The sequence below is a fragment of the Streptomyces sp. A0592 genome, assembly GCF_004795115.1.
Classification (GTDB): Bacteria; Actinomycetota; Actinomycetes; order Streptomycetales; family Streptomycetaceae; genus Streptomyces; species Streptomyces erythrochromogenes.
Map to the genome: position 1 here is coordinate 1 of NZ_SSBM01000020.1, position 56,105 is coordinate 56,105.

Sequence of the window (56,105 nt, forward strand, 5' to 3'; positions counted from 1 at the left end):
ACCGGCTCAAACACCACCGGGCCGTCGCCACCCGCTACGACAAACGCGCCTACGTTTTCCACGGCACCATCACCACAGCAGCCATCAGACTCTGGCTCCGCGCATGATCCGCCGGACAGAACCTAGGGGAAGCGCGGCCGTCGCCATCCGAACGCCTTCGACGGCCAGCCGGGCGGCAACTGCGAATTGCAGAAGTATGCAATTTCATAGATGCTGTGATGGCTGGGTTCGTAGGTAGCCGCGAGCACAGCACCAGGCGTGTTGCCCCAGTCGGGGCGGTGAGAAGGGTGCGAGGCCGTGCCGGTTCCGCTGTATCAGGCCAAGAGCGAGTTCTTCAGGATGCTCGGGCACCCAGTGCGGATAAGGGTTCTGGAGCTGCTGCAGGACGGTCCAATGCCGGTACGGGACCTGCTGGCCGCGATCGAGGTCGAGCCGTCGGCCCTGTCACAGCAGCTCGCGGTCCTGCGCCGCTCGGGGATCGTCACGTCGACCCGTAACGGCGCGACGGTCGTCTACGAGCTGGCGGGCGGGGACGTCGCACAGTTGATGTTGGCGGCGCGGCGGATCCTGACCGAGGTCCTCACCGGGCAGAGCGAGCTGCTGGAAGAACTGCGCGAGTCCGAGGTTGCGGCCTCGTGACCGTGAATGCGTTCCTGGCTTCCGCACTCGGGCGGCTCCGCTCGGTGCTGCCGGCCCGGGCCGACTTCAAGGCGATGGGCCGTCACCCCCGCCAGGACCTGCTGGCCGGGGTGACCGTGGCGATCGTCGCGCTCCCCCTCGCGCTCGGCTTCGGTGTCTCCTCCGGGCTCGGCGCCGAGGCGGGACTCGCCACCGCTGTGGTCGCCGGAGCGCTCGCCGCACTGCTGGGCGGGTCGAACCTCCAGGTTTCCGGTCCGACGGGTGCGATGACTGTGGTCCTGGTGCCGATCGTCGCCCAGTACGGGCCCGGCGGTGTCCTGACCGTCGGCCTGATGGCCGGCGTGCTCCTGGTCGGTCTCGCCCTGCTGCGGGCCGGGCAGTACATGCGGTACGTACCGGCGCCGGTGGTGGAGGGGTTCACCCTCGGGATCGCCTGCGTGATCGGCCTTCAGCAGATACCCAACGCACTCGGGGTCGACAAGCCCGAGGGCGAGAAGGTCGTACTGGTGGCGTGGCGGGCACTCGTGGACTGCGTGGCGTTCCCGAACTGGTCCGCGATCGGCCTCTCGGCCGGGGTCGCGGCGGTGATGCTGGCGGGCGCCCGGTGGAAGCCGGCGATCCCGTTCTCGATCGTCGCGGTGATCGCAGCCACAGTTATCGCACAGGTCTTCCACCTGGACGCGGCGGCCCCGATCGGGGACCTGCCCTCCGGGCTCCCCGCCCCCTCCCTCGCCTTCCTCGACGTCTCAGCCCTCGGCTCACTGCTCGCCCCGGCGGTCGCCGTCGCGGCACTCGCCGCGCTGGAGTCCCTGCTGTCGGCGACGGTCGCGGACGGGATGACGGTGGGGCAGCAGCACGACCCGGACAAGGAGCTGTTCGGGCAGGGCATCGCCAACCTGGCCGCCCCTCTGTTCGGCGGCGTTCCCGCCACCGCCGCCATCGCGCGCACGGCTGTCAACGTCCGCAGCGGCGCCTCCTCCCGCCTCGCTGCACTCACCCATGCCGCCGTACTCGCGGTGATCGTGTTCGCCGCGGCGCCCCTGGTCTCGAAGATCCCCCTCGCCGCGCTGGCCGGCGTGCTGCTGGCGACCGCGATCCGCATGGTGGAGGTCGGCTCTCTGCGGGCGATGGCGAGGGCAACCCGTTCCGACGCGGCCGTGCTCGTCCTGACCGCCACTGCCACCCTGGTCCTCGACCTCGTCTACGCGGTGATCATCGGTCTGGTCGTCGCGGGTGCCCTCGCCCTGAAGGCGGTGGCGAGCCAGGTGCGGATGGAGCAGGTCGACCTCCGCCCGGACCTGCCCGGCGAGCACAGCGCTGAGGAACACGCCCTGCTGGCCGAGCACATCGTCGCCTACCGCATCGACGGGCCCCTCTTCTTCGCCGGCGCCCACCGCTTCCTCCTCGAACTCTCCGAGGTCTGCGACGTCAGGGTGGTCATCCTGCGCATGTCGCGGGTGACCACCCTGGATGCCACCGGCGCACTTGTCCTCAAGGACGCGGTGGAGAAGTTGAACCGGCGTGGCATCGCCGTCCTCACCTCCGGTATCCGGCCCGGCCAGCGCCAGGCACTCGACGCCGTCGGCGCCCTGGATCTGTTGCGCCTGGAGGGCCGCGAGTACGCCACCACACCGGAGGCGATCGCCGGCGCCCGCAAACACCTGGAGCAGGCAGGCCTGCTTCCGCTCGAACATCGACACCGTTTCCGGAAGGCCGCACGATGACCGTCCCCGACCGCCGCATGATCGAGGTCTCCGGCACCGAGGCCTTGTGGCTCCTCGAAGGCTCAGCCCAGGGCCGACTCGTCTACGTCCAGCGGGAGGTGGCCGTCGTCCGGCCCGCCGCACACGTGATGGAGTACGGACGCCTCGTCGTCCGCACCCCCGTGCAAGCCGCGGCTGTCCCCGGCCGAGCGCTGCTGACCTACCAGGTGGATGAGATCCGCAGCCCGGCCGGGACCGGCTGGACGGTCAGCGCCCATGGCCCGGCGGATGTCATTTCGGACCCGGATGAGGCCGGCCATTACCGGCGCACCCTGCCCGGATGGGCCCACGGCCCGCACGACACCCTTCTGCGCCTGCACCCGCAGCAGGTGTCAGGATTCCGCCTGGCCCGCACCGTGACAGAGGCGGGCCGGTGAGCGTGCAGGTCGAGACAATGCCCTACCGGCATGTACTGGATGTGCCGGCCATGGGCATGGCCGTCCGCATCGCCCGCGAGACCACCGAACTCGTGCTGGTCGAGTGCGGGGTGGGGCTTCGGCACCCGAGCGTGGGGCCGGCGCTGCTGATCCTGGCCGAACTGGTCACCAACGCCGTCCGTCATGCCTCCGCAGAGTCCCCGGTGATCAGCGTGATCTACGCGCACGGGCCGAGTGGGTTCGCGTTCGCCGTCCGTGACCGCCATCCCTACCAGCCCGCCCTGTTCGGAGCGCTCGCCACCGCCCCGGGCAGCGGCCTGGCCATGGTGGTCGAAATGACGATGGAACTCGGCGGCACCGCCGTCGTGCAGGCGGACGCGGACGGACGCGGCAAGGCCATCTGGATCACCCTCCCCCTGTGAAGCCGAGGAAGTAACGATGACGATTGAATGGCGCTACACCACCTGCCAGGACCTGGGCGTGCTGTCCCTGGCCGGGTATCTCGGCGCGGACGCCACCGACCGGTTCACCGGCGCCATCGGCTGGGCACTGGCCCGGGGCACCGGCCCGGTCATCCTCGACCTGACTGGGCTGCTGGGCTGGTCCGCCGGCGGACAGATCGCCGTCGCCCAGGCCGCCCGCTGCCTCGCCGAGAGCGGGCGCCACCTCGAGCTCGCGGCGATCCCCGCAGACGGCTCCCTCGTCCCGGACGCCACCTGCCCGCCCGTCCCGGTCCACTGCGACCTCGGCGCCGCCCTGGCCGCCCACGGGGCGCAGGGCGCGGTCAAGCAATGGAGGACCGGTGACTGGCCTGCCCCGCAGGGCCCCGGGAAACCCGCCCTCGCCTGATACCAGTACCACCCTGCCTACAAGAAACGAAAAGGACACCGGAACCATGAGCGGCATCATCTTCAAGGACTCCAACGGCGCTGTGCTGGAGGACGGCGACTCGGTCACCCTGATCAAGGATCTGAAGGTCAAGGGGACCTCCGAGACCCTCAAGCGCGGCACCCTGGTCAAGAACATCCGCCTCACTTCCCGCCCGGGCGAGGTCGAGTGCAACACGAAGAAGGTCAAGGGCTTGGTCCTGAGGACCGAGTTCCTCAAAAGGGCCTGACCGGCGAGGGCCCATATCGGTGGGCTGAAGGTCACTAAGGGCGGCCGCCGGGTCCCGTGAGTTGCAGGGATCTGCAATTGTGGAGGTCACAGGTGTGAAGAGGGGCGAACGGATGCCCCACGAAGGAGCGGTTCCGGGTGGATGAGATGGGCAGTCACGGCAGGGCTACGCAGGCGAGCACGCCGCTGTACCAGCTGAAGTCGGAGTTCTTCAAAACGCTGGGGCACCCGGTCCGCATCCGCGTCCTGGAACTCCTGTCCGTGCGCGAGCACGCAGTCGCCGAGATGCTGCCGGAGGTCGGGGTGGAGGCTGCGAGCCTCTCCCAGCAATTGGCCGTCCTGCGCAGGGCCAACCTGGTGGTCACCCGCCGGGAGGGCTCGAACGTGTATTACTCGCTCACCGACTCGCAGATCGCCGAACTTCTGAGGGTCGCCCGCGGCATCCTCTCCGGTGTCCTGGAGGGCCAGGCCGAGCTCCTGGCCGACCTCCGAGCCAGCCGCCCCACCCAGTAGACGGTGCTCCACGATGCCGGCCCTGCGAGGGCTCGCATCCCACATGCGGCGGCCGTCTTCCGTTAGTGCGGGTTCAACGCGCTTCTGACACCGGAAGACGGCCGTTCCCCTGCCCGCGCCATACGGAGCGGCGTGTCCCAGTGAGCCCAAGGGGCTGGCCTGCGATGTTCTCGTGTTCGGTCCGAAGCTCGCGAAGTACGCCACGCCGTCGGTCTCGGTGCCGCGTTGCGCGAGGGCGAGGTCGCTGGTGTCAGGCGGCGCTCCGGTCCGCCGCCGATGCCGGCTTTCCGAAAGGCACGGTGTGGCCGACGCCGTTTGACGCTGGGGATCCCGACGCCGGCGCGTCTGCCGCGAGCGGCCCGGCAGGCATTACGGCGGGTGGAGGCTTGGACACGCCGGACTGCGGCGGGGTGGCCCGTTCGAGGAAGCGCAGCAGCTCGACGGGGAACGGCAGGACGAGGGTGGAGTTCTTCTCGGCGGCGACCGCGACCACGGTCTGCAGCAGCCTGAGCTGAAGGGCGGCAGGCTGGTCGGACATCACGGTGGCGGCTTCCGCCAGCTTCTTGGACGCTTGGAGTTCTGCATCGGCATTGATGATCCTGGCCCGGCGTTCACGGTCGGCCTCGGCCTGCCTTGCCATCGAGCGCTTCATCGTCTCCGGGAGGGAGACATCCTTGATCTCCACCCGGTCGATGGTCACGCCCCACTCGACGGCCGGGCTGTCCATCATCAGTTCCAGGCCCTGGTTCAGCTTCTCGCGGTTGGAGAGCAGCTCGTCGAGGTCGCTCTTGCCGAGGATGGACCGGAGCGAGGTCTGTGCCATCTGGGAGACGGCGAAGCGGTAGTCCTCGACGCGGATGATCGCGTCGACGGGGTCGACGACCTTGAAGTAGATGACGGCGTCCACTCGGACGGTGACGTTGTCGCGGGTGATGCCGTCCTGGGCGGGCACCGGCATCGTCACGATCTGCATGTTCACCTTGTGCAGCCGGTCCACGAACGGAATGATCATGGTGAATCCGGGCCCCCGGACCTGGCCTCGCAGGCGGCCGAACCGCAGCACAACGCCTCGCTCGTACTGCCTGATTACCCGGGCTGCCGCTGCCAGGCACATCAGGCCGGCGACGCCCATGAGGACCAGCACGGTCAGCAGTTCTCGAGCCATGGAGAACCATCTCCCTTCAACACACCCCCCTTTAAATATGCCCGTTTTGCTACCTCTTGACCCTTGCGTCGGGTGGCGCACCTGGAGACCGGCCGGCGCATTCCGGCGAGCGGCCGTCGCGTATGCCGGGCAGGAGGTGTGCGGTTGCACGCCGGGCGCTGATGGGCCGGGTCTGGTGGCTGCCTGGCGTGGACGTGGGCCCGCACCGCGATCATTCGCAACGGGCCATTGAGAGGAGACCCTCCGCAGCCGGGCCATGAAGATGGGTGTTGACCCCGATGCGCCGGGCCGGGGCGCCAGGTGATGGTGGTGGTCTGGAGCACCCTCTGTTCGGGGCGGCCCCTGTGGGGCGCGGGTGCTCGCGGCAGCACTTGTGAACGGAGCCGCGCCGATGACGACCCCGCCGCCCTCTCCGCGTCACCCCGGCACTGGCTGGTCGGGCCCGCCATGAGTGTCACCGCGTGGCTGGCCGTTGCGGTGTTCGGGATCGTCTACATACTGATCGCCACGGAGAAAGTCCACCGGGTCGCCGCAGCCCTGGGCGGTGCGGTCGTCATGCTGCTCATTGGGGCGACCAGCCCCGAGCACGCCTTCTTCTCCGACATGGCCGGGATCGACTGGAACGTCATCTTCCTGCTCCTGGGCATGATGCTGATCGTCGCCGTCCTCAAACGCACAGGGCTGTTCGAGTTCGTAGCGATCTGGGCCGCCAAACGGTCTCACGGCCGCCCCTACCGGCTGATGGTGCTGCTGATCTTCGCCACCGCGTTCCTCTCGGCGTGGCTGGACAACGTCACCACCGTCATGCTGATCGCCCCCGTGACCATCGCGGTCTGCACCAAGCTGGGCGTCCCGGTCGTGCCCTATCTGATCGCCGAGGTGATGGCCTGCAACATCGGCGGCGCCGCCACCCTGATCGGCGACCCGCCCAACATCATGATCGGCTCCCGCGCCGGACTCTCCTTCAACGACTTCCTGCTCCACATGGCACCCATCGCGGCCCTGCTGGTCGTGGTGTTCGCGGTGATGGCCCGCTGGATGTTCCGCGGCACCTTCTCCTACGACCCCGAGCGCGCCGCGCACGTCATGGCCATGCGCGAGCGGGACGCCATCACCAACGCCCGGCTCCTGGCCATCAGCGGCATCGTCGTCACGATCGTGATGGCCTGCTTCGTCCTGCACACCACCCTCCACCTGGAGCCGTCGGTCGTGGCGATCTCCGGCGGCCTGATCCTCCTCGCCGCATCCCGGCTCGATGCGCGCAAGGTCGCGGCGGACGTCGAATGGGAGACCCTGGCATTCTTCGCCGGCCTGTTCGTGATGGTCGGCGCCATGGTCCAGACAGGGATCCTCACCGACCTTGGCCAGGCGGCCGCCCACGCACTGGACGGCAACTTGTTCGGCGCCTCCATGGCCTTGCTCTTCGGATCGATCGTGCCGTCCGCGGTCATCGACAACATCCCCTTCGTCGCCTCGACCAGCCCGATCGTCTCCGAGATCGTCACCGCCTCCGGGGGAGGCGAGCAGGCCCAAGTGCTGTGGTGGTCCTTCGCGCTGGGCGCCGACCTGGCCGGCAACGCCACGATCATCGCCTCCTCCGCCAACGTCGTCACCGTCGGCATCGCAGACCGCGCCGGACACCACATCTCCTTCTGGCAGTTCAGCCGATACGGCCTCGTCGTCACCGCCGTCACCACGGTATTGGCCGGGGTCTATGTGTGGCTGCGCTACTTCGCACTCGCCTGACTGCGGAAGGGAGTGAAGGACCATGCCGGAATCAGACGACGAGAGGATCGCCGACCTCGAAGCCGCGCTGCGGCACGACGATCCCCGCTTCGCCCAAGGCCTGGGCAAGGGCCGGCCTCGGCGACCCCGCGAGTACCGGCGCGGACGAGCCTGGTTGGCCATGATCGTTGCCGTTGCTGCCGTGGTCACCGGTGCGATGGTGCCGCAGGGGCTACTGCTGGCGGCAGGCTTGGTCATGGCCGCGCTCGCGGTGAACCTCTTCGACACCACCCGCCGGCGCCCCCTGCGCTTGCGGCGCCTCGAGTGGCGCAGTCTCCGCCGACGCAAGCCCTAGCCTGCGGCCAGCGTCTGGAAGAGGGGAGCGCACTGTGACGCTGCAGCAGTTGTACCTGGTGCTGCTGGTGGGCGGCGTCGTCCTCATGGCCAGCATCGCCGCCGCCCGGGCCGCGCACCGGCTCGGCCTGCCGAGCCTGCTGTTGTTTCTCGCCGTAGGCGTGATCGCGGGCGAGGATGCAATCGGCATCGAGTTCGATGACGCGCAGCTAGCCCAGTCTCTGGGCACTGCAGGCCTCGCGGTCATCCTCGTTGAGGGCGGCCTGAGCACCCACTGGCCCGACGTCAAGCGCCGGCTGGCACCGGCCGGTGTACTGGCCACCGCCGGCGTCGCCGTGTCCGTGGCGGTCACGGGCGCCGGGGCCCACTACCTCTTGGGCATGGACTGGCACTTGGCCCTGCTGCTGGGCGCGATCGTCTCGTCCACCGACGCCGCCGCGGTCTTCGCCGTTCTGCGCTCCCTGCCCCTTCCGCGGAAGACCACCGGTCTGTTGGAGGCGGAGTCCGGGTTCAACGACGCCCCCACGATCATCCTGGTCCTGGTCTTTTCCACCGCCGCCGCCGACCTCCCCGGCCCCGCCGCGATCCTCGGCAACGTCGTCTACCAGCTGGTCGTCGGCGGACTGCTGGGGCTGGCCGTCGGCCGAATCGGGGTGGCCGCGCTGCGGCACATCGCCCTGCCGGCCACCGGCCTCTACCCGCTGGCCACCGTCGGTTTCGGCATCATCGCCTTCGCCGCCGGCGGATTCGTCAACGCCAGCGGCATCATCGCCGCCTACCTGGCAGGGCTGGTCCTGGGCAACTCGCGCCTGCCCCACCGCGCGGCGACCCGCTCCTTCGCCGAGGGCACCGGATGGCTCGCCCAGATCGGCCTGTTCGTCATGCTCGGACTGCTCGTCGACCCCAGCGAACTGCCCGCCGCGGTCCTGCCCGCCCTCGCGGTCGGCCTGGTCCTGCTGCTGATCGCCCGCCCGGTCTCGGTCGCAGCCTGCCTGCTGCCCTTCCGTACCCCGTGGCGGGAACAGGCCTTCATCTCCTGGGCGGGCCTGCGCGGCGCCGTGCCGATCGTCCTGGCCACCTTCCCGATCGTCGCGGCTGTCGAGGGCTCCCGGCACCTGCTCAACATCGTCTTTGTCCTCGTCGTCGTCTTCACCCTCGTCCAGGGCCCCACCCTGCCCGCCATGGCCCGCCTTCTGCACATCGCCCGGCCCGGGGCTGTGAGGGAGATCCAGGTCGAGAGCGCGCCCCTGGACGTCCTTGACGCCGACCTCCTGACCGTCGCCATCCCGCCCGGCTCGCACCTCCACGGCGTCGCCGTCTTCGAACTGCGACTCCCCTCACCAGCGGTAGTCACCCTCCTCGTCCGCGATGGCGTTACACAGGTACCCGGCCCCGACACGGTCCTCGCAGCCGGCGACGAGCTGCTCCTGGTCACCACCCCGGCCACCCGGCAGGCCACCGAGCGACGCCTGCGCGCTGTTGGCCGCCGGGGCAAGCTCGCCCGCTGGCTCGGCGAACACGGCAGGTCGGAACCCGCCGTCGGCGACACCGACTGACCTATGAGCTGTTCCGGTGCGGGGAGACCTGCGCGAATCCGACCACGGCGACACCGGCCATCAGGAGCGGCACGAAAACCCCGAGGGGCGATGCTGGCGCCCCCACGAGCGCCTAACCATCACGAGCGCTCCCACACCCCAGACAACGGCCGCCTCACGCTGCGGCGAAGCCACGGGAAGGCGACACGTCCGGTCACGGATCGTCCAGACGACGGCAGTCCCGATTCCAACGGCCACCGCAATCGTGGCCGCCTGCAAGGCGGTGAGCACATGTACCTGCATAGATCAGCATGCTGGCGGGGGCGCGTCCGCAGCGAAGGCCGTCCCGCGGACGGCCTCGTCACCGATCGCGGCGACCGCCCTCGACCTTGCAGGCCAGGTACAGGGCGGTCGCCGGCCACAGGACGATCAGCACGGTAAGTGTGACCACACTGGAGATCGGGTCGTGTTCGGTGTCCTGGCGCCAGCCCGGGTGACGCGCCAGGAGGCGGGGCAGGCGGTGGGCGAAGCCGACCGCGCCGCCGAGGTAGACGGCCAGGGCGGCGAGCAGCAGCACGGTCTCTCGGCTGGTGATCGCCGCCCAGGTGTCCTCACTCACGCGCGGCCGGCCGGATCCTGGGTCTGTTCCTTGAGGTCCTCCCGAGGTCCGGGCTGGGACGGCACCGCGGCCAGGAGCGGCTTTGAGGGGGTGCGGCGGCGGCCGACCCAGGCCGCAACGGGTTCGGTGTAGCGGGCGGTGAGCGGCCCGATCACCACGAGGATCAGGACGTATGCGGTCGCGAGCGGTCCCATCGCGGGCTCGATGCCGGCCGTGACGGCGAGTCCGGCGATGACGATGGAGAACTCGCCGCGGGCCACCAGTGTGCCGCCCGCCCGCCAGCGCCCCTTGACCCCGATGCCGGCGCGCTTGGCCGCCCAGTACCCGGTGGCGATCTTCGTACCCGCTGTGACCACGGCGAGCGCGAGCGCGGGCAGCAGCACGGGCGGGATGCTCGCGGGGTCGGTGTGTAGGCCGAAGAACACGAAGAACACGGCGGCGAACAGGTCCCGCAGCGGGCTCAGCAGGGTGTGTGTGCCTTCGGCGACCTCACCGGAGAGGGCGATGCCGACGAGGAAGGCGCCGACGGCTGCGGAGACCTGGAGCTGCTGGGCGATGCCCGCGACGAGCAGGGTCAGGCCGAGGACGACGAGGAGGAGTTTCTCGGGGTCGTCGCTGGAGACGAAGCGGGATATGTGGCGCCCGTAGCGGACTGCGACGAACAGGACAGCTCCGGCGACGCCGAGGGCGATGGCCAGGGTCGCGCTGCCCGCGGCGAGGCTGACCCCGGCGAGGAGGGCGGTGATGATCGGCAGGTAGACCGCCATGGCGAGGTCTTCGAGGACCAGGATGGACAGGATGACTGGGGTTTCGCGGTTGCCGACACGGCCGAGGTCGCCCATGACCTTGGCGATGACGCCGGAGGAAGAGATCCAGGTGACCCCTGCCAGGACCACGGCGGCGACGGGGCCCCAGCCCATCAGGAGCGCTGCCACGGCGCCGGGTAGGGCGTTCAGGGTGAAGTCGACCAATCCGGCCGGGTATTGGGTCTTCAGGTTGGAGACCAGGTCACTGGCCGTGTACTCCAGGCCCAGCATCAGCAGCAGGAGGATGACGCCGATCTCGGCGCCGATCGCGACGAACTCTTCGCTGGCGGGCAGCGGAAGGATTCCTCCTGTGCCGAATGCAAGTCCGGCCAGGAGGTAGAGAGGGATGGGCGAGAATTTCAGGCGTCCGGCGACCCGGCCCAGCAGGCCCAGGCCGAGGATGATCGCGCCGAACTCGATCAGGAAGAGAGCGGAATGCACAGGCGTCACTCCCGTCCGAGTATGGAGGCGGCGGCGTCGACGCCCTCGCGGGTGCCGATCACGATGAGGGTGTCCCCGCCGGCCAGGCGGAAGTCCGGCGCGGGCGAGGGGCGGGCCTCCGCGCGGCGCAGCACGGCCACGATCGAGACGCCCGTCTCGGTCCGCATCCGGGTCTCGCCCAGCACCCGGCCATTCCAGTGCGAGTGCCCGGACAGCTCGATCCGCTCGGCCACCAGCCCGAGATCGGTGGTGTGCAGCAGGTTGGGGCTGTGGTGCGCCGGCATCAGCGCGTCGATCAGCGAGGTGGTCTCCGCCGAGGTCAGGTGGAGGGACTGCCCGCAGGCGTCGGGGTCATCGGCGCGGTAGAGGTTCACCGTCCGCGTGCCGTCCCGGTGCGCTATCACCGACAGGTGGCGGTGTTCGCGGGTGGTGAGGTCGTACTGGACCCCGATGCCGGGCAGTGGCGTGGTGCTCATCCGTGGAGCAGGCACAGCTGTCCCCCCTCGTGTTCGCTTTCGTACGTGATGCCGCTACGGCGGACGCTTCGTCTCGGGCAGGAGAGAGCCGCTCGGCGGGCCCATCGTGCCACTTTTCGCATGTTCGAAATATGGGTGCCTACACGGATGGACAGCCGCCGTCCTCTGGCGTGAGGATGGGGCGGGGAAGTCGGTTCCGCTGCAGGTCACAGTGCCTGGAGGCGGGGCGGCCAGGCGGCCGTGGCGGATGCCGGGAGACCGGCTGGAAAGGCGTGCGGCCGTGTCGTTGTACTGGCGGATCTTCCTCCTGAACGCAGGTGTTCTGGCCGTCGCCGTGGCCCTGCTGCTGGGCCCGGTCACCGTCTCCACGCCGGTCCTGTTCGGGGAGGCGCTCGTGCTGCTTGGCGGGCTCGCCGCGATGCTGGTCATCAACGCTGTCCTCCTGCGGGTCGGCTTGGACCCGCTTGCCAGACTCAGCCGGGCTATGGCCACCGCCGACCTCCTGAGGCCCGGCACCCGCCCGGCCGTCACCGGCGGCGGGGAGATCGCTGCACTCACCCGGACCTTCAACGCCATGCTGGACCGCCTTGAAGCCGAACGGGCCACCAGCAGTGGCCGAGTACTTACCGCTCAGGAGGGCGAACGCAAACGCATCGCCCAGGAACTCCACGACGAGATCGGCCAGACTCTCACCGCCGTCCTCCTCCAGCTCAAGCACGTTGCCGATCGCGCCCCCGAACCGGTCCGCACCGATCTGCACCAAGCCCAAGAGGCCACCCGCGCCAGTCTCGACGAGATCCGCCGCATCGCCCGCCGTCTGCGCCCCGGTGTCCTGGAAGAGCTCGGCCTGCACAGCGCGTTGCGCTCCCTGGCTGGCGAGTTCACCACCTCGAGCCTGGGTGTCACCGCCCACATCACCCCCGGACTGCCTCATCTGGGCCCGGCCACCGAACTCGTCCTCTACCGCGTGGCGCAGGAGGGCCTGACCAACGCCGCCCGCCACTCCGGCGCCACGCGTGTCGAAGTCCACCTGCGTCCCCTGCCCCGCGGCGGCATCGGACTGCTGGTCCGGGACAACGGACACGGTCTCGGTGAGGCACCCGAGGGTGCCGGCATCCGGGGAATGCGCGAACGCGCCCTGCTCATCGGCGCCGAACTCTACGTCGGCGCCAGCCCGTACGGCGGCACCCAGGTCCGGCTGGACATCACCGACACCACGAGGCCCACGCGATGACCCACCCCGGCCTCGGGCCCTCCCGCATCCTGCTCGCCGACGACCACACCCTCGTCCGCCGCGGCGTACGCCTCATCCTCGACGCCGAACCCGATCTGACCGTCGTTGCCGAGGCCGCTGACGGAGTCGAAGCCGTCGCGCAGGCCCGCTCCCTCGACATCGACCTCGCCGTGCTTGACATCGCCATGCCCCGCCAAAGCGGCCTGCAAGCCGCCCGTGAACTCGCCCGCATCCGCCCCGGTCTGCGGATCCTGATGCTGACCATGTACGACAACGAGCAGTACTTCTTCGAAGCCCTGCGCGCCGGCGCCTCCGGTTACGTCCTGAAATCTGTCGCCGACCGCGACCTCGTCGAAGCCTGCCGCGCGGCGCTGCGCGACGAGCCGTTCATCTACCCGGGCGCCGAGACCGCCCTCATCCGCACGTACCTCGACCGCGCCCGCACCGGCGGCCCGATCCCTGAGCGGCCCATCACCGAACGCGAAGAGGAAATCCTCAAGCTCGTCGTCGAAGGCCACAGTTCCAAGGAGATCGGCGACCTCCTCGTCATCAGTCCCAAGACGGTCGAACGCCACCGGGCCAACCTGCTGCAGAAACTCGGCCTGCGCGATCGCCTCGAACTCACTCGCTATGCCATCCGCGCTGGTCTCATCGAGCCGTGACCTGCCCTTCCCAGACAAGAAACCGGCCCCGCCCGTGCTGCTGCCCCTCGCCTTGTACGCGTTCCTCTTCGCCTGCGCTCTTGCCGTCACCCTCAAGGCAGCCCGTATCCGTACTCTGCCTGCCTGGCGTCGTTTCCTCCCCCTCGCCCTGCTCATCGCTGCAGCCGTGATGAGCCTTCTTCGCAGTATCGGCATCCCAGACCCGGCTGCCCTCCTCGCCTTCCCTCTCAACCTCACTGCTATCGCTCTGGCCGGCCGGGAGATCCACGGCCACAATGCGGACACCGCCGCCGAAAGGCCTCTGTCGTAGGCCGATTCGACCTCAGGACCCAACACCCGGCATCGTGACGGGGACCCGGAGTCCAACGGCCGCCGCGCGGGGGCAGACCTGTTCGGCCGGGCCTGGCAGGGGGTCCATGAACCGCTGGATCCCCACCGACCAGGCGGCGGGATATGGGTGTCAGCATGTATGGACAAGATCATCAACGGACTGCAGAGTGGCGCCGGGTGACGGTTCCAGCCGCGACCCCATTGAATGACGGGAAGTTCGCAAGGCGGATGGTGTTCCGGGCCGTGTGCCAGCCATGTGTCGGGACAGGGAGAAGCAGGGAATGCCGGGGGCTACGACCAGCATCAGGGCTGCGCATGCCGAGACGCAGCAGGTCAACTGGCGGGCGGGCGGATGAGTGGAAAGTGGTCCTGCCGGGCCGTTCGCGCCTGGCGGCTCGGCGGTCGTGCCCGCCCCTGCCACGACATCGCACAGCCTGGTCGCCCGATGGGCAGGCCCCTCGCCGGGGGGATCTCCTCCCGGCAGTGTCGCGAAGTGCCTCAGGGGCTGAGGAGGTGGACATGACGACGTGGGGGCTGGTCGTCGAGGCCACGGTGGGCCTGGGGGAACGCAAGCGCACGGAAGCCTATGTCCTCACGCACGTGGAGGGCTCACGGGAGGAGGCCCTGGAGGAGTTGGAGAGGCGGGCCCGAGAATATAGCCCCGAGCACCCACGGAGCCCCAAGCGCCGCCGCCTCTTGCGCAGTAGCGACGGGTTCCTCCTGGTGATCGACGGTGCATGGCAGTCCTACGCGACGCGCTTCAGCATCGCTGAGCTCTTGGAGGACACCGACCGCCCGGAGCCTCCACGGCAGGACACTGCCGAGCCACCACGAGCTCATGAAACCGCGCCCTCTCCGGCACCGGTGCCAGCGGAGCCGTCGCCGGTAGCCGACGAAGGGTGCGACGAGGACGGAGTACCGCTGCGGCCCTCCTGGCTGGGCCGCACGGACCTGTCCTGATGCACAACTCACGGGGGAAGAAATGTTGCATGCCCAGATGCCGCTGACCGACGGCACCGTCCGACTGCGCCCGCGCTGCCGCAAGCGGAATGGGTTATCGCCGCTGCTCCCGGCCCCCCGAAGGCGGCGGGCATTGTGCCGGCTCCTCCCTGCGCAGGGTCGGTAGCGGATGGCTTCCCTGAACCAGCAGTCTCAGAGCACGGGCTTGATGGTCGTGTGTGGTGACGACGCGCTCGCGGTCCGGCTGGCGGGTGAGCTCCGTGACATCTACCGGCAGCAGGTCACGCTCGTGCTGCCCGACGCCGACTCGGTCGGACCGGAACTCGCTTGTTCCACCCGAGTGGTGGAGGCGGCGCCGGACGCCACCGCGCTGCGCGAGGCCGGCGTCGCGCAGGCGGTCGCGCTCGCCCTCGTGTACGAGGACGACGAGACCAACATCCGTATTGCGCTCACGGCCCGCCGCCTCAACCCGCGGATCCGTCTGGTCATCCGCCTCTACAACCGCAAGCTCGGCAGCTATCTCGCCGAACTCCTGGACCAGGCCGCAGCCGTCGCCGACACCCCGGCGGGCGCCGACTCGACGACCACGGTGCTCTCTGACGCCGACACCGCCGCGCCCGCGCTGGTGGCCGCTGTCGTCGCGGGAACCAGCAAGGTCCTCCAGGCCGACGGTCTGCTCTTCCGGGCGAGAGAACACACCCCACGCCAACGACGCGAGGCCACGACGCCCGCCCTGTGCACCCTGGCCCTGCTGTCATCGACCACGGACGACCCTGCCGGATCCGACGGTTCGGACCGCAGCGGACCCGCCGGTCCACAGCTCCTCCCGGCTTCCATGGAGATCGCGCACTCGGCACAGCGCGGCGCCATCGTCCTCGAAGCCGTCTCCAACTCCCCTCGCTCCACCCGGCGTGAACGAATCGGCACAGCCGGGCTGCCCGTGATGGAGCTCTTCTCCCGCCGGGTCCGCTTTGCGCTGGCCGCCTTCACGGCCGCCGTTTTCGCCATCGCCTTCACTTCCTGGGTCACCACGGACGACGCCCTCGCCCACGCCGCCTACGTCACCCTCCTGGACCTCTTCTCCATCAACGACCCGGCCGTCGGCGACCCCACCGAACGCCAGCTCCTCCAGCTGTTCACGGGCCTTGTCGGCCTGCTGCTCCTCCCGGTCCTGGTCGCCGCCGTCCTCGAAGCCTTCGGTTCCTTCCGCTCGGCCACCAGCCTGCGGCGGCCACCACGCGGCACCGCCGATCACGTCGTGCTGCTCGGCCTCGGCAAGGTCGGCACCCGCGTCCTGGCGCGCCTGCGCGAACTCGAGATCCCCGTCGTCTGCGTGGAAGAGGACCCCGAGGCGCGAGGCATCTCCTTGGCCCGCCGCCTGCACGTACCTGTGGTCCTTGGCGACGTCACCCAGGACGGAGTCCTCGAAGCCGCACACATCCACCGGGCCCGCGCCTTCCTCGCGCTCACCAGTTCCGACACCACCAACCTCGAGGCCATCCTGTGCGCCCGCACCAGCACACCCGGCCTCAGAGTGGCGCTGCGCCTGTACGACGACGAGTTCGCCACCGCCGTGCACCGCACCCTGCGCGCCGCCCACCCCCAGGCGGTGACCCGCAGCCGCAGCGTCACCTCGCTGGCTGCCCCCGCCTTCGCAACCGCCATGATGGGACGTCAGATCCTGGGCGCCATACCAGTGGAGCGCCGAGTCCTGCTCTTCGCTGCCATCGATGTGGACGGCCTGCCCCAGCTCGAAGGCCGCACCATCGCCGACACCTTCAACCCGGGCCGCTGGCGCATCCTTGCCCTGGACACCGCCGACCCCGCCGAACGGCGCCCCGACCTACGGGCTACTCGCCTCGACGGTCAGAGCCACGTCAGCGGGCTCCTCTTCAACCTCCACCCCGGACACCTCCTCGGCCCCAACGACAGAGTGGTCATCGCCGCCACCCGCCAAGGTCTCGCCGAACTGCTCAGTACCCGACCACACACATCTCGGGCCCACTGAACGATGCCGCACCACAAGACCCTGCTGCAGAGCGGCGGCCGCCAGCCCGGTGTCACTTCTGGGCGTGCTGGCCCAGGTAGAACAGCAGCCAGATGAACCCTGCGAAGACATGCGTGCCGAAAATGTAGAAGAAGGCGCGCAGCGCTACACCCTTCTCCTTCCACCTCTCCTGGTTCGCCGGGGTGCACTTCTCAGGGGTGTTGTCCGTCATGGCGCGCTTCCTTCGGCGTGTGTGGGCGGGTGTAGGGGCGCACGAAGACCTGCATCCCGCGGGCACTGGCCTGCGCGATGACGGCCTGTACTTCCACCGCCTCCACCATGCGGGTGTCCGGCCGGGGGTCGGGGCCCAGGTAGGTGATCTGGTAGAGCTGCACAGCGGGTTCCTCCCTACTGCTCACGGCGTGCCTTCCGGCAGGACGAAGCGGACGACGACGCTCTTGCCGCGCCCTGTGGAAGCCGGCTCGATACGGACATCACCGCCGAAGGCGCGGGCCAGATCGGCCACCGTGCGCAGCCCCCGTCCGGGCCGGCCGGTGTCGGCCAGCGCTATGGGGCGCGAGTCCAGGTCTGCGACGGCGACTACGAGCAGGTGCTCGGTCATGTGGAGTGTGATCTCGGCGTCCGGGGCCTGCTGGGCATGGCGGATGGCATTGGTCACGAGCTCGCTGACAACCAGGAGTGTCACGCCGAACAGGGCCGAGGTGCTCTGCAGGCCGAACAAGACCAACGAACGCTCGGTACGCTCGCGGGCGGCCCGCACGGAGCCCGGCACCAGCGGCACCGTCCACGCGTGCCGGCGCGCTTGCGGCAAGGTCGGCTGGCCGCTGGGGTGCCGGCTCATCGCCGCCGCCTCGGGCCAGGCGGCGGTTTCATCGAGTTCACGGGCTGCCCTCGTCGCCGGTGTTCACGCCGTGATCGCGGGCCATGCGCATAGCGTCCTCCAGTTCTTCGACGGCCTGCGCTTCCTCGATGGCGTCGTCAGCTTCCTGCGCAGCCCGGAGGCGAGCCTGCGCCAAGCGAACCCGTTCCAGCGCCGCTTCCTCGAATCCGGCCACACCACAACCCCCGTCCACCCAATCCGGATTTTGTAAATTGCATAATTCTGCAAGTGTAGCCGGTGTGGGGCGGTCGCTACGCAGCAGCAGGCCTGCCTGTTTCGCCAAATAGCGCGCTGGGGATGCCCAGGCGGACCGATGCACTGAGAGCTGGACACGACAACGAGCGCCGCCGATGTCGCCAATCAACCGCGGTAGGCAGAACTCCGCGCCACTCGGACCAGTCGACCCGCACAGGACACCGATGGCCGTTCCCGCACCGAAGACGCAGGAGCTCTTCACGTCGGGTGGAGGGGCGTGATCCCGCTCGGCCCGGGCTCAGGGGTGACGTCTTTCCGGCCGGCCCATACCTCGCCTGCGAATAATGCATCAGCGCCAGAAGAGCAGGAATGCATGGCGGGCAAGAGTTCCGGATCTCATTCGGATCCAGAACAGTCACTTTGCGAGTGAACACATAAGAGAGTCGCACGCGAAGCCTCGAAGGCAGCAATGACTCTCGAGCGCCGACAAGCGCCGTGCTGCACGGATGATCACTATTCCAGGTCATCGCTCCGCTCGATATGGGTGCTGACACCCATATCGAGCCCTCACTGCCCTTCAGCGCCGACACCGGGGGCACCATCTCCACCAAGCACACCCCCTGGCCGGGTAGCGCCCCTTCCATATGAAGAACTTGGTGCTACTCTCAATAGCATCATGCTGCTGAGACTGGACACCACAGACAGCCGGCCTCTCCACGAGCAGGTGGCGGGAGCCATCAGGCACGCCATCGCCGAAGGGGAGTGTGCGCCGGGAGATCGGCTGCCACCGGCCCGGGACCTGTCCCTGGCGCTGGGCGTGAACGCCAACACCGTGCTCCGCGGCCTGCGAGCTCTGCGGGACGAAGGAGTTCTGGAGTTCCGCCGGGGCCGCGGGGTCACCGTGGCCCAGGGCGCGGGACAACGGTCCGAGTTGCTCGAGCGGGCACGCGAGTTGGTGGCCGACGCGGCACGACTGGGCTACAGCAAGAGCGATCTCATTGAAATGATCAGGGGGCTTTCGTGACTGACCGTATGAAGCGACCGGGCGGCGCAAGGTGGGGGGCTGCCGTGTGGATCACAGGCGTCTTCGCTCTGCTGGCCGCACTGCCCCTGGCCACGAGCGGCCGGCTGCCCGAGCGGGTGGCCACGCACTGGGGCGGCGAGGCACCCGACGGGTCGATGCCGTTGTGGGCAGCTTCCGCGTTCCCGGCCCTCATATGGGCTGCGCTGGCACTCGGGACCATCCTCACGACACGGCGCACGAGCGCATCGACCCCGTCATGGGCCGGTGCAACGCTGGCGTTCACGGGCGTCTTCATGGCGGGCGTCCAGGCGTCGATAGTCCGCGCGAACCTGGACCGCGCCGATTGGCAGGAGGCGGGCTCCGTAGGCCTGGGAATCACCCTGACGTTCGCGGCCGCGCTGGCCGCCGGCGCGCTCGGCTGGATCGCCGGGCGGCGCGGCGAACTGCCTTCCCATGCTGTCGAGGCTGGCGGAGGCACGCCTATGGAGATCCCCGCAGGGGAGCGCTTCGTCTGGCTCTCCCGCACCACGAACCCCTGGCTGCACCTCGTCGCGGCCGTCACGGGCGTCGCGGCGCTCGCCGCCGTCCTCGCCGCAGCCTGCGGTCTGCTTACCGGCATGCAGTGGGCGGTTGTCACCCCCTTCGCGCTCGCCTCAGTCCTGACGTTGGCTTTCTCCTCCGTACAGGCACGCGTGACGGAGAAGGGCCTGGAGGTGGCTTTCGGCCCCCTCGGCTGGCCGGCGCGACGCTGGGCGCCGCAGGACATCGAGTCCTCCCGCGCCGAGTCACGGACTCCGGCCCAGGTCGGCGGCTGGGGGTACCGGCTCAGCGGTCTGGGCACCACCGTGATGCTCCGGGCTGGCGAGTGCCTGGTCGTCCACCCCCGCAAGGGAGCCGAGTTCGCCGTGAGCGTCGATGACGCTGAGCGAGGCGCTGCACTTCTCAACACCCTTTCCGCCGGGCGCCCTGAATGACACCTCCGGCACCATGAGCCGCATTCGAGCCATCAATCATTCACATTCAGCCACCGACTCCGGTGCGACGGTGCAACCCGGTCCAAGAATGAAGACTTTCGGCCACTGGCCAATATCCACCCCAGCCGCATCGGAAGATATTCCTCCATTTAATCGATTGTGAGTGCCGTCATATTCGCTCGACCCGTGATCATTCCTTGTGCGAACATCTTGAAGGCAAGATCACGTGTCGGGGGACTCGCGTATTGCACGCCTTAACGCCCCCCTGCGTGTTTTTCTAAACGAGGGGATAGAAGTGAACATCAAACAGCGTGGAACCCTGCTGGTGGCCGGAATGACCGCCGCCGCCCTGTGCGTCGCTGCGGCTCCGTCGGCGGTGGCCAACCCCACCGCCGAGCCGGTCAAGGCTGCTGCTGCCGCAGCACCTGTCTCGGCCAAGGCCGACGGCGAGCAGGTCTTCCGCGGCCTGTTCTTCGGGCAGGGAGAGGTCGGCCGCGGCCTGTCGCAGCTGGACCTGTTCGCGGAGGCCCGCCAGCACCTGGACAACGACGACCTGGACGAGATCCGGGCGTCGAACGCCGTCATCGATCTGATCAACAAGCGGTCGCCGGGCTTCTTCGCCGAGCTCAGCGCGAAGACCCGCAGCGGTGACCCGCGCAAGGTCGAGAAGGCCGTCACGGACGCGCAGGACATGCTGCTGTCGGTGGCGCAGAAGTCGGACACGGCCACCCCGGTCGAGAACGGCCAGCTCTGCGGCGTGACCGTCGCCGTGGGCGCCGCGGTCGTCCACGTCGCCGCTGTCGTAACCGCGGCCGGTGCCGTCGTGACGGTGACCGTCGCGGTGGGTGCGAACTTCGTCAAGGGCAAGAACTGGTTCTGGAGCCCGCAGCCCACCACGGGTGACGGCACCCCGCTGTCGAAGGACGAGGCCGTCGCCCAGGTGACCAAGGCCCTCAAGACCGCCTAAGGCCACACCTGGCGGGGTGGAGGGGCTGCAGACCCTCCACCCCGCCAGCGGTGTTCACATACCTGCGGCAGAGGACCCTCCACACCCCATGAACAACAGAATTCGCTCGGCCTGTGCCGCGTTCACCCATCGCGGGACCGGCACCGTATCCGTGTCGGTGAGATCGGTCGCCGTCGTGTGTGCCGTCTGGTCGGTCATCGCCCTCTACGCGATCCAGGAACAGGTCCCGAAGAACGTCATCACGTTGCCGGCACAGTCAGAGGTGAAGCACACCGTCGTCAATCTGGCCCCCCAGGGCTGGGCCTTCTTCACCAAGTCCCCCAGGGATCCCGAGGTCGTGCCGTACCAGAAGTCCTCGAACGGCTGGCGTGCGCTGTCGCTCACTCCACACTCCTCCCCGCACAACGCGTTCGGACTCGACCGTGAATCGCGGGCGCAGGGCGTAGAGATCGCGATGCTGCTGGCGGCCGCGCAGAAGGACGACTGGCGCGACTGCACCGACAGCAGCGAGACCTGCCTGGCAAACTCCGGCGCTGCAGCCCGTGAGGTGCGCAACGGCTCTCCCGACCCCACGCTGTGCGGCACCGTCGGGCTGCTGCAGGAACGCCCCACGCCGTACGCGTGGCGCGACCTCGTGCCCGAATCCCACTCCACCGAACGCGTGATGGTGCTGGAGGTGACCTGCTGATGCGCCGACGCACCATCGCCCTGCCCTGGGCGGCCGGCTACGGCCTGGCCCGGACCCTCCTGGCCCTCGGCACCCTCGGCACCCTCGCCTTCAGCGACAGCGCGACCCTGTTCCGGGAGGTCGCCACGGTCGGGCAGTACCCGCTGTGCCGGGGGGTTACCGGGGCGGGCGCGTTCTGCCTGGTCTCCCCCGACCACTTCGAAGCCGTACGGTGGGCCTGCTGCCTCGTCCTGGTCATCGCGGCGAGCGGCTGGCGGCCCCGATACACCGCCGTGCCCCACGCGTATATCGCCTTCAGCGTGTTCACCGGAATCTCCATCCCGGACGGCGGCGACCAGGTCACCTGGATCCTCACCCTGCTCCTGGTGCTCGTGGCCGTGGGCGACCCCCGCCGCTGGCACTGGCAGCGCCAGCCCGAGCCCCGGCCCGACGAAACGGCCGGCCGCGGAACCTGGGCCCTCATCGGTGTCAGTGCCATCACCCTGGCCCGGATCCAGATGTCCGTCATCTACTTCCAGTCGTGCGTGGCCAAGCTCCCGCACGCCGAGTGGGCCGACGGGAGCGCCCTGTACTACTGGATCAACAACTACGCCTTCGGAGCACCCGGCTGGCTGCGTCCGGCCCTGAGCGCCCTCGCGGAGAACCCCGTCGGCGTCGCCGCCATGACCTGGGGCCCGCTGGTCCTGGAGATCGTTCTGGCCGCGGCACTGCTGCTGCCCCAGAGGATCCGCTGGATGCTCCTGCCCGCCGGCGTGCTGTTCCACCTGAGCATCGCGGTCGTTATGGGCCTGTGGAGCTTCGCCTTCGCCATGTGGGCCGGGCTCCTGCTCCTCCTGACCCCCTACGGACACGATCCGCGTCTGGCACTGCCCCGTCGGCGGCAGAGCACTGCAGCCGCCCGCCCCGAACCTACGGTGCCGGCACACAACGACGCCGAGCAGCCGGTACACAGCTGACCGCAAGCCCGGTCCACCATGAACGAACCAACTCCGATATTGGAGCGCGCACTATGCCCCATCGCACCCTCAAGTTGCTCACCGTCGCCACTTCGGCCGCCGCCGCCCTGCTCAGCGGGACCACCGCCTCGGCCGCAACCGGCGTCCCCTGGGCCACGGCCCACAGCACCGCGACCGCCTCCGGTACCCGGTGGCTGGAGAAGGGAGGCAGCATCCTCACCTCCACGCTCACCGTCCAGGGCGAGTTGAAGAACACCGGTCCCGGCTGCTTCTCGCTGTGGTCGATGACCGTCCATGACTTCGCACCCACGCCAGCGCGGAAGATCGCCACCCAGTGCGGGCCGGGCACCACACCCGTCAGCTTCAAAGTCCACTACGCGCCCACCACCACGAGCAGCATCTACGTCTGCAAGGACGGCGCCGCCCTAGACTGCGGACAGCGGACCTCCATCACGCACTGGCCCATCCAGCAGCCTTCCGCACCCGCACCCGACGCTCGGTAGTCCGCACGCCGAGCCGCTTCTACCGTGCAACGGCTCACAACTCCCTAAGGCCGTGGCCGGTTCCGCCCTGGGCCCGGTCACGGCCGCGGAGAAGCACGCCCGGCGCCTCCGACCTGGCAGCCGTTCTGGCAGAACCGACGGATGCCAAGCAGAAGGGCTTGCCCATGTCTCCTGATGCCGTGATCGTCGGCACCGGACCCAACGGCCTCGCTGCGGGCGTCACCCTGGCCCGCGCCGGACTCTCAGTGGAACTGTACGAAGCGGCACCAGCCATCGGAGGCGGACTGCGCACCGAGTCGCTCTTCGACAGCGACGTCGTCCACGACATCTGCTCCGCAGTCCACCCCATGGCCGTGGCCTCACCATTCTTCAAGGCATTCGAACTCACCGCGCGCAACGTGGAGCTGCTTCACTCTCCCGCCAGCTACGCACACCCCCTGACCGACGGGGTTGCCGCAATCGCCTACCGCGATCTGGTCACCACCTGCACTGGCCTCGGGCCCGACGGCCCCCGCTGGCAGCGCCTCATGGAGCCGCTGCTCGAACACTCCGACGCCGTCGTCGAGCTCCTGCTGTCCGGACCCGGCACGTTGCCTCGAGACCTTGCCGCTCCGCTGCTCCTGGCCCGCAGGATCCTCGCGCACGGAACCCGCCTGCACGCCAGGCAGTTCGCGACACCGCAGGCACGCGCCCTGCTCACCGGGGTCGCCGCGCACTCCGTTGGACCCTTGCCCTCGCTCGCCGCCGGCACGGTCGCCATGTTGCTGGGCCACCTGGCCCACGGAGGCGGCTGGCCGGTGCCCCGGGGTGGCAGCAGCACCATCGCCGCAGCGATGGCAGACGACATCACCGTGCACGGCGGGATCCTCCACACCGGCTGCATGATCTCCGATCTGAGGGAACTTCCCCCTGCCAAAGCCATACTGCTCGACATCAGCCCCGCGGCGCTCTCCCGCATCACCGCCGGGCGCCTGCCCCGCCAGTACCAGCGTGCGCTGGCCCGATTCCGCTACGGCCCCGGAGCCGCCAAAGCCGACTTCCTCCTTTCCGAACCCGTGCCATGGACCGACCCGAACATCGGCCAAGCAACCACGGTCCACCTGGGCGGCACACGGACACAGATCCTTCGCAGCGAGAACGCCACCGCCGCCGGGATGCTGACGGAGGAGCCGTTCGTACTCGTCGTCGACCCCGCCGTCGCCGACCCCGGCCGGGCCCGCCCCCACAAACGGCCGCTGTGGGCCTACGCCCACGTCCCCAACGGGGACACCACTGACCCGGTCGAACTGATCACGGCCCGGATCGAAAAGTACGCACCCGGATTCCGTAGCACCGTCATCGCCCAACGGGGCATCTCCGCAGCCCAGTACGAGGCATACAACCCGAACTACGTCGGTGGGGACATCAGCACCGGCGCAGTAACCCTGCGCCAGTCCCTCTTCCGCCCTGTACCCCGGATGAGCCCGCACCGCGTACCCCTGCCCGGCGTATACCTGTGCTCGGCCGCGACACCCCCAGGCCCCGGTGTGCACGGCATGTCCGGATATCGCGCCGCCCTCGAGGCGCTGCGACGCGAGTTCGGCATCAGGCGTCCTCCTCTGCTGGGGGTCGACAGCGCAGCGCCAGGAACACCACGGAGCCCTCAGCCACGTCGAACAACTTCAGCGCCCACATTCTGGTAGCAGCGAGAGCCGCGTCAAAGAGGCCGGCTCCAAATAGACGACATCCAGCGCGCTCCCCACCCCTCGGTAAGGGGCTTCGCGGCAGGTGCGAAACCACATCAACCCGTCCTCGCGATCGGTGTCCTCTCCTCGCTCTACAGCAGTTGGCACTGGAGCGAGGGCGAACTTCGCACGGCTGTCCGCCAGGCCGCCGGCACCCTGAACGCCAAACCCCATTACGCAAGCCGCCACGTCCCAGGAGGACCTGGTCCGCAACGCGGTCCTGGATACCGGCACAGGTCCGGGCCACGGGCTGGGCATCCAAGGGAATGGTGTCGTCGGCTACAGGATCTCCACGGAAGACACCGGAACGGTGCTCTGCATGCGCCTGATCTTGACGCCGGTAGCCTCCAGCGCACCCTTTCCGGCCGCCCTCGAGCGCCACGATGTCATCGCGACCGTCACCGCGAGCTCCTGCTGAAAGCCATGGCATCAGCACTGCCCCGAAACCAAGGAGGATCATTGACTGAGGAACCCGTCTTTGTACGGAGCAATTGGGGGACCAGCCGGTATGTGTACAACCACCGCAACCCGGTGGGCCTCGCGCTCATCGTCATCACGCCGTTCATCGCCATTGGCGCCATGATCGCCTTCTGGAACAGCTCCCGGTGGAGCGAGAGCGAACTGCGCACGGCTGTCCACCGGGGCACCGCGAATCTCAATGGAAGCACGCAGTACGTCAGCCCCGACATGCAACTCGGAACCCTGATCAGGGACGCGGTCGAGGACAGCGGGACCGGGCCCGGGCTCGGTCTCGACGTGTCCCGTGACGTCGTGGCGGGCGACACGCACCGGTACACCGTCTCGACCGACGATACCGACAAGGAGTACTGCATACGCATCACCATGACGCGGGTGGACCCGGACAGCCGCTTCCCGTTCCTTCGCCAGGACCACCACGTCACCGCCACGGCGAGCGACGGCTCCTGCTGAGGGGTGGGCCGCCAGCCGTCGCTGCTTCCTCTGGAGCCAGTCCGGCACCGGACGCGCCTGCGACCCGGGCGCGCTCCCGACCACCTCTGTCGGGTCGTGCGCCCCGTCCTGGAGCACCGTGCTCTGCACTCGTGGTCGTCCGAACCGCGCAACGAGATCGGCCTGACCGAAGACAGCCGCCCAGCTGCCCGACCCGAAGGAAGGCGCCGGAGACAGGCCGTTCGGCGGCCAGCCTGTTCGGGTGGTGGAGTCGCCTGCACGTGGCCTTCGTAGCCCGAGGCGCGAGGCCGCGTCACACCGGGTTGCCGCCGGGGTGGTCATGAATCCATGCCAGGCCTCCGAGGTCGAGGCAGCCCCTGGCTCGAGTCACCGCAACGTATGCCAGGCGGGCTTCTGCGTCGTCGATTGGGCCGGGCACGGAGCGGCCCTGGGCATCGGGTTCCTCAGCGTCCTTGGGCGGTTTGAAGTCGTTGCCGATCTGGACCGTTGGCCATTCACGACCCTTGGCCTTGTGGGCCGTGGACACGGTCACCTGCGCATGTTGTTCGTCGACGAGTTGGCTGACCGCGGTCAGGAGGGCGTCGGGTGTGTGGGTGTCGATCAGGTCGACGAAGGGCTGGAGGTCGTTGCCGGCTGGGTCGTAGGCGGCGTAGTCCTGGAGTTCTCCCCAGGAGGAGAAGAGGAGGAGTTCGGGGTGGCTGGTGGGACGACCGTTCTTGAGGTCTCGGGCGGCGAGGGCGAGGCTGCGCAGGCTTTCTCCGCCGCCGGTGAGGGCGACGCGGCGGCCGGCCTGGAGGTGGGTGAGGACCTGGGTCATGGCGCCGATGTTGGTGCGGCACAGGACGGCGTCGGGGTCCTGAACGGTGTCGAGCCTGGTGGGGATGGTCTCCGTGCCTTGGAGGCGGATGGGTGCCCCTGCGAGTGCGAGCCATCGGTTGGCTTCGCGGGCGAGGTGCGGGCCGAAGCGGAAGGACTGCGTCAGGGCCAGGGGGGCACCGTCGAAGCGGGTCATGACGTCGGTGGCGCCGCGCCAGCCGTAGATGGCCTGGGCGGAGTCTCCGACCATGACGAGCTGGGCGTGTCCTCGCTGGGCGGTGAAGACCTGCTCGACGACGGGGTTGGTGTCCTGTGCCTCGTCCAGGAGGAGGAAGTCGGCGTCGATCTTCGGCTCGGACAGGGCCCACATCTTCAGGTAGTGGTCGTGTTCGAAGCGGACGACGCCCTGTTCCGGGCGCTGTAGGTCCTTCCAGGCCTTGTGGGCGAACGGGATTACGGCGGCGGCGAGTTGTTCGTGTTGGTCTGCGTTGTCCAGGCCGCGCAGGTGCGGGATGTGCCGGCTGGTGATCGCGGGGTCTGCTGAGTGGCAGAAACGGGTGAGGGTCTTCAGGACGGTGTGGGAGAAGGCTTTGACTGAGAGGTCGTTGTCTCCGATACGGACGGGTTTGGTGATGCCGAGGGCTTGTCCGGTCTTCCAGCTGGGCTGGCGTGCGCTGCCCAAGCGGGACCGGTAGCGGTGGCCGACCGCGGCGTAGGCGAGGGAGTGTGCGGTCTTGCAGGTGACGTGTGCGGGGAATCGGCTGGCGGCGTCCAGTGCGATGGCCTTGTTGAAGGCGAGGTAGCGGCCGCGGCGTCTGGTTCCTGTGGCGAGGAGGGCCAGGGTGGTGGTCTTGCCGGTGCCCGCCCCTGCTTGGAGAGCGATGTGGTCGCCGGCGCGGAAGCGGTCGGCGGCGTGGGTCTGTTCGTCCGTGGGGTTGAGCACGTGGTCGCTCCATCGCGTGGGCAGGGGGCGGTTGGATGGGCTGTTGCAGCGTGGTGATCCGGTCGGATCAGCGCGGCACCGGCTGACGGGTGTTCTCACCAAACGTCGGGGGCTTCTCCGCTGGCTGTGCTGCACGGCGTCGGCGTGACGTTCACCCTCGTCGTCGATGCCGGGCCTGGCTGGCGGGCAGCCGGGTGGCGATGTACTGGCGGTGGAGTAGGGGATCGAAGATCTCCCAGTCCTCCGGCACCATGTCTGCGGCTTTGGGAATCAGGGCGTGGGTGGGGCAGCGCTGGGCGCGCCAGCGCTGCTGTTCGGGGTGAGCGAGGTGCTCGAGGTCGTAGACGGCGATCTCGGTTGCTGGCAGTACCGGTGGGCGGCCTGGCAGGAGGGTGGTGAGCCTCCAGGCGCCGTGCGGCTTCCGGAGTGCGAGGACGCGGTTCAGGCAGCGGGTGCGTCTGCGGGTTCGGGCAACACATCGGATTTCCGCGATGGGCTGTGCGGCAAGGTAGCGGCTGCCGAGGAGGTCCACGACCAGCCTGGCGGGCCGGCACGGCGGCAGGGGCCGAGATCCGGCAGGGGCGTCTTGGCCGGGTGGTGTGAAGGTGCTGGCGTCGCAGAAGCGGCGGGTCTGCAGGGCAAGTTGCTGGCGCAGCCTGGCGAGGTGCTGTGTCAGTGGCTCGGGGGTGTCGCGTGCCGGGCAGAGGGTGCGATGGGCAATGCGGCACCAGGGGCTTCCGTCGCCCGCCGGGTAGGCGATTCCGGCTCCGATGTGCCAGCGGTGGACTTCGGGGACGGCTGCGGTGGGCAGTTCCTGCGGGTGGAGGCAGATGGGCTGGTGTTCGACGCCTTGGAACCAGTGGACCTGGTTGCCGCAGTCGGCACACGGGCCGCTCTGCGCCGTGCGGAGCAGTTGGCTGGGGCTGTCCGTGGCGACGCAGAGAGCGCGGTGGCCGTGCCGGGGTGAGCTGCTGTCCCGGAGGCGGCCCGATCGGGCGTGGGTGGAGCGCATGGCCGGGAAGATTCCAGCTGACACGCTGCGTTCGTAGGGTCCACACCGCCACTGTCGCCCGACCGGCCCAACCGCTGTGGGCATATCTTCGGGCATCGATCATTCGTTCCGGCTGCATCACCGGTTCGGGTGGTCTGCGGGCGGGAGGAGTCGAGGCCTACTGGTTCTCGCCGCCGGGCGGTGTGTGGCCGTCACAGAGTGCCGCGAAGAGGCCGCCGAGGGGGACGTCGAAGGCGTGGCCGAGGGCGTGCCAGGTGGGCAGGGAGCCGGTGGTGCGGCCCTGCTCGATTTCGATGAGGGTGCGCCTGGACAAGCCAGTCCGGCTGGCCAGTTCGTCGTAGGTCCATCCTCGCTCGCCCCGCAGGCGCGCGAGCTTCATGCGGAGCGCGTCGAGGTTCGGGTCGGGCGGCAAGATCGTCACCACACCATCGGACGGTGCAGACCCCTGCCCTGTCAGTGCAGACCTCTGCCCTATTTCCGCAGGTGACACCAGCCTCGCGCAGGGCAGAGGTCTGCACTACGGTGCGGCCGTCGCCCGACTCCCCGCTGGCGGCCCGTCTACGGCGCAGGCCTGGCGGTCGACAAGGAAGGCCGGCCGATGAGGCTCTGGACGCCCCACCTGGCAGTGCGGCGCACGTGGACCGTGGAACTGCGACCGCAGCCCCACGGCCCTCAACTCGCCTGCCCCCAGTGCGGCCCGGCGAGCGCACGCGTGCGCGGTGCGACAGCCCGCTCGGCCGCACTGGCTCACCTGGCCGGGCATGCCAGGCTCGACGCTCTACCAAGGCATCTGCGGACCTGCCAGTGCCACGAACGAGGCTGCCGCTGGCACCCCCGACACCGTGGCTGCGGCGGCCCAGTCGTCCTCGCCCTGGCCCGCGAACGCGGCGGCCGCCTGTGGCGGCTTGCCGACGTCTGCACCAACTGCGCCGCTGCCACCCACGATGCCGCCGTCGTCCCCGAGACACCGGCCTGCCCCCCGCCCGTGCGGAGCAGACGACGCCGCTCCCCCGCACCTTCGGGTCTCGGCCCTCAGGAACGGATCCGCGACATGCTCTCGTACCTCGCGACCGCCCTCCCGCCGTCCGTCATTCCGCAAGCGCGCCTCCTCGCCCTGCAGTGCGCGCTGCGCTCCGACCGGTACGGGACCGTGCGAATGCCTACCGGTCTCCTACGCGGCATGCACCTGGCGAACCCGGAATCCGGGGCCTGGCAGGAGCTGGAACAGCGCCTCTGGCTTCGCCACTCATCAGTGCCTTCCGGAAACCACCAGGCACAGCTGCTGGACGCGACGGTCCTCACTCAGGCGCCGGGCCGTGTCCTGCGGGCACAGGCAGCCGATCTGGCTCTGCGTGCTGCCCACTCCCCCGCCACCCGCGCGCAGCCCGTCGCAGTGCGGGTGGCGGCTGTAGTCCTGACCGCCCACCTTCCTTCCAGCGGTGCGTGCGGAAGCGCCGACCTTGCAGACTTCGCCCGGCTCTGCGGGTTGTCCGAGGTCCGCCTCAGGGAGAGCGTGCAGGGCCTCAGTAGCACCGGTGCGTTGTCTGGCTGGTCGTTGCACTTTTCGGCGGGAGACCTGCACTGGAGGCCGGCTGCTGCAGATACCCCAAGACGGAATCCTTAGGAGCGCCGACCGTCGAATCCATCGCAGCACCGTAGGTCCGCACGGCAGACTGCCGCGGCACCGATGAGGCGGAGGCCACCGGTTCTCGTGAGAGCTTTCGAGAACCGGTGGCTTGTTCGTCAGAGATGCTGTGCCGTGCGCGTGAGCTCAGTTGTTCCCCAGCAGTTCGAGAATCGCCCTGACCGCCTCCACGACCGGCTGCGCGACAGCGCCCGCCGTTGCGGCGATTCCAGCGGCCGTCAGGAGCGCCCGACGCCGGTCCTCTGCGCTGACGGGCTTCGTCGGATCGTCGTCCCTCAGATACGGCAGTACGGCGTCGATGCCTTCGGCCACGTCGGAGGATGCCTGAGCCTGGAACTCTTGCAGCTGCTGGCACAGCCTGTCGAAGGCTTGCTTCGTCTCGGCCTGCGTGGATCCTGCCTGGGAAGAGACGATGCCGATGTTGTGTTGCCCCTCGGCCATGTTGACCGTGTATCCGTAGTAGGCAGTGCTGCTGCCGGCTTCGGCGGCCCCTTCTGCGTGTCGGCGACGGCGGCGCTTACGGTCGCCGGGGGTGTGGGGTGAGCCGGCCTGCTCTTGCCTACGGGATACGGAGCGGGTCTCTTCTGCCATGGCGGCGTCCGGCCCCACGATCACGGCAAGGCCGTGTGAGAGGTCCATGCCGCCTTCGAGGGAGGACAGCACTGTCCGGTCAGCGGCCTGCAGCCAGGCATCCAGCTCCGGGTCGTCGTCGGGTGTGAACATGTCTTGGTCCTCGCTCATCGGACACCTCCTCGCTGGCTCCGGCGGGCCTTGAGCGTGGCGCGGGCTCGGCACAGGTTCTGCCGGACAGATTCCTTGGTGATCCCCAGTTCGTCGGCGATTTCCGCAATGGTGTAACCGTCATAGAACCAGGCCATGACCTGTCGTTGCCGTGAAGGTAGGTCGGCCAGCGCCGTGTATACCTCCCGCTCCTGGTCACTCAGTTGGATGTTGGTGGGCACGTGTGACTCGGCTCGTGTCGTGGGGAGTTCGCCGGGCAGGTCTTCGCGCAGCCTGGCCCGGAGATAGACCCGAACCGCTACGGTCCGCAGCCAGCGTGCTGGGTATCGGATGGTGCTCCACTGGGGGTATGCCGTGGCGAAGGCCTCGTGTGCGGCGTCTGCTGCTTCTTGCGGGCTTGCCCCGTGCTTCATGATGAAGCGGGTGAGTAGGGGCAGTTCGCGCCGGTACGTTTCTGGGAAGTCCTGCCGCTCCGAACCTGTTCCGTCTCGGCGTGCTGGGTCTGTCTGCCGCACTGCTGCGTCATCGATCACGAGCGGCCTGGCCGTGGGCGATCGGCTGCCGTCCGACCTCGATCGTGACCTCGTCTCCGGCAGCGGAACGCATCCTCACCCGGCTGCCTTGCGGGAGCGCCTCGGCCATGTGCATCCCGGCACGGTGCTGGGAAGCGGCGGACTCCGAGTCCCTGCGCGACCGGAACCACACTGTCAGACAACGGGCTGCGTACACCGCGACGCATAGCCCGGCGGTTATCCACGAGGCTTCCATCGCCTCTCCTCCCCACGTGTCCGGTGAACTGCATTGGCCGCCCGCTCTGGCCGGCTGTTGCTTAGTACCTGGACCTGGCTCGCGTGTGACACCTGCTGGCGAAATGTATGGCGTCTCACCTACCGCGGTGGGCTCCAGGCAGGGCCTCTCCATGCCATGGTGCAGGCCGTCAGTGGCAAGGCCATGGCTCCCTGGCGCCGGGTTTCAGGGGGTGATTGGAGGGCGTTGGCGTGTTGGCGCGGTAGATGGTGAGGCGGCCGTGGACGTCGTGTTGTTCGCCGGTGAAGGCCTGCGTGCAGCCGCCCGCACTGACGGTGTAGGTGTGTGGGAGAGCCAGAGGGTTCGCGGCGCCGGCCCTCAGTGGGTCGGCGGGAGCGTCGAAGAGGTACAGCGACGTGCTGGTGCTGTCGGTGGCGAGGTGGGGGCCGACGGCGGGGTTGAGGGCAGTGTCCTTGATGTCCTGGGCATTGGTGAGGGCGGTGCGGAAGGTTGCGCGCAGGCGGCGCAGCGCTGCCGGTGTGATGGTGCTGCGGGTGGGTTCCGTGCCGGCTTGGAGGCCGGCGTGGTGGCCGAGCGGTGTCTGGGAAATCAGGAGGGCCAGGAGGACGGGGACGGCCTTGTGGGTCAGGGCGGCGGAGGCGGCCTTGAGGCGGTGGGCGTTTGCCAGGGGCAGGGAGAGGGCGAGGCTGCCGATCTCGTTGCCGGTGCTGGCTGCGACGGCTCCGCAGACCACTTTGTTGGCGTATTCGCGAATGTCGTAGACGGGCTGGCCGGGGGCCAAGCGTTCGAGGGTGTCGATGAGGTGACGGCGGTTGGTGATGGTGCGCCGTGTGAGCCGGGCGGTGCGGTGACGGGAAAGGTGGTCGGCGCGCAGGTCGGGGGGCAGTTGGGTGAGCAGGCACTTGCCGACTGCGCTGGCGTGGGCGGCGGCTTTGAAGTCGACCCACTCGTGGACTGCGGGGGCGAGCGGCCCGTCGGCCATCTGAAGGATCTTGACTTCGCCATCGACGTAGCGGGAGAAGTAGACGGCGGCGCCGAGGATGTCGCAGGCCAGGGACAGGGTGTGCCTGAGCTGGAGGTCGACGCCTCCGGGGGCTGCGAGGCGGTCCAGTGCGGGCCCGGGGGTGTAGACGCCTTCGGCGACCTCGACGGCGAAGTCTTCCTCGCACAGCATGGCGAGGATGGGGGTGAGACGGGCGGTGGCGATGCCGGTCTCCTGCGCGATCGTGGAGACCTCGGCGCCGACGGCGTGGCGGTCGATGATTTCCACGACGGTGTAGGCGACGCGCGCCTGGAGCAGCGTGTCGCGCTGTGAGCCGAGTTCGGCGCCTTGCTCTGCTGCCGTTCCGGTGTGGGGGCGTCCTGGGACGAGTTTGGACCAGTCCGTCGGCACGGGTGCGGGGACGGTGATTTGCGCTGGGCGGGAGCGCGGGCGGGGTACTGAGCCGGTGTTGGCGGGACCGAGTGTGAGCATGACGGTGTCGGACAGGGGGACTTCGGCTGTGCCGCGCAGGTCGGCGTCCTTTTGGAGCTGGGACATCACGCGCTGGGGTACGGCGAAGCGTTCGGTGAAGCCGGGCAGCGTGAAGTGGTGGTCTGGGCCTTGTGTGCGGGCCGGTGTACCAGTGCGGGACGTGCTGTTGGTGCGGGGCGGGCGCACGGTCGGGTAGAGGGCTGTGTAGAGGTCCCGGAAGGCGCGCAGGTGGTGGTTGCCCTGTGTGGTGAGTTGGGCGGCTGCGATGTCACCGAAGGGTTCCTGGCGTACGAGGAAGCGGGGCAGGAGCTGTGTGGTGTCGTGGGTGGCCAGGAGGGTGAGCGGCACCCAGGTGCCGGCTGGGTTGGCGCTGAGGTCGGTCAGGTCGACTAACGCCTGCCAGACGTCGGAGGGTTGTCCGGTGCGGTGGAAGGCTTCGAGGCGGGCGGCTACCTGTGTCATCTCCTTGCCATAGCGGTGTCTGTGCTGGGCTAGTACGCCGCGGGCTCGGTGCTGACGGGCGGGATCGGTGTCGTACTTGGCGACAACGTGCTCGCGTTGGATGAGGACGGCGCGCTGGCGGAGTTCGCTCAGGAGGTGGCCGAGGATGGGCTGGAGGCGGTGGGGTGTGCGGCCGTAGAGGCCAGCCAGGGCTACGACGAAGGGGTCCTGGGCGGGCGGCTGGCGCCATTGCCCGTCTTGACGCACGTAGGTCTCGGCGAGGTTTCTCACCAGCTCTGTGGCTTGGTCTTTGCGGTCGGTGACGGCGGGGATGTTGTCCACGGCTCGGTCGAGGGTGGAGTAGGAGACGGCGAAAAGGTCGGCCAGGTCGTCGAGGAAGGTGTGGCGCTGTGCCGGGACGATGCCCTGCTGCTCGAATTTGCGGTAGGCCTTGGCGGAGACTCCGAGGGTCTGTGTGACGGTGGCCGCGGTGAGGGCGGCCGCGCGACGCAGATCGGCGACCGCCCAGTGGTCCCTGTTCCATGTACGCATAAGGCGCGTGGGCGGGACGTTGAGGACTCGGGCCAGTTCAGCCACCCGCTTGGGGTCGGGGACTGTGCGGCCGTTCTCGTAGGCCACGATCTGGGCCTTCGAGGCGCCGACCAGTCGTGCCAGTTCAGCGGCTGTCAGGCCTGGGTTGCCGGTGGCGGTGGGAAAGCCCCATCGCAGTCGCTGCAGAGCCCCAGGATCGAAGTCGCTGAGTCCGCGCGCCACCTTCGCCCCCTTTTCATGCCAGGGTCATTTCACTGACCCTGTCGCTGCCTTCCGCCGGGTGAACTGATCCCCCACCGAACCGATGTCACCTGCGGCGATGTAAAATTAGAGGCCGTGTCACTGGTCGCGAGAGCCAAAATGCGCGAACTTGGTGACTGCCGAGCCCTTTGTGATAGGCGGCGGAAGCGGCCTGGCCGTGGACCGTCCGCCGAACACTGAAGGTGCCCTGCACCCCCTTTGCGGTGACGAGCCTCCGAGGGGCGCAGGGCGGCGGTGGAGCTACGGCTCTGGTGGGTCCCCCTGTGCCTTCAGGGGGGCCTGCCGTCTATAGGGCGTCGTCGAACAGGCGGCGCAACAGGGTCGCAAGGCCCTGGAGCGTCAGCCAGACGAATGCGGCCTTGACGTACTTCCAGATCCGCTTCTGCCACCCGCCTTCGTCAGACGGGTTGTCAGTCACTCCACTCCACCTCCTCTCCCGGGCCGGTCTCGATCGACCCGCCGTCCGGCGTCGACCGAGCTACCGTGACCATGAGGAGGAGGCACTTCGAATGCTACCGGCTCTCGGGCAGGTCACCTCTCTGCTCCACCGCCTCACATTCGTCAACTCCGCTGCAGAATAAGAGCCTGATGAGAGGCCAGGCGCGGCAACCAGGTCCGGGGAATGCCGCTGACGTGCAGTGATGGAACGCCGGCGCTACGAGGCGCGTGATCCCTCATCTGCGAGCGCCGGTGGCAAAACCGGGGCGCGCGTACACAAACTGAAAATGGCATATGCCGAATGGGGTGTTTTCACATCACCCTTCGAACGCTCATGCTTTATGTGACGCAAAGCCACGGCCAGTGGGAGGCGAGTCCGGCTCAGTCGCCACGCCCGCTCCGGGTGGCGCCCAGGACATCGCGCGCGGCTTCTGACCATCCCATCTCAGCCCACCGTCGGCTGCGGCGCCAGCGGCCAGTCCGAACACGTACCTACGCTGGCATCGCCCCACGACTCCCCCGGCGTCGCGGCACCGAGAACCGCTCGATCGCAGCCGACGGGCACGTCACGCAGGTGCCGCCTATGCCGCCGACGCAGGTGGCACTGGGTTCTCCCCGGCAGGGCGCGATGCAGGCTCGGGGCCGGAAGTGACTCCCGCGCGTCCGTCGGCTTCCACAGCCAACACTGAAGCGGGCACTGACAACACGTGCGCGCCTTCGCCGTGTGGCTTCACCGGCATGGCTGCCTGAAAGCCGTCGTCCATGCTCTCGCGCAAGGTTTCAGGGACCTCGTCCGTGCCTCTTTCGGCGGATCTCGGTACGTGGGCGTCTTGGCCGGTGCAGCCTGAGTGGTGGGGACCGGCGGGTCGGCCGGCCCGATCACTTGCTGCCGGAGGGGTTGGTCGACGTGGACAGCGTGCTCAAGGCGTTGGGGCCGCGCATGAGGGGTCGGTGGGGGTGCTGCTGGCCGACGGCAGCGAGCCGGGCCCGGTCTACTTCGACGTGGGCAGCGGCCCGACGATGCCGTCGTCGACCGAATGGCACGCCTACGACGGCCGGCACGGTCGGCCCCGCGCGGCACTCCTGCGAGGCAGCTGCTCATGCGGCTGGCGAGGCGTGGCCGAGTACCCGCTCGACTGGGCCGCCCTCGCGAAGGATGCCCCCCTGTACGAGGCAGACGTCGATCTGTCCGGGCCTGTCGCGGACTACGGCGCCCACCTGTCGGTCATCCGGGACGGCACCGTCCAGCTCCCCGTGCAGCTCACCGATCTCCTCACCGAACTCGTCTGCCAGCTCAATGAACTGGCCGCAGATGAACCGCTGGTTGCATTGAAGGCTCTGGCGGACCTGCGGTACGTCATCGCCGAGATCGGCCAGGAAGCCGCCTTCGAGCTCGCCGCCGAAGACGTACCCATCAAGCAGGTGGCGACCGCTCTTGGCACAAACGAGGCAGCGGCCCGGAGTTACCTCAGGAGCTGTCGCACATCCTGACCCCACCCCGCGCAACACCACATCCCCGCGCGTCGCGGCACTCAGTCCTGCGCAGTGGCGCATCTCAGATAAACGGCGACCCGGGTAATGGGCAACCTGTTCCCCTCGCTACAGCCCGAGATCACTGCGCGCTGCAAGCTGTCCGGGGCCGCTGGTCCTCTCCCCCCAACACACACGACGACACGTGGGTGACCGCGGCCTCCGGCCTCGATGTCGACCACCTGGTGCCGCGGGCGAACTCCGGGGCCTCAGCGAAGCGCCGCGACGGCCTACACCAACGACCAGCACACGCCTGCATCGTTGATCGCGGTCACTGCGAAGTCCAACCAGGCCAAGGCCGGCAAGGAACCGCCGACTGGCTGCCCCCGACCGCCACCTACCACTGCACATACGTGATGGGCTGGGGCGAGTCCAAAGCCCCCTGGAATCTGGCATCCGACGACCTGGAGCGCGAAGCGCTTCTCGGCCTGGCAGAGGACTGCCCGGCACCACCGTCACCTACGAAACCGCCCCCGTCGGCACCGTGTGAGCCCTCCCGTTCCTATAGGGGGAGGGCCAGCCGGGACCCGATTCGAAAGCGCATTTCCCCGGCGGCATAGCGGACCTCATCGCTCTGTGCATCGTCGTCCAGCGTTCCGAGGAGCACCATCAAGGCCCGCGCCTCGTCCTCACTGATCAGCTTCAGGCGTGGCTCGGTGAGCCCGTCGAGGAGCACGTCCAGCATCTCGTCCATGCCTGGAACAACGCCGGACCGCGCCGTGCGTCACCCGCGGTGCGGAGAGTACTGGGGGTGCTGTCCGGTTCGAGCGATGCCGAAATGGCGGAGGCTCGCTACGGGCACAGCAGCTGGTGAACTTCGTCCAACACGTATCGGTTCCGCGCGTCGCCGGCCTCCTGGAAGTGCGCAGAGCATGGGACCTCCTGCCCCGCCTGGGCGGTCGGTTGCCCCACGCGGGGCCTGAGGCGGTCATCATCCATGGTGGATGGCGGCGGCCAGGTGGTCAGCGGCTCGCAACGCGGCACCCGCCAGCTCGAGGGCAACCCATTGCCAGCCAGGGTTCAGTCGGGTCACCCGGTCATCGGGGCCGCCAGGTGCGGATCTCGAGGTGGAGGATGCGGGCGCCGGGGTGGATGCGGCCTGTTTCGACGAGCCATTGGTGGATGGCAGCCGTGACGTCTCCGCCGCACCGGTCGGTGCGCTCGGCGAAGTCATGTGCGTCGAAGCCTCCGGTCGCCGAGGAGCCGTAGGAGCGCTCCTCTGTGTGGTCGGTGTGCTGGACGACGTCGCGGCGGATGCCGGGTGAGTCGGTGCGGCTGCCCGAGGCGAGAACGTATCCGGACTTGAGGAGGCGGACGGTGAAGGCGAGACGCAGGTTCTGCCGGGCGGCTTCTCCGATCAGGCCGCGCAGGCGTGTGGAGCCGGAGGCGATGGCCTGGGCGCCGGCGCGGCCGGTGCCGGTGCCGGCGGGGGTGACGAGTACGGCCTTGGTGCGCACCCGGGCGCGGGCGCCGGAGGCGGTGGCTCGGCGGGTGATGTGGGGGGCGGCGATGGCCGCGAGTTCGCCGGGGTCGGTGATGCCGGCGGTCTGAACGGCTTGGAGGACGCGGGTGAGGGCGGGGACGAAGGCCGCGCCCTTGTGGCGTGTGTAGAACTGGGAGACCAGGGACGGGTCGCGGCCGATGATGCGGGCGACGGTGCGCTTGGTGAGCCCGGCGGCCCGGAGTTCGTCGGTCAGGCGGGCCGCTTCGTTGGGCTGCGGGTCCGGGGCGGGGCGGCGGCGGGGAGGCATCAGACCTCCGCGGAGGAGTCGGTGGACCGGTCCTGGAGTGCTGCGCGTCCGGCGTCGCGCAGGTTGAGGAGTTCGTCCTCGGTCGTCGGTGCGGGTACGGGGCCGGCGAGGTGGCCCTTGTACAGGTAGTCGCCGGGCTGGCCGTGGTAGGGCCAGTTCTGGGGTCCTGTGAGGTAGACGGCGTCGGTGCGGAAGGCGACGACGCTGCCGGGCGGGGCGTGGAGGGCACCGACGTAGGTGTTGTCCTCACGCATGCGCTGGGACAGCAGGGCGGACCGGGCCGAGGACCAGACGCCAGCTGCCCACTCGGGGTGGGCGTAGGGGTCGCGGGTGAAGCCGGTGGGGCACCGGGCAGGCGACCGAGGTGAAGAGGCGGTCGGGCGCTCATCGCCCTTCAGGCCAAGTGGCCCCCACAGCCTTGTCGGCATCGGGTCCGTGCTGCGGTGGGTGGCGCTCGGCAGGGACGGGCAGGCATCGGGGTGGTGCGCTCCGCTTCTACCGGGGGCTGGCAGGCCTGGGGCGCCCAGCGCGGTAGCGGGGTTGGCCGAGGCTGTTGTCGGCCCTGCCTGCTAGGTATGGGTAGTTGGGTTGTGCGGGAGGAGGGGCTCGTGCCGTACACGACTGTGCATGCGATCTGGGGGCGGCTCTATGCCGGACTGCCTGACTTGGGGTGCGGGATCACCTGGGAGGACGTCCACAAAGTACGGCCCCGTCCCCCGTTGTCGTGCCCGGACTGCGAGGGCGCGATGAGCGCGGTGCTGCGTAGCGGCACGAGGTTCTTCGCACACCACGGGAAGCGGCCGGAGGACTGCCCGCTGGAGAACGAATCGTTCGAACACCACATGACGAAGCTGGTGCTGCTCGGGGCGATCCGGGATGCGGGCTGGCACGCAGAACTGGAGGTGTCCGCGCCCGACAAGTCCTGGCGTGCGGACGTGATGGCCACCTCTATGGACGGCAGCCGGCGGATGGCATGGGAGGCCCAACTGTCCCCGATCACCATCGACCACATCAAGGAGCGAACCGACCGGTACGCGGAGGCCGGCATACAGGTGTGTTGGGTGTCACCGCACGCACAGACTCCGAAGTGGATCGACGAGGTGCCCGCGGTGAAGGCCATAGCACCGGAGGCCGGCGGGGACTGGTCGGTGGACGACGGTGTCGCCGCGTTCGACTGGTCTTTCGGCGCGTGGGGCGTGCGGGTGACTCCGTTGCCGGCGTTCGTGCGGTGGGCGCTGGACGGGCAGGTCAAGCCGGTAGTCAGTCTGCGCCGCTATCACCGGGTGAAACGGCGCGTGGACGGGCGGGTGCGGGTACTGCGACGGGGGATGTGGTGGACGTCAGCGAATTCGGCCCGTCTGCAGGCTGAGCACGAGGCGATGCGGCAGGGCCAGGAGAAGAGGAAACGGGTCGCGGAGGAAGCTCGGCGGGCGGCAGAGGTGGAGGCAGAGCGCGTCCGCCTGGAAGGAGCCGCACGGGAGGAGGCTCGCCGCCTCGAGGAGCTGGAGGAGATCAACCGCAGGACGCGGAAGGTGATGGCTGAACGGCACGCTCTGTGGCTGAAGGAACGGGCGGAGCAGGTGGCTCGGCGCAAGGAAGCGGAGGAACGGCGGCTGCGCCAGGAGGCTGAGGAAGCGGAGCGTGCCTCACGGGCCGAGGCTGAGGGCGCAGCGTGGTGGGGACTGCTGTCTGAGGCGCAGGTGCGGGAGTTCTTCGAGGCGGTCTCCGCGCATGCCCAGCGGGAGCATCATGTGCGGCTGCGGGTTCCGGACGAGCTCCGCACCGATCACCGCTATGGGCACGGCGTCCCGCTGTACGCGACGTCCGGGTACGTGTACGGGGTGGCTCGGCCGTGCCCCGGCCTGGCGGTACCGCCGCACACCTTCGGGCAGCTGATGGTGTTCGTCCGGAACCGGGCAGAGGCCAAGGTCCTCAGCGACGTGAAGTGCAGGGAGCTCGTGGTGTTCGACCTGCCGGAACACGAGCAACTCCTCTTCGGATGAGCGGCCCTCCCCCACGTCGGCAGCCCCGCGGGCAATGAGCGTTCGAGGTCGGCCCAGCGCGTGAGGGTGGGATCGCGCGGTGCGAAGCTGCAAGGTGGGCAGCACAGCTGCCCGACTCTCCGAGCGACCTACCCAGCCGAATCGCACCGGCCCATGCCGCCGAGGGCTTTAGAAGCCGTTGTCGTACCGAACTTGATCGGGGGGGGGTCCGCAGTTCAGGCATGATGCCGGCATGGCGAGGCATGCTCGGGCCGTTGGGTTGTCTCGTTGGTGGAGGTGCCGGGATGGCGTCGGTGGTGGGTCTCCTGGAGGAGCGGGAGCTGGCCGCGCGTGAGCGCGTGGAGGAGCTTCGGGAGGTGGTGTTAGACGACTCTCAGCGTGGTGATGAAGCGGAGACGGCCTGGCACGAGTGGCTGATTGCCCGGCAGCGCGTTGGCGAGGTTCTGTCCGGGCCGCGGCCCGGACAGGCAGGTGAAGCTGGCCCGGGAGCCGGTGAGTCTTCCGGGTCGGAGCCCGCGACGAACGCGCCCGCCGAGGTTCCCCTACCGAGGGCCGCGCGATGGGGCTCGATCGTCCCGGTGTGGCGTCCCGCGCTTTCCATGGACGCGCTCGCTCCCCACTACCAGCGCATCCTTGCCACGCTCACCGAACAAGCATCCGGCGGGAAGCCAGTGATGTCCTGTCAGGAGATTACTGCCGTACTCGGCCTGGAGCCGGTTCCGGAAAGTGTGGAAGGAGTTCGGTCGAAGATGAAGCGGCTGGCCGACCGGGGCTGGGCCGACGAGCCCACCCCGGGACGGTTCACGCTCGCCGCCGGGCCAGCCGGCGGCTCATGAGTATCGTCATCGACCACAGCACCATCTGCTCATGCACGGCGGGGCAGCGAATCGTCTCGTCCTCGCGTGATCGCCAACGAAAGAGCAACCGATGCAACCGATTGTCCTATTCGACCTAGACGGCCTTTTGATCGACTCCGAGCCGATCTGGGACGCGGCAAAGCGTGAAGTGTTCGGTCCGCTTGGCCTGCACCTCACAACGGAGATGCAGGCGGCGACGCGCGGGCTGCGGCAAAGGGACATGGTGGCCTACTGGTTCGATCGGGTCACCATTCAAGCCGACCCCGACGACGTCGAGCAGCAGATCGTGGCCGCCGTGTGCCGTAGGTTGGAGGGAGTGGAGCTGAAACTCGGCGCCGAACACGCCGTCGCAGCGTGCGCGCGTGCATCGAGGGCAATGGCCGTTGTGTCATCTTCGCCGGAGTCGGTGATTCGGGCTGCGCTCGCGAGCACCGGCCTTGACCGATCTTTCCATGCCGTGTTTTCGGCCGAAGACGACGAACACGGCAAGCCCCACCCGGGCGCCTATCTCCGCGCAGCCGCCGCCCTCGGCGCGTCACCCGACGAATGCATCGTGATCGAGGACTCGCTCAACGGCGTCCTCGCTGGCGTGTCAGCCCAGATGACGGTCGTCGCCGTTCCCGAGGCCGCTGATCGCTGCGATCCTCGCTTTGCGATTGCCGCTCTCGTACTGGAGTCCCTCAAGGATCTCGATACCTCTGTATTCGGCGCGTATGTGTCCAGGGGGAGCTGGGACGCCACGTGGGCATCGCGTGCTGCGGATCCTCAACCGTTCCGCGAACCAGATCGTGCTGTATGACGCCCTCGATCGCGGGTTCGGGCCTTCACGGGTGAAGGCCCGAGCCCACCCCGGGACGGTTCACGCTCGCCGCCGGGCCTGCCGGCGGCTCATGAGCATCGTCATCGACCACAGCACCATCTGCTCATGCACGGCGGGCAGCGTCTCGTAGTCACGCACCAGGCGCCGCGAGCGCATCAGCCAGCTCAGCGTGCGTTCCACCACCCAGCGTCTGGGCAGCACCACGAACCCCGAGGCGTCGTCGCTGCGCTTGACGATCTCCAGAGCGAGCCTTAGTTGCTGCTTCGCCCAACTGACCAGGCGACCCGCGTAGCCGCCGTCGGCCCACACAAGGACGATCCTGCGATAGCGGGCCCGGACACATTCCAGCAGCGGCATCGCGGCGTCCCGGTCCGTCACGTTCGCCGCGGTGACCAGCACGGCCAGCAGCAGCCCCAGGCAGTCGACCACTGGCGGTCGGACTCCCGCAATGGGCCGTTCGGGAGACAAGGGCATCAGCATGCAAAGCGTGGAGAGGGGACACATCCATTCGGGCGATGCGGGAACGGTGAAACGATCCGGCTGCAGGCTTGCTCCCTACCGTGGCGAGGATGAAGCCGTTACAGATCGTGCTCACAATCACCTTGCTGGTGATAGGGGTAACGGCGGCTGCGCCTCCCCCTGCCCCGGACACGCCGGTTCTGGTCGCCGCGGCGTACGCGGCGTGCTGGACGAAGTACTCGGGCGGGCAGGCCACCGACTCCCGCGGCAATTCTTCCGTCGACGGTGGTGAGCTCACGTATGACGACGCGACGAGCCTTGACGACGCTTTGTCGCACGCGGTGCGGTCCTGGAGCCTCGGCACGATCAGGATCCGCAAGGACGACGCGACGAGCTACGCCGATGTCGAGTTCAAGGACACGAACCGCACGGACGGGCAGTGGCGCGACCTGTACGGCTATTGGGAGCACGGGCCAGGCACCGATGTGATCTGGCTGAACCTGGCCAATCTGACGACGGCCGAGGCAAAGCGGAAGACCGCCGCGCACGAATTGGGACACGCCCTCGGCTTCTGCCACAAAGACCCTTCGAAGTACTCCACGCTGATGGCACCTCACACCGGTGACATGGCGTCGGCACCAACGGCCCAGGACAAGAAGAACTACACACTGCTGTGGGGATGACGACCGTGAAGAAGAAGACCTGGGCGCTGGCCGGTGCCGCGCTCGTCCTCGCCGCCGCCGCATTGGGAGCCGCGAAGGTCGCGCTGGAGCCGGGGCTTGTGCCGACCTCGTCAGCGGACGTCGGCTACCGGGCCACTGACGACCGCGAGCTCGCAGGCCACGCCGACGAGCTCCTGTGGGCACGGATCACCGGCAGCAGCGAGCACGCCCCCCTCTTCGGAGGAGGCCCGGTCCGAGTCGACTATCGGGTCTCAGTGGAGAGGGCCTTCAAGGGCACACCGCCGACCACGGTGACCATGAGTGCCGTGTACGCGGACGGCGACGGGAACCGCATGGAGGAGGGCCGGTCGTACGTGATCGCGGTAGCGCGTGGCACGCAGGAGGAGACACGGTGGGTGTTGCCGGGCAGTGCCCCCGTAGACACGCCTTCGCTGGACGACACCGGAGATGTCCGCCAGGGCGAGCACAATGCTTCTCGGCGCGATGCCGCTCCGGCAAACCAGGAAGCCCGCTGGGCGCAGGCAGTGGCCCGGCAAATCGAGCGTTGACACCATTCCGTAGGCCAAGTAGCGCACAGCGGTGTGGGCCGCCGCCTGGTGGGGGCGACGGCCCATGCGCGCCTTCCGGTCACGATCGGGTTTGCCGCATTGCCTGGCTGCGGGTCGGTCACATCCCACAGGTTCCGCGGCGGCGGTGCGCTCGACCTGCGTGGTGGTAAAGGCGGCGGCACCAGGTTTCAGTGTCGACGGTGCGGCCGCGGTCGTCGCGCAGGGAGCGGTGTCGAAGCGGTTGCCCCAGACGTAGTCGCGTCGGTCCTGGAAGAGGTCGGTGCGGGCGTGGCCGTTGCCGGTGTGGATACGGATCGTGGCACGGGAACCGATGCGGACGTTGTTGAAGCGGTTGCCGTCGTTGTCGCGCGCCCGGGGCTGTCGGCCTGGACCGGGCTGATCTCCACCCGCGGCCGCTGCTGGTGATGACGGTCCCCGTCGCCCGCGGATCGTCATACCGGTCAAGGCCGACCGAGGGCGTTCAACAAGATCGTGTGAGAGCTCTAAGGGGGTTGCTGCCCTGTCGGGGTGAGCTGCCGGGCATCACTGGCTCCTTCGGCCCCAGAGCCGCGAAGCATTGTGGTCACAACTGCCCCGAAGCCGGTCGCAATCGTTCTTGTCTGCACGTTCGGGCAGGTCGACACCGCCGACGCACCTAGCGTGGCTACTGCCGAGCAGTGTCGTGGAAGGCGATCCCATGAATGAGTCTGTCGCTGGCCTCCCGTCCATCCGCGCCAGATATGCGGCCGTGGTGAAGGGCGACTTGGAGCTCATCGCGAAAGAGCGTGAGCGGATCCGCAGTGATATCGCCGCTTTGCAGGACCAACTGCGCCTCCTCGATGACGGCCAGGCCTGGCTGGAGGTCTTGCGAAACAACATGACGCAACCGCCGGAATCGGGCACCGGTGCGGCTGGTGGCGTCCAGGACGAGGATGCCGCTGAGGCGGTTTCCGGTGGCGGGGAGGCTGGGGAGGGACTGGTCACCCCGACGGCTGTGTCTCCCAAGACGGCGTCCAGGGCACCGACGTTGCGGGATCTGATCGTCGACGAGTTGTGTAGCCGGGGCCGTCCTTGTTCCGCGCAGGACGTGGCGGCGGCGTTGGGCCGGGCACATCCGGGTCGGCGGATCAAGGAGCCGGCGATGCGCAAAGCTCTGGAGTCGATGGTGGGCCAGCAGCGGGTGCAGCGTGTCAAGCGCGGGAGCCGGGTCTTCTATCAGGCGGCTGGCGCCAGCGCCGCCGGAAAGGGGTGACCTGCCCTGCTTGGGCTCGCCCCGTGCCGAGTCATGCTGCGGCTGCGGGCCCCACGGGCGGAAGGAACATGGACGGGATCCTGGCGTCGATGACTTCGAGGGCGGTGCGCTGGGGTGGTGTCATCTGCGCAATGCCCCGCTGCCGGCGTACCAGCCATGAGTCGAGGGCGACGGGGTCTCCGTCCATGTCTTCAATGTGGCCTTCGGGTACGTGGAGATTTCCGTGGCGTAGGTGGTAGCGGCGGGCTGCGCGCAGACCGCGGTTGAAGGCCCGTGCGCGCAGGGTCGTAGGCCGGGTCAGCAGCATGGTGTGCGGGTGGGCGTCGGGACAGGCGCGCGCCAGCGTGTCCAGCAGGTGCTTTTGCTGTGGGGCGAGGAGGTCGTGCTGTGTGATCTGGCGGTCCAGCCAGGTGTCCCACGACGAGTCGTGGACGTGGTCGGGGTGGTAGGCGCACCGCCAAGAGGTGGTGGTCAGGCGTCGCCGGATCTGCACGTAAGTGTACTGCCAGCGCAGGCTCCAGGGCGGGTTCCAGAAGGGGTCCACGGCGTCGAGCGCGGCGATGCGGGCGGAGGCGAGTTCTCCGATGTCTGCGCGGCGGCGCATTGTCTCGAGCCAGGCGGCCGTGGCGCGGTCGCCTGCGTGGGCGTGTTTCCCGAGGGCGAGGGTGCCGTGGCGGGCGGCGCTGGCGGTGGCGTGCTCCAGGTGGTGTTCGAAGCTTTCGGGGGGATGGGGCCAGGAGATCCCCAGGAAGGTGAGGGCGGTGGTGCGGTCGGCTGGCAGGGCGTCTGTCGCGTGGAGGGAGCGCTGTTGGCCGATCCACTGGCCCAGGGCCAGTCCGTTGGGGGCGACGTATTCACTAGGCACGTTCAGGTGGTTGTGCCGTTCGTAGAATGCCTGGGCTGCCTGCCAGCCGAGGTCCCAATAGGCGTTGTTGCGTGGGCGGTGGGTACGCAGCCCCATGGCGCGGTTGACGTCGGCGACGCGGGTGGGACGGGCCGGGATGGGCTGTGGCCGAGCCCGCTGGCGTTGCCCGAACCGTCTGAAGATCTTGGAGTCGTAGACGGCCAGGCCGTTGAAGAATTTCCAGATCTCGGAGAACTGGGAGGACTTCATCGCTTCCTGCGTGGTCTGTCCCGGGCGGGTGTAGACCGGTAGGAAGATCGAGGCGCATTTGTCCTGCCCTGCCGGCTTGCGCAGGCCCCGGCCGATGGTCTGGGCAATGTTGCTGGGGGTTCGGCGCGGATCCGCGATGAAGATTCCGTCGGTGTTGGGGGCGTCGACCCCTTCGCTCAGGACCCGGACGCTGGCCAGCACCGCGGCATCGTGTGTGTCGGCGGCGCTGCCTGGGGCCAGCGCCGAGAAGTGTTCGAACTCACGGAAGTACTGCTGGCGTTGCCAGGCCGGCTGCTGGTGGTACAGGGCATGTGACCACGGATTGTGGATGCCGGTGTGGTCGGCGAGGATCTCGGCTGTTTGGGGCAGCGTGTCGGCGAAGCCGCGGGCGGCGGCGATGCGCGCGTGGAACGTCAGTACCTGGCGTGCATCATGTTCGGCCATGGCGGTCAGCAGGCCTGCCTGCATCGCCGCGATGCGCAGGCCGTCCAGATGGGGTGTGGGCAGTTCGTCCTGAAGGATCTTCAACAGCTTCGTGTCGCGAATTTCGGGGACGATGAGCTGGTAGTCGGCGAGGATGCCGCGTTCGATGGCGTCGGCCAAGTCCAGCTTGTAGACCGTGGGCCCGTAGACGGTGGGGTCGTCCATCGAGGCGAGGCGTTCGAGGCGCGGGCGGGCCTTCGTTCGCTTCGTGCCCGTGGGGCGCCAGTTGCGAGGGGTCGCGGTCATGTAGAGGCGGTGGGCCACCGGGATAGCGCGGTCGTCGTGGATGAGGCCCCACTTCTTGTCCCAGTCTCCGCTGGTGCGGTGGGCCTCGTCCGCGAGCGCGAAGTCCCAGCGTGGCAGCCCGTGGGTACGGTGGGCCTCGGCCAGGGTCTGGAGGGAAGAGTAGGTGGCGAAGACGGCGGTGCGCCCTCCTTGGGCGATACGCCGGACGAGCGCGTGCGGGTTGCCGGTGATCCAGAGACGGCCGCGCAGGTGGCGGTCGTGGACGCCCTGCAGCGAGCATACGCCGATGAGTTGGTCGAATTTCCCGTCTACAAACCACCGGGCCGCGGTCTGGATCAGCAGCTCCAGGGTGGGCACCAGGACGAGGACCGGCCCGCTGGAGGAGAAGTGCTCGGCGATGCGCTTTCCGATCAGGGTTTTTCCAGTGCCGCAGGCGGCGACGATGGTCGCGGCCGCCAGGCGCCTGGACAGCAGGGCGTGCACGCCAGACGCGACGGCTTCTTCCTGGTGCGCGCGTAGTTGGGCACGGCCGGTCATGAGAAGCGGTGGCTCCCTCTCGGCCGGCCGCTGCCGGCAGGCCGGGTTGGCAGGTCTGCTTTTCGGCAGGGTGCCAGGGGTGCCGCGCCGTCTGAGGGGCATCGACCAGCAATGTTCTTCTTTTGCACTTCGTCCCGGCGCAGTCGTAACGCTTTGCGCCTACCGGCTTCCGGTTGGGATCACTTGCCCGGTGCGTAGTGCCGGCCCGGGGCGGACGGAGTTGGATGGTCACGGCAGTGGGGCACTCCGTGGAGAGGACGTCATGGTGAAGCGGGACCCGTGGCTGGGCCGCCGTCCGCTGCACCTGCGGCTGCGGTTCTTGCAGGACGAGTCCACTGGGTCGTACGTGACCAGGCTGGCCGCCCGCAACCTGTGGCCGGTGGAACAGCTGTTGGCGAGGGTCGGTATCGGCCCCATGCCAGTGGAGCCGCAGTACACGGAGATGTACGTGAGCCGGTATACGCGCGAGCGGCTGGCAATTCTCTCCGGCTGTTCGGAGGCCGAGCTGTCCCTGCGGCTCGTCAGTGTCCGCGATGAGTTCCTCATGCCCGACGGCTCGGCGGACGACTGGGACTGGCCGTGGGATGCGCGGGCCGGATTTATCGTGCAGGCTTGTTCGCTGTGTGCGGCGAGCCGTGGCACCCGTTCCCCTGCTTGGCTAATCCTCCCGGATCCGTGGCATGTGTGTCTGCGCCATCGGCGCTGGACGGACAACTCCCGCAGTCTCCAGCATCCTTACATCGATCTGCGCGACCGCCCGGGCGTGGTCCGAGCCCAGCAGCGCCTGAACCGTGTCCGCAAGCGTCTGGGATACGAAGCTGCCCGGTGGGTCGAGGCGGACGCCCTGTCGGTGCTGACGTGCGTCGGATATCGGGAGGACCCGTCACGGGCCAGGGAGCAGGAATGGGCCGTGCTCGCGGCGCAGGTGGGCGAGCAGCGTGCGCGTCCTGTGGCGCAGTTCGGCATGCTGTCCCGGCTGGCCTGGGACATGGCTTGGTTGGAGGAGCGTCGCCGCGCAGGCAGGCTCAGCGCGGCGGACAGCCAGGACTGGCTGCGACGTGTGGTGCGCCAGCGTGGCTTCGCGTTCCGCGAGCCGCTGAATCACTGGATCAGCGGCCATCGTCCACTGCGGCACGCCCGGCATGCCTCGGGCTCCGGCGAAGGGAGGCCAGGGGAGACGGAAGTCGCCGGGCAGGAGGGTGCGTCTCTGGCCTCGCTGCAGGACCTCACGTGCCTGCCGTGGGTGCGGATGCCGAACGAGATGGACCGGCTGTTTCTGTAGCGGCCGCGCGGCGGGTCGTCCGGGGCGGCGAGGCGCTTGCCGTATCCGGCGCAAGCCCAACCGTCCTCTTTCGGGTGAACGGTGGCCGTGCTGCTCCGCGGCGGCGGCGCCGCCGTGACGCTGGAGCAGTCTGGGGCCACCACGCCCTGGGCACGGGGAGGCATGTGATGGAGGTTCAGGTCCGTCACCGCGACGTTTTGGGGCGGGAGCGCCTGGTGTCGCCGCGTGCCCTGCACGGGGCGCCGGTCGAGGAGTGGCCGGTACTGCACGAGCAGCGCCCGTACAACGGGCGCAGATCGAAGGTGCGGCAGTACTGGTCGTCGACCACAAAGAAGAGCTTTGTGTGCCGGTCCCTGGAGCATCGGGACGCGGCCATGGTCCTTGACCGGGATCCCGACGTCGCCTTTCTGTCCGCGTCGTCGCTGCAGTTGGAGTGGCGCGACGGGGAGCGTACCGGGGTGGTGGATCCGGCCTTCATGGCCCGCGCCGTGGGCGGGCAACGGCGCCTTTACCTGTATGCCCGGGGCGGGCGGGAGCCCGATGAGCAGGAGGCAGCCGTGGCACGAGCGGCCGGGCAGGAAGCCGGCTGGCAGGTCCGAACGGCTCGGGTTCCGGCCGGCCAGCTGCGCCGCAACCTGTATCTGGTGTCGCACTTCCGCCACGACGAGAATGCGGACGAGAAGGCCAGGGCCTTGCTGCTGCATGCCTTCGCCCGACCGCGCCCCCTGTGCGAGGGCGCCGACTGCCTCGCGCTCCCCCGGGCCCTGTGCTGGTATCTGCTGTGGACAGGCGAGTTGACTACCCAATGGGACCTGCCGTTGATCCCCACCAGCCTCGTGTGGGCAGACGGGGAGACTCTATGAGTACCCCTTCGGCGTCGGGCGCGGAGAAATCGGACGGGCCGGCAGAGGCGCTGCGGCCGGGAATGACGGTGCGGTGGGAGGCCGGGCGCTATCTGATCGCCGCCGTTCAGGGCTCCACCGTGCACTTGGCCGCCCTGGACGAGCACGGCCAGGACTCACGGGTATTGGTCACCGTGCTGGTCGCCGCCGTGGATTTCGCCGTACTCGATGAGGCCGGGATGCCGCAGGAGCCGGAAACCCTGCCGGACCTGTCGGTGCTGGACCGGCTGGACGAGCACCAGCGCAAGGCGGTGCAGCACTGGAAGGAACACGTGCAGGAGGTACTGACCGGCCGCCCGCTCCATGCCCGGGACGGCCGGTTCACCCCGCGGCCCGGCTACGACCCGGCGACGACCACCCGCAGCGCCCGCTACGCGCTCAAGGCCACCGAGCTGGCCGCGGCCGGGCTGACCGGCTCGGTCGCCACCGTGCAGCGCAAGTGCCTGGCCTATGAGAAGGAGGGCATCCTCGGCCTGATCGACCATCGCTGGCTACGCACCAGCTCGCGCTACGGCCGCTGCGACGAGCGGCTCGTGAAGCTGGTGCTGCAGGAGCGGACGCCGGGCGGCGAGTCGACGGGAACGCTCTCCCGGCTGCGCAGACGCGTACGGATCGCTCTGCGCCGCGCCTACCCGAGTGAGTTCGATGCGATGTGGCCGGCCCGGTCGACCTTCTACGACCTGCTGCAGCGGCTGGGGATCACTCTGGCGTCGGAGGAGAGGGCTGCCCGGCGGGATGGGCCGGGCGAGCAGCTTGCCGACGGGCCCTTCCGCCCGGCCGTGGTATCGCTGTTGGGCGAGCGCGTGCAGATCGACTCCACCGGCCTGGATGTAATGGCCCGCGGCGATGACGGGCGTCCCGTGAACGTGGAATTGACTTACGGAGTCGACAATCTCAGCCGCTGTCTGCCCGCCGGGATGATCGTGCCGAAACGTCCGGGGCGCAAGAAGGGACCGGGCAGCCGGCGCCGGGGCGGGCGGGGGACCAAGGCGCTGGACGCTTCTTTGCTGCTGGCCCAGATGATGGCGCCGTTGCCGGCGCGTCCCGGCTGGTCCCCTCTGGTGCTGGCGGAGAACTCCGACCTGCCCTTCGCCGAGATGCTCGCGTGCGACCCGCGGATGGCGGATGCTGCGGCCCGGCCGGTGATCCGCCCGAAAACCGTGATCGTCGACAACGCCAAAATCTTCAAAGCCGCACACTTCAGGGACGCCTGCGAGACGCTCGGCATCGAGGTAGAACCAGCTCGGGAACGCACCGCCGAGGACAAGGCAATCATCGAGCGGACCAACCGTTCGATCAAGAGCGGCTTCTCCCAGTTCGTCGCCGGTTACACCGGCAACCGGCTGGACCGACGCGGCAAAAACGTCGAGCACGAACCCCTGCTGCCCCTCAACAAGTTGCAGGACCTGTGGCACGAATGGGTGGTCACCGAATGGCAGACCACACCGCACGAGGGGCTTCGGTCCCCCTTCCTCCCCGCCATGGTGCTGACACCCAATCAGATGTACGCCGCGGCCGTCGCCGCCGAGGGTATGCCCCGGCCCGCCTCCCCTAAGGAGAACCGTAAGCTGCTGCTGCGCGCGCAGCGTGTCGTCACCCGCGACGGCATCAAGATCGACAACCGAACCTATGTCAGCTCCCGCATCCGGGACTTCAGGCACCGCCACACAGGCATCAAGGGGCAGGGCCAGCGCTGGCCGATCTACTACAACCCCTACGTTCCGCAGCGGGTGTGGCTTTACGACCACACCGTGGAAGGAGATCCGGCACGTGATCCCTGGGTGCCGTTCGACTTCAAGTACCAGTACCTGATCCACGACGACTGGACACAGTACCTGTGGGAGCAGGCCGCGCTCCTCGTCGGCGAGCAGGACGACCGGGAGGGCACCGAGGAGGCCATCGCCCGCGCGGTGGACGACCTGTTGCACCGCGCGCGCTGCGGTTCCAGCTCCTCTGCGGCCCCCGTTCCGGCGGCCGCCTTTGTCCCGCAGACGCTGGAGATCACTGAGTCGGCCGTCAACCCGTACGCCGGGATCACGCCGGCCGTCGCGGGCAGTGTGAGGCCCGCCCCGCTGCTCAACGTCGCGGCCAAGGATCTCTTCCCCGGCCAGCGTGCGCCCGGACCTGCAGAGGACTGCGCGGACGCGGACGGCGGGTTGGCACCACAGCAGGACTCCGCTCCACCCCCGGACCGCAGGCGCCGGCCCCCCGCAGCACGGCCCAACGGTCTGACCGGCGCGCCCGGCGACATCTTCCGCGGCATGCGAGCCGAGCGAGCCCGGTCGTCGTCCGAGTCCCGCGACAGCGATGCGCCGCCGGGACCCAACCGGCAGGAGACATGATGGACAACCTGGATACCGCGCAGCGCGCGGTCGCAGCGACCTCGACACGCCAGTTCCTGCGCTACGAGCCCGAACTCCTCACCGAGCGCGAGGGGTTCAACGCCTTCGTGCGCCGTGAGCGCAAGGCGCCGGAACTGGCGGACTGCGCGCCCCTGGGCACGGAGATCACCGACACCGATCCGCGCATGATCTACCACGGGGAGATGATTCCCGTCATGACCCCCGACGTGGAGCAGGGGCTCAAGGATGCGCGACGTACCTTGCGCACCAACCGGTTCCGGCCCCTCGGCAAACGCATGAGCATGATCATCGATGGGTGTGCAGGAAAGACCATTCTGCTTCTCCAGATCGGCCGCGCCTTTCAGGGAATTTTGGAGACCGAACGGCAGCCGGACCGCGTGTGGACGCCGGTCGTCCACATCAACGTCCCGCCCCGCTGCGACAGCAACCTGGACTGGTCCCTGCCGTTCGCGGACTTCTTCGGCATGGACCACACCCTCAACATCGAGAAGCGGAACTACCGCAGCACCGACATGACCGAACCCGTCGTGCACCACATGAAGGAGAGCAGGACCTCGCTCATCCTGATCGACGGTGTTGATCGCATCCACGACAGCGAACTGGACACCGCGTTCGACTACTTCGACTCCCTCCAGGACCGGCTCCGTCTGTCGATCATCTACTGCGGGCGCGGTGCCACCGGCATCGTCAACGAGGGCCTGCGCCAACGCGGTCGCAGTGGGCGCCCCCGCACCTCGGAGCAGTTCCGCAGCAGCCTGCCCGTCATGGAGATCAAACCGATCCCCTTCCGGGAAGGAGCGGAAGAGGGCTGGCGCAGCGTGCTCCAGGCGTACGACGACAACCTCGTGCTGTACAACCACGAACCCGGATCCCTGCTGGCCCTCGACATGGTGCTCCATGAACGCACCGGCGGCTACATGGACACCCTCGACCAGTTGATCTGTCAGACGGCTCAGCAGGCCATCGAGGACGGCACCGAGGCCATCACCGAGGAGGGCCTCAACGACATGATCGTGGGCCGCCAGGACTGCGAGGACGACGGAGCGTAGAGCCGAAGAGGCGTTGGGACATCTGCCTGACGGCTGCGCTCCCCCTCATCAAGCCTGATGCAGAGCATCACCCCGGGCCGTCCCGCCGAACCGCGCCATCGGGCAGCGGTCCGGGAGCTTCGGATCTCGATAGTGGCGGAAGGACCGTTGCCGCCTTACTTGTGACCTGCCCCATTCGCTGGCGTCGTGTGATCAGCCCGGAGAAGGGCTGCTGCGCGCCGGGAGCGTGCACGAGGAGAGCGAGCGGGCCGTCGTGCTCCCGGGCAGTTGCCTGCATGGCGGCAACGTCGGTCGGGCTCGGTCCGGACGGTGCGGGATGACTGTGCCACTCGCCGACGTAGCCGGTTGGATCATCATCCGCTCGCTGGGCCAGGAACGCTGCGAGGAGAACGTTCGCTCTGACGTCGTCGCGCACGTACCTGTGGGTGGACGCTCCTGGACCCTCGACAACGAGGGCATGAGTGACGACGATGTGGGCGTCTTCCCTGTAGCCGAGGAGGATGCCACCCGTTTCCCGCGGCAGATGCTGAGCGGTCCCGGACACAATGACCTCGTATGCCTCCTGCCGCACCTCGATCCTTGTTGCTGGCCGGGTCACTGCTGATCCGCTTCTGCTGAGGAGGGGAAGTGGCGTGTCTCCCCGGCGGGGTGGAGGGGGCGGTCGAGGAGGAGACCGATGGCGTGGCGGACGGTGGCCGCCGCCGCCTCGAGGACCGCGTGGGGCGGCGTGGGCGAGATCGGGCTTCCGCAGCCTGCTTCGAACAGGGGCGGGGCCGCAGTGTCGGCTCTGGTCGTCGAAGGCGGCAGTGGTGCGGCGTCGTTGAGCGGTGGCAGTACGTCGATACGGTAGGTCCTGCCGTCGTTTTGAAACGCTGTGGAAAGGACGTGCGTGCCCAGTGACCGGGCACTGACGTGCAGGAGCGCGGTGGTGGCGAAGTCGGCGGTGGCGTTGACGACGAGATCGTGGTTCCGCAGATGATCGACAGCGTCGGATCCCGTCGTCAGTGCGCGATTGACGGTTCCGATGCCTGCGGCCGGCGCCTCGTGGTTCCTGACGATGTACTGCTTGACCGCTTCGACTTTCGACAGTCCGACCGCGTCTGGTCCCACGAGGTGGCGTACGAGGTTGCCCGGCATGACGACATCGTCGTCGATGAGCGTGAGGTGGCGGGCACCGGAGCGCACCAGCAGGTCGGCAATGAACGATCCCAAAGCGCCAACGCCGACAACCGCGACCCTGGATCCGCGTAGCTCGGGAGCGAGGAAGCCTGCGCGGGCAGACCGGGCGGCCTCGGTGTCCGCCGCTGAGCGCAGACGTGCAACTGCCGTGCCGCCGTCCTTCTTGGGCACCACGTCCAGCACGATCGCGCCGGGGTGGGGGCCGCGCCGGTAGGTCAACACGACGATCGCGACCGTATGCTGTCGAATTCTGCGGTCCAGGTCCGCGTGCGGGTCGATCCTGGAGGAGATGTCCGCCCAGGTTCGCGGCGGCACGTCCACCTCGCCGAGGTCGGTCACGTAGCCGAAGCGGTCCTTGCTGTGCTGGAGCGTCTTGCCAGGGCGGGTGCCGTGGCGGATCCGCATCGTGTTGTTGCCGGACGGGCTGAAGCGGACCGGGTGGTCGAGGTACTGGGCGAGATCGTCATAGAGGTAGAGGCGCTGGTCCATGGACGGCTGGAAGTACCGTTCGAGGTCGAGGTCGGGCCGGTCGTCCGTCCAGCCGGTGTCCGCACGCTCGAACCATGCGGTGACGTGTTCGAGGAACGCCTGCGCCTCCGTCCACCACAACCCGTCGTGATCGTCCTCGGCGACCAGGCAAAGACCGCCGTCCTGATCGCGGTGCCAGGACCAGGGCACCGCGTCGTGATCAACCGGCGTCACCGTCGGCGGCCGGAAGGGAAAGCGGGCCGACAGGCCGATCACGACGCGGGTCGGGCCCGCCGCGTGCGGGACCGGCCCTTCCCACCCTGCTTCTCCCTCGCTGAACCCGGCCCGGATCAGGCCTTCCTCGAAGTGCTGCCGACAGTAGGCGACATACTCGAGGACGTCGTCAGAGGTCACCCGAAGGTCCTCGTGCCGGCCGGCACGACACGGGCGCCGGGCGAGATCGCGGACGCCTTCTTGCTGCCGTCCTCGTTGAAGCCGGGCGGCATCGGGAAGACCGTGTCTCCATCGCCGTTCCTTCCCAGCAGTTTCCGGAATGCCAGCGCGGCCTTGCCCGCGTCCTCCTCGTCGAGCGCAGCCTCCGCCGCCGCCGCGGCACCGGCGAACTGCGTACGCGCGGCATCCAGCTCGTCGGCGGTCGCACGGATGCGAATGGTGTGTCCGGGCAGCGTCGGATCGGCCACCGCGATGTTGGAGGCCACGAAGTTCTCCACGATCATGCTGACTTCCCGGAGTGCGGAGACGTAGTACTCTGCCTGGTCGTCGCCCGAGACCGCGCCCGAGGCAAACGCCTGATAGGCGGCCATCTCGATGAAGAAGCCGCCGGGCTTCTTCATGCCGAGCAGGGCACGACGGGTCTGACGCAGCAGCTTGACGGTCGGCACGTAGTACTCGTCGTGGTTCGCGTTCATCGTGCTCGATAGTGTCGTCAGCCCGTCGGGGTTAGTGCGCACCCACTCGTTCCCGTCGCCCTTCTGCGGGATCTCCCACGTCCCGTCACCGTAGGGACGGGCAGGCACCGCGTCGACGTAAAGGTCGTACTCCGGGAAGGAGACCTGCAGGCTCCGGTCCTGGCGCTTGGTACGCCGGTGCCCGTCGGCGTCGGTGCCGAACTCCGCGTGCAGGACCTTGAAGAATCTGTCGAGGATGTCCTTCGACGTGACGTCCCCGGGAACCTCGGCGAGGCGCACGAACACGTCGACGTCCTTGATCCTGCGGATGGACACGTTGCGCTTGTAGGAGCCGATCAACACCGGGCTGACACCGTACTCGGCGAGCTTCGAGTCGGCCTCGAGGGCATCACGGACGAGGCGATGGGCCTCGGGCGCGTTGGTCTTGTCGTCGCCGGGCTCGATGGAGCTCAGCGCCTCCTTGAACTGCTGCTTCAGGTGAGCCATCGGGGCCCTCCGATCCAAGAGTTGTGACTGCATTGACAGCGCTGGGCCTGGCTCACACCGCTGACAGCGCCAGGCCAGCCGGGAGAGGACCGACAACCTCGTTGGGGGCCATCAGGAACAGGAACGTGTTGGACGGCTCACCGTTCACTATGTGCTGTGCCTCCTCAGGCGTGTCATGCGGCCCGGGTGCACACAGCAGCCGCTGGCTCCTCGGTGGGAAACCTGCGGTCGCGAACAGGCACTTCCGGCTGCTCAACCACAACGGTAGAACGCAGCACTGACAATTCCCCCTGCACCGTCGGGCCAGTCCAGCGTCACAGGGCGGTCTGCGGGCGGTAGGCGGCGCACGCGCGCAGGTGACGCACCAGTTCGGTGGGGCGTACACGGGCCAAGGCGTCGGTCGTGCGGCCTGCCGCGGTGCCGGGGTGGCGTGCACCCGGTTCCTGGCGCAGGATCGTCGCGATCGAGAGCTAGGCTGAAAGGGTGGAGCACATGCGGTGGCTAGGGCA

The 56,105-nt window shown here is 68.7% G+C and carries 58 protein-coding genes and 1 pseudogene (1 of these 59 running past the window's edge); 36 read left to right on the forward strand and 23 right to left on the reverse strand.

The features are described 5' to 3' along the window. From E6U81_RS25235 to E6U81_RS25270, 8 genes and pseudogenes are all read left to right on the forward strand, one after another. Window positions 1-107: pseudogene (locus tag E6U81_RS25235) on the forward strand (IS5/IS1182 family transposase); the annotation flags it as partial. A 190-nt stretch (window positions 108-297) separates the two neighbouring features. Beyond that, on the forward strand, window positions 298-639 hold the full coding sequence (locus E6U81_RS25240; RefSeq protein ID WP_136232384.1) for a metalloregulator ArsR/SmtB family transcription factor: 342 nt from the start codon (window positions 298-300) through the stop codon (window positions 637-639). A gap of 74 nt (window positions 640-713) precedes the next feature. Then, the gene (locus E6U81_RS25245) at window positions 714-2,363 is read left to right on the forward strand and encodes a SulP family inorganic anion transporter (RefSeq protein WP_136232506.1); all 1,650 of its coding nucleotides are present in this window, start codon (window positions 714-716) and stop codon (window positions 2,361-2,363) included. Continuing rightward, the gene (locus E6U81_RS25250; protein WP_136232385.1) at window positions 2,360-2,779 is read left to right on the forward strand and encodes a pyridoxamine 5'-phosphate oxidase family protein; all 420 of its coding nucleotides are present in this window, start codon (window positions 2,360-2,362) and stop codon (window positions 2,777-2,779) included. The genes E6U81_RS25245 and E6U81_RS25250 overlap by 4 nt, the downstream gene beginning before the upstream one ends. After that, window positions 2,776-3,201 carry an ATP-binding protein gene (locus E6U81_RS25255; RefSeq protein WP_136232386.1) on the forward strand — a complete coding sequence of 142 codons (426 nt, stop codon included), beginning with the start codon at window positions 2,776-2,778 and terminating at the stop codon, window positions 3,199-3,201. The genes E6U81_RS25250 and E6U81_RS25255 overlap by 4 nt, the downstream gene beginning before the upstream one ends. A 16-nt stretch (window positions 3,202-3,217) precedes the next feature. Further along, complete coding sequence (locus tag E6U81_RS25260) at window positions 3,218-3,628, forward strand: STAS domain-containing protein (RefSeq protein WP_136232387.1); 411 nt, start codon at window positions 3,218-3,220, stop codon at window positions 3,626-3,628. 46 nt (window positions 3,629-3,674) lie between these two features. Next, window positions 3,675-3,896 (forward strand): alkylphosphonate utilization protein, encoded by a 222-nt coding sequence (locus E6U81_RS25265; protein WP_136232388.1) that lies wholly within the window; start codon window positions 3,675-3,677, stop codon window positions 3,894-3,896. 146 nt (window positions 3,897-4,042) lie between these two features. Next, window positions 4,043-4,408, forward strand: a complete 366-nt coding sequence (locus E6U81_RS25270; RefSeq protein WP_136232507.1) for a metalloregulator ArsR/SmtB family transcription factor — start codon at window positions 4,043-4,045, stop codon at window positions 4,406-4,408. 250 nt (window positions 4,409-4,658) lie between these two features. Here the strand turns inward: E6U81_RS25270 and E6U81_RS25275 are convergent, their stop codons facing one another. Next, window positions 4,659-5,573 carry a slipin family protein gene (locus E6U81_RS25275; RefSeq protein WP_240804017.1) on the reverse strand — a complete coding sequence of 305 codons (915 nt, stop codon included), beginning with the start codon at window positions 5,571-5,573 and terminating at the stop codon, window positions 4,659-4,661. Between the two features lie 447 nt (window positions 5,574-6,020). On the opposite strand from E6U81_RS25275, the gene E6U81_RS25280 reads away from it, so the two are divergent. From E6U81_RS25280 to E6U81_RS25290, 3 genes are read left to right on the forward strand one after another with little or no spacing between them, the layout of a single operon-like run. Further along, complete coding sequence (locus E6U81_RS25280) at window positions 6,021-7,319, forward strand: ArsB/NhaD family transporter (RefSeq protein ID WP_136232389.1); 1,299 nt, start codon at window positions 6,021-6,023, stop codon at window positions 7,317-7,319. Window positions 7,320-7,341: 22 nt separating this feature from the next. Then, window positions 7,342-7,653, forward strand: coding sequence for a DUF3040 domain-containing protein (locus tag E6U81_RS25285; RefSeq protein ID WP_136232390.1), 312 nt, complete (start codon window positions 7,342-7,344; stop codon window positions 7,651-7,653). Window positions 7,654-7,687: 34 nt separating this feature from the next. Then, window positions 7,688-9,208, forward strand: a complete 1,521-nt coding sequence (locus E6U81_RS25290) for a potassium/proton antiporter (protein WP_136232391.1) — start codon at window positions 7,688-7,690, stop codon at window positions 9,206-9,208. 340 nt (window positions 9,209-9,548) lie between these two features. Here E6U81_RS25290 and E6U81_RS25295 read toward each other — a convergent pair whose 3' ends face one another. Genes E6U81_RS25295 through E6U81_RS25305 form a run of 3 tightly spaced genes read right to left on the reverse strand, consistent with a single transcriptional unit; the run spans window position 9,549 to window position 11,529 of the window. After that, window positions 9,549-9,806, reverse strand: a complete 258-nt coding sequence (locus E6U81_RS25295) for a hypothetical protein (RefSeq protein WP_136232392.1) — start codon at window positions 9,804-9,806, stop codon at window positions 9,549-9,551. Continuing rightward, on the reverse strand, window positions 9,803-11,053 hold the full coding sequence (locus E6U81_RS25300; RefSeq protein ID WP_136232508.1) for a cation:proton antiporter: 1,251 nt from the start codon (window positions 11,051-11,053) through the stop codon (window positions 9,803-9,805). The genes E6U81_RS25295 and E6U81_RS25300 overlap by 4 nt, the downstream gene beginning before the upstream one ends. Before the next feature lie 5 nt (window positions 11,054-11,058). Next, entirely contained in the window at window positions 11,059-11,529 is a 471-nt protein-coding gene (locus tag E6U81_RS25305; protein WP_136232393.1) for a TrkA C-terminal domain-containing protein, read from the reverse strand. Between the two features lie 280 nt (window positions 11,530-11,809). Here E6U81_RS25305 and E6U81_RS25310 point away from each other — a divergent pair, with 280 nt between their 5' ends. The 5 genes from E6U81_RS25310 (at window position 11,810) to E6U81_RS25330 (ending at window position 16,723) form a co-directional block, all read left to right on the forward strand. Further along, a complete protein-coding gene (locus E6U81_RS25310) occupies window positions 11,810-12,763 on the forward strand; it encodes a HAMP domain-containing sensor histidine kinase (protein WP_168714733.1) in 954 nt (317 codons plus the stop codon). Beyond that, entirely contained in the window at window positions 12,760-13,425 is a 666-nt protein-coding gene (locus E6U81_RS25315) for a response regulator transcription factor (protein WP_136232395.1), read from the forward strand. Before E6U81_RS25310 ends, E6U81_RS25315 begins: the two co-directional genes overlap by 4 nt. Window positions 13,426-13,459: 34 nt before the next feature. Next, the gene (locus E6U81_RS25320) at window positions 13,460-13,735 is read left to right on the forward strand and encodes a hypothetical protein (RefSeq protein ID WP_136232396.1); all 276 of its coding nucleotides are present in this window, start codon (window positions 13,460-13,462) and stop codon (window positions 13,733-13,735) included. A gap of 539 nt (window positions 13,736-14,274) precedes the next feature. Then, window positions 14,275-14,715 (forward strand): hypothetical protein, encoded by a 441-nt coding sequence (locus E6U81_RS41200; protein WP_136232397.1) that lies wholly within the window; start codon window positions 14,275-14,277, stop codon window positions 14,713-14,715. A gap of 208 nt (window positions 14,716-14,923) precedes the next feature. After that, window positions 14,924-16,723 (forward strand): NAD-binding protein, encoded by a 1,800-nt coding sequence (locus E6U81_RS25330; protein WP_136232398.1) that lies wholly within the window; start codon window positions 14,924-14,926, stop codon window positions 16,721-16,723. Window positions 16,724-16,775: 52 nt separating this feature from the next. Here E6U81_RS25330 and E6U81_RS40000 read toward each other — a convergent pair whose 3' ends face one another. Genes E6U81_RS40000 through E6U81_RS40005 form a run of 4 tightly spaced genes read right to left on the reverse strand, consistent with a single transcriptional unit; the run spans window position 16,776 to window position 17,778 of the window. Next, the gene (locus tag E6U81_RS40000) at window positions 16,776-16,934 is read right to left on the reverse strand and encodes a DUF6126 family protein (RefSeq protein ID WP_168714734.1); all 159 of its coding nucleotides are present in this window, start codon (window positions 16,932-16,934) and stop codon (window positions 16,776-16,778) included. Beyond that, a complete protein-coding gene (locus tag E6U81_RS25335; RefSeq protein ID WP_136232399.1) occupies window positions 16,915-17,097 on the reverse strand; it encodes a hypothetical protein in 183 nt (60 codons plus the stop codon). Before E6U81_RS25335 ends, E6U81_RS40000 begins: the two co-directional genes overlap by 20 nt. 20 nt (window positions 17,098-17,117) lie before the next feature. Beyond that, entirely contained in the window at window positions 17,118-17,564 is a 447-nt protein-coding gene (locus E6U81_RS25340) for an ATP-binding protein (RefSeq protein ID WP_136232400.1), read from the reverse strand. A gap of 37 nt (window positions 17,565-17,601) precedes the next feature. Continuing rightward, the gene (locus tag E6U81_RS40005; RefSeq protein WP_168714735.1) at window positions 17,602-17,778 is read right to left on the reverse strand and encodes a hypothetical protein; all 177 of its coding nucleotides are present in this window, start codon (window positions 17,776-17,778) and stop codon (window positions 17,602-17,604) included. A 696-nt stretch (window positions 17,779-18,474) separates the two neighbouring features. Between E6U81_RS40005 and E6U81_RS25350 the strand changes: the two genes are divergently transcribed. From E6U81_RS25350 to E6U81_RS25385, 8 genes are all read left to right on the forward strand, one after another. Then, on the forward strand, window positions 18,475-18,822 hold the full coding sequence (locus E6U81_RS25350; protein ID WP_136232402.1) for a GntR family transcriptional regulator: 348 nt from the start codon (window positions 18,475-18,477) through the stop codon (window positions 18,820-18,822). Between the two features lie 44 nt (window positions 18,823-18,866). After that, complete coding sequence (locus E6U81_RS25355; protein ID WP_346766169.1) at window positions 18,867-19,796, forward strand: DUF1648 domain-containing protein; 930 nt, start codon at window positions 18,867-18,869, stop codon at window positions 19,794-19,796. A gap of 295 nt (window positions 19,797-20,091) precedes the next feature. After that, window positions 20,092-20,763, forward strand: coding sequence for a sporulation delaying protein family toxin (locus E6U81_RS25360; protein ID WP_136232403.1), 672 nt, complete (start codon window positions 20,092-20,094; stop codon window positions 20,761-20,763). 88 nt (window positions 20,764-20,851) lie between these two features. Next, window positions 20,852-21,451 carry an SdpA family antimicrobial peptide system protein gene (locus E6U81_RS25365; protein WP_136232404.1) on the forward strand — a complete coding sequence of 200 codons (600 nt, stop codon included), beginning with the start codon at window positions 20,852-20,854 and terminating at the stop codon, window positions 21,449-21,451. After that, a complete protein-coding gene (locus tag E6U81_RS25370; RefSeq protein ID WP_136232405.1) occupies window positions 21,451-22,407 on the forward strand; it encodes a sporulation-delaying protein SdpB family protein in 957 nt (318 codons plus the stop codon). The genes E6U81_RS25365 and E6U81_RS25370 overlap by 1 nt, the downstream gene beginning before the upstream one ends. Window positions 22,408-22,460: 53 nt before the next feature. Further along, window positions 22,461-22,910: a hypothetical protein gene (locus E6U81_RS25375; protein WP_136232406.1), complete on the forward strand. Its 450-nt coding sequence runs from the start codon at window positions 22,461-22,463 to the stop codon at window positions 22,908-22,910. A 164-nt stretch (window positions 22,911-23,074) separates the two neighbouring features. Then, window positions 23,075-24,592 (forward strand): NAD(P)/FAD-dependent oxidoreductase, encoded by a 1,518-nt coding sequence (locus E6U81_RS25380; RefSeq protein WP_136232407.1) that lies wholly within the window; start codon window positions 23,075-23,077, stop codon window positions 24,590-24,592. A 501-nt stretch (window positions 24,593-25,093) separates the two neighbouring features. Then, the gene (locus E6U81_RS25385; protein WP_136232408.1) at window positions 25,094-25,564 is read left to right on the forward strand and encodes a hypothetical protein; all 471 of its coding nucleotides are present in this window, start codon (window positions 25,094-25,096) and stop codon (window positions 25,562-25,564) included. 292 nt (window positions 25,565-25,856) lie between these two features. Here the strand turns inward: E6U81_RS25385 and E6U81_RS25390 are convergent, their stop codons facing one another. The 7 genes from E6U81_RS25390 to E6U81_RS41765 all read right to left on the reverse strand — a co-directional run bounded on the left by E6U81_RS25390 (window position 25,857) and on the right by E6U81_RS41765 (window position 34,635). Further along, on the reverse strand, window positions 25,857-27,323 hold the full coding sequence (locus E6U81_RS25390; RefSeq protein ID WP_136232409.1) for a UvrD-helicase domain-containing protein: 1,467 nt from the start codon (window positions 27,321-27,323) through the stop codon (window positions 25,857-25,859). A 151-nt stretch (window positions 27,324-27,474) separates the two neighbouring features. After that, the gene (locus tag E6U81_RS25395) at window positions 27,475-28,359 is read right to left on the reverse strand and encodes a DUF6083 domain-containing protein (protein WP_240804018.1); all 885 of its coding nucleotides are present in this window, start codon (window positions 28,357-28,359) and stop codon (window positions 27,475-27,477) included. Between the two features lie 133 nt (window positions 28,360-28,492). Beyond that, window positions 28,493-28,756: a helix-turn-helix transcriptional regulator gene (locus E6U81_RS25400; protein WP_136232410.1), complete on the reverse strand. Its 264-nt coding sequence runs from the start codon at window positions 28,754-28,756 to the stop codon at window positions 28,493-28,495. 1,350 nt (window positions 28,757-30,106) lie between these two features. Beyond that, on the reverse strand, window positions 30,107-30,721 hold the full coding sequence (locus E6U81_RS25410) for a hypothetical protein (RefSeq protein ID WP_136232412.1): 615 nt from the start codon (window positions 30,719-30,721) through the stop codon (window positions 30,107-30,109). Then, window positions 30,718-31,254 (reverse strand): sigma-70 family RNA polymerase sigma factor, encoded by a 537-nt coding sequence (locus tag E6U81_RS25415; protein ID WP_240804019.1) that lies wholly within the window; start codon window positions 31,252-31,254, stop codon window positions 30,718-30,720. The genes E6U81_RS25410 and E6U81_RS25415 overlap by 4 nt, the downstream gene beginning before the upstream one ends. A 404-nt stretch (window positions 31,255-31,658) precedes the next feature. Then, complete coding sequence (locus E6U81_RS25420; RefSeq protein ID WP_136232413.1) at window positions 31,659-34,178, reverse strand: helix-turn-helix domain-containing protein; 2,520 nt, start codon at window positions 34,176-34,178, stop codon at window positions 31,659-31,661. Between the two features lie 325 nt (window positions 34,179-34,503). Continuing rightward, window positions 34,504-34,635 (reverse strand): hypothetical protein, encoded by a 132-nt coding sequence (locus E6U81_RS41765; protein ID WP_276615823.1) that lies wholly within the window; start codon window positions 34,633-34,635, stop codon window positions 34,504-34,506. A 977-nt stretch (window positions 34,636-35,612) separates the two neighbouring features. Between E6U81_RS41765 and E6U81_RS25425 the strand changes: the two genes are divergently transcribed. Beyond that, window positions 35,613-36,146 (forward strand): hypothetical protein, encoded by a 534-nt coding sequence (locus E6U81_RS25425; protein WP_136232414.1) that lies wholly within the window; start codon window positions 35,613-35,615, stop codon window positions 36,144-36,146. Window positions 36,147-36,687: 541 nt separating this feature from the next. Here E6U81_RS25425 and E6U81_RS25430 read toward each other — a convergent pair. From E6U81_RS25430 to E6U81_RS25440, 3 genes are all read right to left on the reverse strand, one after another. Then, window positions 36,688-36,879, reverse strand: a complete 192-nt coding sequence (locus E6U81_RS25430; RefSeq protein WP_136232415.1) for a hypothetical protein — start codon at window positions 36,877-36,879, stop codon at window positions 36,688-36,690. Window positions 36,880-37,222: 343 nt separating this feature from the next. Next, window positions 37,223-37,936 carry a helix-turn-helix domain containing protein gene (locus E6U81_RS25435; protein ID WP_136232416.1) on the reverse strand — a complete coding sequence of 238 codons (714 nt, stop codon included), beginning with the start codon at window positions 37,934-37,936 and terminating at the stop codon, window positions 37,223-37,225. Beyond that, window positions 37,936-38,190, reverse strand: a complete 255-nt coding sequence (locus E6U81_RS25440) for a hypothetical protein (protein WP_276615824.1) — start codon at window positions 38,188-38,190, stop codon at window positions 37,936-37,938. Before E6U81_RS25440 ends, E6U81_RS25435 begins: the two co-directional genes overlap by 1 nt. Window positions 38,191-38,544: 354 nt before the next feature. Between E6U81_RS25440 and E6U81_RS25445 the strand changes: the two genes are divergently transcribed. From E6U81_RS25445 to E6U81_RS25455, 3 genes are all read left to right on the forward strand, one after another. Further along, entirely contained in the window at window positions 38,545-39,939 is a 1,395-nt protein-coding gene (locus tag E6U81_RS25445; RefSeq protein WP_168714736.1) for a competence protein CoiA family protein, read from the forward strand. A 284-nt stretch (window positions 39,940-40,223) separates the two neighbouring features. Beyond that, window positions 40,224-40,775 carry a hypothetical protein gene (locus tag E6U81_RS25450; RefSeq protein WP_136232418.1) on the forward strand — a complete coding sequence of 184 codons (552 nt, stop codon included), beginning with the start codon at window positions 40,224-40,226 and terminating at the stop codon, window positions 40,773-40,775. A 91-nt stretch (window positions 40,776-40,866) separates the two neighbouring features. After that, on the forward strand, window positions 40,867-41,595 hold the full coding sequence (locus E6U81_RS25455; RefSeq protein ID WP_136232419.1) for an HAD-IA family hydrolase: 729 nt from the start codon (window positions 40,867-40,869) through the stop codon (window positions 41,593-41,595). Between the two features lie 60 nt (window positions 41,596-41,655). Here the strand turns inward: E6U81_RS25455 and E6U81_RS25460 are convergent, their stop codons facing one another. Then, entirely contained in the window at window positions 41,656-42,045 is a 390-nt protein-coding gene (locus E6U81_RS25460) for a transposase (protein WP_240804020.1), read from the reverse strand. Between the two features lie 140 nt (window positions 42,046-42,185). Between E6U81_RS25460 and E6U81_RS25465 the strand changes: the two genes are divergently transcribed. From E6U81_RS25465 to E6U81_RS25480, 3 genes are all read left to right on the forward strand, one after another. Then, entirely contained in the window at window positions 42,186-42,758 is a 573-nt protein-coding gene (locus E6U81_RS25465) for a hypothetical protein (RefSeq protein ID WP_136232420.1), read from the forward strand. Then, window positions 42,755-43,306, forward strand: coding sequence for a hypothetical protein (locus E6U81_RS25470; protein WP_136232421.1), 552 nt, complete (start codon window positions 42,755-42,757; stop codon window positions 43,304-43,306). The genes E6U81_RS25465 and E6U81_RS25470 overlap by 4 nt, the downstream gene beginning before the upstream one ends. Before the next feature lie 697 nt (window positions 43,307-44,003). Continuing rightward, a complete protein-coding gene (locus E6U81_RS25480) occupies window positions 44,004-44,558 on the forward strand; it encodes a hypothetical protein (protein WP_136232422.1) in 555 nt (184 codons plus the stop codon). A gap of 31 nt (window positions 44,559-44,589) precedes the next feature. Here the strand turns inward: E6U81_RS25480 and E6U81_RS25485 are convergent, their stop codons facing one another. Continuing rightward, window positions 44,590-46,938: a DEAD/DEAH box helicase gene (locus E6U81_RS25485; RefSeq protein ID WP_136232423.1), complete on the reverse strand. Its 2,349-nt coding sequence runs from the start codon at window positions 46,936-46,938 to the stop codon at window positions 44,590-44,592. A gap of 262 nt (window positions 46,939-47,200) precedes the next feature. Here E6U81_RS25485 and E6U81_RS25490 point away from each other — a divergent pair, with 262 nt between their 5' ends. The 4 genes from E6U81_RS25490 (at window position 47,201) to E6U81_RS25505 (ending at window position 52,534) form a co-directional block, all read left to right on the forward strand. After that, window positions 47,201-48,220, forward strand: a complete 1,020-nt coding sequence (locus E6U81_RS25490) for a TniQ family protein (RefSeq protein ID WP_136232424.1) — start codon at window positions 47,201-47,203, stop codon at window positions 48,218-48,220. 167 nt (window positions 48,221-48,387) lie between these two features. Continuing rightward, window positions 48,388-49,083, forward strand: coding sequence for a hypothetical protein (locus tag E6U81_RS25495; protein WP_136232425.1), 696 nt, complete (start codon window positions 48,388-48,390; stop codon window positions 49,081-49,083). Next, on the forward strand, window positions 49,080-51,464 hold the full coding sequence (locus E6U81_RS25500; protein ID WP_136232426.1) for a Mu transposase C-terminal domain-containing protein: 2,385 nt from the start codon (window positions 49,080-49,082) through the stop codon (window positions 51,462-51,464). Before E6U81_RS25495 ends, E6U81_RS25500 begins: the two co-directional genes overlap by 4 nt. Further along, complete coding sequence (locus E6U81_RS25505; protein ID WP_136232427.1) at window positions 51,464-52,534, forward strand: ATP/GTP-binding protein; 1,071 nt, start codon at window positions 51,464-51,466, stop codon at window positions 52,532-52,534. Before E6U81_RS25500 ends, E6U81_RS25505 begins: the two co-directional genes overlap by 1 nt. Before the next feature lie 67 nt (window positions 52,535-52,601). On the opposite strand, the gene E6U81_RS25510 is transcribed toward E6U81_RS25505, so the two are convergent. The 3 genes from E6U81_RS25510 to E6U81_RS25520 are packed head-to-tail and all read right to left on the reverse strand — an operon-like array spanning window position 52,602 to window position 55,596. Then, complete coding sequence (locus tag E6U81_RS25510; protein ID WP_346766170.1) at window positions 52,602-53,132, reverse strand: Mov34/MPN/PAD-1 family protein; 531 nt, start codon at window positions 53,130-53,132, stop codon at window positions 52,602-52,604. Further along, a complete protein-coding gene (locus tag E6U81_RS25515; RefSeq protein ID WP_136232428.1) occupies window positions 53,129-54,595 on the reverse strand; it encodes a ThiF family adenylyltransferase in 1,467 nt (488 codons plus the stop codon). Before E6U81_RS25515 ends, E6U81_RS25510 begins: the two co-directional genes overlap by 4 nt. Next, window positions 54,592-55,596, reverse strand: coding sequence for a nucleotidyltransferase (locus tag E6U81_RS25520; protein ID WP_136232429.1), 1,005 nt, complete (start codon window positions 55,594-55,596; stop codon window positions 54,592-54,594). The genes E6U81_RS25515 and E6U81_RS25520 overlap by 4 nt, the downstream gene beginning before the upstream one ends. Before the next feature lie 483 nt (window positions 55,597-56,079). Here E6U81_RS25520 and E6U81_RS25525 point away from each other — a divergent pair, with 483 nt between their 5' ends. Continuing rightward, window positions 56,080-56,105, forward strand: the start of a protein-coding gene (locus tag E6U81_RS25525) for a hypothetical protein (RefSeq protein WP_136232430.1). Its footprint extends 1,123 nt past the window's final position; 26 of the gene's 1,149 nt are visible here — the first part of the coding sequence; it begins with the start codon at window positions 56,080-56,082; the stop codon falls past the right edge of the window.

Coding starts and splice junctions, on each gene's coding strand:
- E6U81_RS25245 (WP_136232506.1), top strand. CDS start 714: ATGGGCCGTCACCCCCGCCAGGACCTGCTGGCCGGGGTGACCGTGGCG.
- E6U81_RS25250 (WP_136232385.1), top strand. CDS start 2,360: ATGACCGTCCCCGACCGCCGCATGATCGAGGTCTCCGGCACCGAGGCC.
- E6U81_RS25260 (WP_136232387.1), top strand. CDS start 3,218: ATGACGATTGAATGGCGCTACACCACCTGCCAGGACCTGGGCGTGCTG.
- E6U81_RS25265 (WP_136232388.1), top strand. CDS start 3,675: ATGAGCGGCATCATCTTCAAGGACTCCAACGGCGCTGTGCTGGAGGAC.
- E6U81_RS25270 (WP_136232507.1), top strand. CDS start 4,043: ATGGGCAGTCACGGCAGGGCTACGCAGGCGAGCACGCCGCTGTACCAG.
- E6U81_RS25275 (WP_240804017.1), bottom strand. CDS start 5,573: ATGGCTCGAGAACTGCTGACCGTGCTGGTCCTCATGGGCGTCGCCGGC.
- E6U81_RS25280 (WP_136232389.1), top strand. CDS start 6,021: ATGAGTGTCACCGCGTGGCTGGCCGTTGCGGTGTTCGGGATCGTCTAC.
- E6U81_RS25285 (WP_136232390.1), top strand. CDS start 7,342: ATGCCGGAATCAGACGACGAGAGGATCGCCGACCTCGAAGCCGCGCTG.
- E6U81_RS25305 (WP_136232393.1), bottom strand. CDS start 11,529: ATGAGCACCACGCCACTGCCCGGCATCGGGGTCCAGTACGACCTCACC.
- E6U81_RS25315 (WP_136232395.1), top strand. CDS start 12,760: ATGACCCACCCCGGCCTCGGGCCCTCCCGCATCCTGCTCGCCGACGAC.
- E6U81_RS41200 (WP_136232397.1), top strand. CDS start 14,275: ATGACGACGTGGGGGCTGGTCGTCGAGGCCACGGTGGGCCTGGGGGAA.
- E6U81_RS25330 (WP_136232398.1), top strand. CDS start 14,924: ATGGTCGTGTGTGGTGACGACGCGCTCGCGGTCCGGCTGGCGGGTGAG.
- E6U81_RS40000 (WP_168714734.1), bottom strand. CDS start 16,934: ATGACGGACAACACCCCTGAGAAGTGCACCCCGGCGAACCAGGAGAGG.
- E6U81_RS25340 (WP_136232400.1), bottom strand. CDS start 17,564: ATGAGCCGGCACCCCAGCGGCCAGCCGACCTTGCCGCAAGCGCGCCGG.
- E6U81_RS25350 (WP_136232402.1), top strand. CDS start 18,475: ATGCTGCTGAGACTGGACACCACAGACAGCCGGCCTCTCCACGAGCAG.
- E6U81_RS25365 (WP_136232404.1), top strand. CDS start 20,852: ATGAACAACAGAATTCGCTCGGCCTGTGCCGCGTTCACCCATCGCGGG.
- E6U81_RS25370 (WP_136232405.1), top strand. CDS start 21,451: ATGCGCCGACGCACCATCGCCCTGCCCTGGGCGGCCGGCTACGGCCTG.
- E6U81_RS25375 (WP_136232406.1), top strand. CDS start 22,461: ATGCCCCATCGCACCCTCAAGTTGCTCACCGTCGCCACTTCGGCCGCC.
- E6U81_RS25380 (WP_136232407.1), top strand. CDS start 23,075: ATGTCTCCTGATGCCGTGATCGTCGGCACCGGACCCAACGGCCTCGCT.
- E6U81_RS25410 (WP_136232412.1), bottom strand. CDS start 30,721: ATGAGCGAGGACCAAGACATGTTCACACCCGACGACGACCCGGAGCTG.
- E6U81_RS25430 (WP_136232415.1), bottom strand. CDS start 36,879: ATGGACGAGATGCTGGACGTGCTCCTCGACGGGCTCACCGAGCCACGC.
- E6U81_RS25435 (WP_136232416.1), bottom strand. CDS start 37,936: ATGCCTCCCCGCCGCCGCCCCGCCCCGGACCCGCAGCCCAACGAAGCG.
- E6U81_RS25440 (WP_276615824.1), bottom strand. CDS start 38,190: ATGCGTGAGGACAACACCTACGTCGGTGCCCTCCACGCCCCGCCCGGC.
- E6U81_RS25450 (WP_136232418.1), top strand. CDS start 40,224: ATGGCGTCGGTGGTGGGTCTCCTGGAGGAGCGGGAGCTGGCCGCGCGT.
- E6U81_RS25455 (WP_136232419.1), top strand. CDS start 40,867: ATGCAACCGATTGTCCTATTCGACCTAGACGGCCTTTTGATCGACTCC.
- E6U81_RS25465 (WP_136232420.1), top strand. CDS start 42,186: ATGAAGCCGTTACAGATCGTGCTCACAATCACCTTGCTGGTGATAGGG.
- E6U81_RS25470 (WP_136232421.1), top strand. CDS start 42,755: ATGACGACCGTGAAGAAGAAGACCTGGGCGCTGGCCGGTGCCGCGCTC.
- E6U81_RS25480 (WP_136232422.1), top strand. CDS start 44,004: ATGAATGAGTCTGTCGCTGGCCTCCCGTCCATCCGCGCCAGATATGCG.
- E6U81_RS25485 (WP_136232423.1), bottom strand. CDS start 46,938: ATGACCGGCCGTGCCCAACTACGCGCGCACCAGGAAGAAGCCGTCGCG.
- E6U81_RS25490 (WP_136232424.1), top strand. CDS start 47,201: ATGGTGAAGCGGGACCCGTGGCTGGGCCGCCGTCCGCTGCACCTGCGG.
- E6U81_RS25495 (WP_136232425.1), top strand. CDS start 48,388: ATGGAGGTTCAGGTCCGTCACCGCGACGTTTTGGGGCGGGAGCGCCTG.
- E6U81_RS25500 (WP_136232426.1), top strand. CDS start 49,080: ATGAGTACCCCTTCGGCGTCGGGCGCGGAGAAATCGGACGGGCCGGCA.
- E6U81_RS25505 (WP_136232427.1), top strand. CDS start 51,464: ATGGACAACCTGGATACCGCGCAGCGCGCGGTCGCAGCGACCTCGACA.
- E6U81_RS25520 (WP_136232429.1), bottom strand. CDS start 55,596: ATGGCTCACCTGAAGCAGCAGTTCAAGGAGGCGCTGAGCTCCATCGAG.